Origin of the sequence: Arthrobacter sp. Soil763, from assembly GCF_001428365.1 — a bacterium.
Taxonomy (GTDB): Bacteria; Actinomycetota; Actinomycetes; order Actinomycetales; family Micrococcaceae; genus Arthrobacter.
This window is the reverse complement of sequence record NZ_LMSH01000002.1, coordinates 843138-889140: the sequence shown is the minus strand read 5'-3', so window position 1 is coordinate 889140 and position 46003 is coordinate 843138. Positions and strand designations below refer to the sequence as shown.

At 66.3% G+C, this 46003-nt stretch carries 33 protein-coding genes and 2 pseudogenes (1 of these 35 running past the window's edge); 11 read left to right on the top strand and 24 right to left on the bottom strand.

From position 1 onward, the window contains the following. Positions 1-19: 19 nt before the first annotated feature. From ASG71_RS16335 to ASG71_RS17190, 3 genes and pseudogenes are all read left to right on the top strand, one after another. Positions 20-266, top strand: a pseudogene (locus ASG71_RS16335) (LGFP repeat-containing protein); the annotation flags it as partial. 1 nt (position 267) lies between these two features. Beyond that, the coding region (locus tag ASG71_RS07665) for an LGFP repeat-containing protein (RefSeq protein WP_414826652.1) at positions 268-582 on the top strand (315 nt) is incomplete at its 5' end. Between the two features lie 386 nt (positions 583-968). Continuing rightward, the gene (locus ASG71_RS17190; RefSeq protein ID WP_082574939.1) at positions 969-2108 is read left to right on the top strand and encodes a glycosyltransferase; all 1140 of its coding nucleotides are present in this window, start codon (positions 969-971) and stop codon (positions 2106-2108) included. A gap of 825 nt (positions 2109-2933) precedes the next feature. On the opposite strand, the gene ASG71_RS07660 is transcribed toward ASG71_RS17190, so the two are convergent. Together ASG71_RS07660 and ASG71_RS16590 are read right to left on the bottom strand one after the other, a co-directional pair. After that, positions 2934-4094, bottom strand: coding sequence for a hypothetical protein (locus ASG71_RS07660; RefSeq protein ID WP_056738049.1), 1161 nt, complete (start codon positions 4092-4094; stop codon positions 2934-2936). Between the two features lie 528 nt (positions 4095-4622). Next, positions 4623-5996: a lipopolysaccharide biosynthesis protein gene (locus ASG71_RS16590; RefSeq protein ID WP_162254045.1), complete on the bottom strand. Its 1374-nt coding sequence runs from the start codon at positions 5994-5996 to the stop codon at positions 4623-4625. A 212-nt stretch (positions 5997-6208) separates the two neighbouring features. On the opposite strand from ASG71_RS16590, the gene ASG71_RS17185 reads away from it, so the two are divergent. Continuing rightward, entirely contained in the window at positions 6209-7375 is a 1167-nt protein-coding gene (locus ASG71_RS17185; RefSeq protein ID WP_082574938.1) for a glycosyltransferase family 2 protein, read from the top strand. Positions 7376-7994: 619 nt separating this feature from the next. On the opposite strand, the gene ASG71_RS16320 is transcribed toward ASG71_RS17185, so the two are convergent. After that, complete coding sequence (locus ASG71_RS16320) at positions 7995-8345, bottom strand: DUF2304 domain-containing protein (RefSeq protein WP_082574937.1); 351 nt, start codon at positions 8343-8345, stop codon at positions 7995-7997. A 4-nt stretch (positions 8346-8349) separates the two neighbouring features. Next, complete coding sequence (locus ASG71_RS16315) at positions 8350-8988, bottom strand: glycosyltransferase family 2 protein (protein ID WP_082574936.1); 639 nt, start codon at positions 8986-8988, stop codon at positions 8350-8352. Between the two features lie 460 nt (positions 8989-9448). On the opposite strand from ASG71_RS16315, the gene ASG71_RS07650 reads away from it, so the two are divergent. Both ASG71_RS07650 and wecB read left to right on the top strand, forming a co-directional pair. After that, positions 9449-11452 carry a DUF6541 family protein gene (locus ASG71_RS07650; RefSeq protein WP_056738047.1) on the top strand — a complete coding sequence of 668 codons (2004 nt, stop codon included), beginning with the start codon at positions 9449-9451 and terminating at the stop codon, positions 11450-11452. Between the two features lie 82 nt (positions 11453-11534). Then, entirely contained in the window at positions 11535-12611 is a 1077-nt protein-coding gene (gene wecB / locus ASG71_RS07645) for a non-hydrolyzing UDP-N-acetylglucosamine 2-epimerase (RefSeq protein ID WP_056738046.1), read from the top strand. Positions 12612-12687: 76 nt separating this feature from the next. Here wecB and ASG71_RS07640 read toward each other — a convergent pair whose 3' ends face one another. The 9 genes from ASG71_RS07640 to glf form a co-directional block, all read right to left on the bottom strand. After that, positions 12688-13845, bottom strand: a complete 1158-nt coding sequence (locus tag ASG71_RS07640; RefSeq protein WP_056738045.1) for a glycosyltransferase family 4 protein — start codon at positions 13843-13845, stop codon at positions 12688-12690. Beyond that, positions 13842-14837, bottom strand: coding sequence for a Gfo/Idh/MocA family protein (locus tag ASG71_RS07635; protein ID WP_056738044.1), 996 nt, complete (start codon positions 14835-14837; stop codon positions 13842-13844). Before ASG71_RS07635 ends, ASG71_RS07640 begins: the two co-directional genes overlap by 4 nt. Then, a complete protein-coding gene (locus ASG71_RS07630) occupies positions 14837-15928 on the bottom strand; it encodes a DegT/DnrJ/EryC1/StrS family aminotransferase (protein ID WP_056738043.1) in 1092 nt (363 codons plus the stop codon). Before ASG71_RS07630 ends, ASG71_RS07635 begins: the two co-directional genes overlap by 1 nt. Beyond that, complete coding sequence (locus ASG71_RS07625; RefSeq protein ID WP_056738042.1) at positions 15925-16524, bottom strand: acyltransferase; 600 nt, start codon at positions 16522-16524, stop codon at positions 15925-15927. The genes ASG71_RS07630 and ASG71_RS07625 overlap by 4 nt, the downstream gene beginning before the upstream one ends. Positions 16525-16584: 60 nt before the next feature. Further along, positions 16585-17874, bottom strand: coding sequence for a nucleotide sugar dehydrogenase (locus tag ASG71_RS07620; RefSeq protein ID WP_056738041.1), 1290 nt, complete (start codon positions 17872-17874; stop codon positions 16585-16587). A 101-nt stretch (positions 17875-17975) separates the two neighbouring features. Beyond that, positions 17976-18701, bottom strand: coding sequence for an ABC transporter ATP-binding protein (locus ASG71_RS07615; protein WP_056738040.1), 726 nt, complete (start codon positions 18699-18701; stop codon positions 17976-17978). Further along, a complete protein-coding gene (locus ASG71_RS07610) occupies positions 18701-19582 on the bottom strand; it encodes an ABC transporter permease (protein WP_056738039.1) in 882 nt (293 codons plus the stop codon). Before ASG71_RS07610 ends, ASG71_RS07615 begins: the two co-directional genes overlap by 1 nt. Further along, positions 19579-21576: a glycosyltransferase gene (locus ASG71_RS07605; protein WP_056738038.1), complete on the bottom strand. Its 1998-nt coding sequence runs from the start codon at positions 21574-21576 to the stop codon at positions 19579-19581. Before ASG71_RS07605 ends, ASG71_RS07610 begins: the two co-directional genes overlap by 4 nt. Then, the gene (glf, locus tag ASG71_RS07600) at positions 21573-22760 is read right to left on the bottom strand and encodes a UDP-galactopyranose mutase (protein ID WP_056738037.1); all 1188 of its coding nucleotides are present in this window, start codon (positions 22758-22760) and stop codon (positions 21573-21575) included. Before glf ends, ASG71_RS07605 begins: the two co-directional genes overlap by 4 nt. Positions 22761-22982: 222 nt before the next feature. On the opposite strand from glf, the pseudogene ASG71_RS16900 reads away from it, so the two are divergent. Continuing rightward, positions 22983-25274, top strand: a pseudogene (locus ASG71_RS16900) (FtsK/SpoIIIE domain-containing protein); the annotation flags it as partial. Between the two features lie 1815 nt (positions 25275-27089). Here ASG71_RS16900 and ASG71_RS16895 read toward each other — a convergent pair. Continuing rightward, complete coding sequence (locus ASG71_RS16895; RefSeq protein ID WP_235563990.1) at positions 27090-27497, bottom strand: hypothetical protein; 408 nt, start codon at positions 27495-27497, stop codon at positions 27090-27092. A gap of 298 nt (positions 27498-27795) precedes the next feature. Here ASG71_RS16895 and ASG71_RS07590 point away from each other — a divergent pair, with 298 nt between their 5' ends. Then, positions 27796-28044, top strand: a complete 249-nt coding sequence (locus ASG71_RS07590; protein ID WP_003804966.1) for a WhiB family transcriptional regulator — start codon at positions 27796-27798, stop codon at positions 28042-28044. Between the two features lie 114 nt (positions 28045-28158). On the opposite strand, the gene ASG71_RS07585 is transcribed toward ASG71_RS07590, so the two are convergent. The 4 genes from ASG71_RS07585 to ASG71_RS07570 are packed head-to-tail and all read right to left on the bottom strand — an operon-like array spanning position 28159 to position 36583. After that, the gene (locus ASG71_RS07585) at positions 28159-29628 is read right to left on the bottom strand and encodes a sensor histidine kinase (protein WP_056738035.1); all 1470 of its coding nucleotides are present in this window, start codon (positions 29626-29628) and stop codon (positions 28159-28161) included. Positions 29629-29662: 34 nt separating this feature from the next. Then, a complete protein-coding gene (locus ASG71_RS07580; protein WP_056738034.1) occupies positions 29663-34531 on the bottom strand; it encodes an NAD-glutamate dehydrogenase in 4869 nt (1622 codons plus the stop codon). A 58-nt stretch (positions 34532-34589) separates the two neighbouring features. After that, positions 34590-35942, bottom strand: a complete 1353-nt coding sequence (locus ASG71_RS07575) for an AAA family ATPase (protein WP_056738033.1) — start codon at positions 35940-35942, stop codon at positions 34590-34592. Beyond that, positions 35942-36583: a hypothetical protein gene (locus ASG71_RS07570; protein ID WP_056738032.1), complete on the bottom strand. Its 642-nt coding sequence runs from the start codon at positions 36581-36583 to the stop codon at positions 35942-35944. Before ASG71_RS07570 ends, ASG71_RS07575 begins: the two co-directional genes overlap by 1 nt. 165 nt (positions 36584-36748) lie before the next feature. Here ASG71_RS07570 and ASG71_RS07565 point away from each other — a divergent pair, with 165 nt between their 5' ends. Beyond that, on the top strand, positions 36749-36964 hold the full coding sequence (locus ASG71_RS07565) for a helix-turn-helix domain-containing protein (RefSeq protein WP_056738031.1): 216 nt from the start codon (positions 36749-36751) through the stop codon (positions 36962-36964). 9 nt (positions 36965-36973) lie between these two features. On the opposite strand, the gene ASG71_RS07560 is transcribed toward ASG71_RS07565, so the two are convergent. After that, complete coding sequence (locus ASG71_RS07560) at positions 36974-37546, bottom strand: hypothetical protein (RefSeq protein ID WP_056738030.1); 573 nt, start codon at positions 37544-37546, stop codon at positions 36974-36976. Positions 37547-37739: 193 nt separating this feature from the next. On the opposite strand from ASG71_RS07560, the gene ASG71_RS07555 reads away from it, so the two are divergent. Then, positions 37740-38546, top strand: a complete 807-nt coding sequence (locus ASG71_RS07555) for a LysM peptidoglycan-binding domain-containing protein (RefSeq protein ID WP_056738029.1) — start codon at positions 37740-37742, stop codon at positions 38544-38546. Between the two features lie 56 nt (positions 38547-38602). After that, entirely contained in the window at positions 38603-39028 is a 426-nt protein-coding gene (locus ASG71_RS07550) for an Rv3235 family protein (RefSeq protein ID WP_056738028.1), read from the top strand. Positions 39029-39154: 126 nt separating this feature from the next. On the opposite strand, the gene secA is transcribed toward ASG71_RS07550, so the two are convergent. From secA to ASG71_RS07525, 5 genes are all read right to left on the bottom strand, one after another. Continuing rightward, a complete protein-coding gene (gene secA, locus ASG71_RS07545; RefSeq protein WP_056738027.1) occupies positions 39155-41890 on the bottom strand; it encodes a preprotein translocase subunit SecA in 2736 nt (911 codons plus the stop codon). 84 nt (positions 41891-41974) lie between these two features. Beyond that, entirely contained in the window at positions 41975-43210 is a 1236-nt protein-coding gene (locus ASG71_RS07540) for a winged helix-turn-helix domain-containing protein (protein ID WP_056738026.1), read from the bottom strand. A 29-nt stretch (positions 43211-43239) separates the two neighbouring features. Beyond that, positions 43240-43959, bottom strand: a complete 720-nt coding sequence (gene hpf, locus ASG71_RS07535) for a ribosome hibernation-promoting factor, HPF/YfiA family (RefSeq protein WP_056738025.1) — start codon at positions 43957-43959, stop codon at positions 43240-43242. A gap of 130 nt (positions 43960-44089) precedes the next feature. Beyond that, positions 44090-44992 carry a ComF family protein gene (locus ASG71_RS07530; protein ID WP_200947949.1) on the bottom strand — a complete coding sequence of 301 codons (903 nt, stop codon included), beginning with the start codon at positions 44990-44992 and terminating at the stop codon, positions 44090-44092. An 80-nt stretch (positions 44993-45072) separates the two neighbouring features. Beyond that, positions 45073-46003: the 3' portion of an LpqB family beta-propeller domain-containing protein gene (locus tag ASG71_RS07525; protein ID WP_056738024.1), read on the bottom strand. Its footprint extends 785 nt past the window's final position; only the last 931 of its 1716 coding nucleotides appear in the window; its start codon lies beyond the right edge, outside the window — the gene reads right to left on this strand; the stop codon is at positions 45073-45075.

Below are 46003 nucleotides of genomic sequence, written 5' to 3'. Positions count from 1 at the left end.
CCGCGCAACATGGGCCAGCTTGGGCTACGAAAACGGCAAACTCGGCTACCCCACCGGCAACGAGATCTGCGGCCTCAAAAACGGCGGCTGCTACCAATCATTCCGGGGCGGGACAATCCACTACGCCCCCGGCATCGGCGCCTACGCCACCTGGGGCGGCATYCGCGCAACATGGGCCAGCTTGGGCTACGAAAACGGCAAACTCGGCTACCCCACCGGCAACGAGATCTGCGGCCTCAAAAACGGCGGCTGCTACCAATCATTCCNCGCGCAACATGGGCCAGCTTGGGCTACGAAAACGGCAAACTCGGCTACCCCACCGGCAACGAGATCTGCGGCCTCAAAAACGGCGGCTGCTACCAATCATTCCAGGGCGGGACCATCCACTGGTCCCCCGCCACCGGTTCCTACGCCACGTGGGGCGCCATCCGAACCGCTTGGGGCGCCCTAGGCTACGAAAACGGCAAACTCGGCTACCCCACCGGCAGCGAGGTCTGCGGCCTCGAAAACGGCGGCTGTTACCAGACGTTCCAGGGCGGCACCGTCCACTGGTCTCCCACCGCCGGCGCCCGGGCGATCTGATGCGGAAACCGCACCACCGGGTCCTCCTTCGGCTCCGAACTGTCAACGACGGTCGCCTCGTCATCAACGAACTCTGCCGCTATGAGGATGTCAGCTATGGCCAAGTGATCACGCTCACCAGAAGCCGAGGAGACGCCAGGAACGGTACTCACCGACGCAACCCCAATCGTCTGCGTCTCTATGGACTCCACGGATCTTGAGATACGCGTTGAATTTCGCCGCAGACGACGGTGCCTTCGGTCCCGCTGGGGAGGTTGGTGCCCTGTTACAATCGATGGGCGGCCGACAATGCGGTCCACGCCGCTGGGAGTCCAGCGGGGGTGTCACGCATAGACTTGGGACAAAGGCTGACCCCCTGCGACACAAATTCAGAGGTGCTTGTACGCATGAAGCTTATTGGAAACGCCTTGCGTGTGGCTATCACAAAAGGTACTTTGCGGATTCCTCCAACGTACTACGCCTTGTCGCACGCGGAGTTCCTCCGGGATTCGCATCATTTCGAGTGTTTCGTTATGGCCGGGGAAATCACGGATCCAACAATCACGACACCGGTGCACCAATATGTCCCCCTGCCCTCACTAGGATTTAGACGCCGGCAGTTGGCGATGCCTGCATTCATGCCTGCAATGGCTGCGGGAATTCTCCATTTTCGACCTCACGTCATTCACCAGCACACCTCATTATGGTCCGTCCCAGCGGTAGCCGCCTCCCGGATCGCCGGGACGCCCCTACTCACGACTTTGCATGGGGCCGACGTATTTGTCTACGGCAAGAAGCCTATGTCGCTGATGCAGCGGTGGCATCACACCAACGCTCGAATGGTAAACCAGAGCAGCAACCGTCTCTTGGCCGTCAGCAAGTTTCTTGCCGGGGCTGCCATATCGGCTGGCTATCCAGCATCCAAAATGGAAGTTCATTATCAGGGAATTGACACCGACTTCTTTGTGCCACTTGATGTTGCTAAGCAACCGGATGAGCTTCCAACCGTACTATTCGTAGGAAGCTTCGCCCAGCATAAAGGCGTCCTAGACTTGGCTCGCGCCTCCAAGGATTTGCTTAAGTCCGTGCACCACCGCCTGGTCTTCGTTGGCGACGGGCCCCAGCGAAGCCAACTGGAATCTTCCCTAGAAAACCACCCCAGCGCGGAGATTGTGGGTCCCTCAGGGCGGCATTCTGTCAGGGCGCGCATGCAGGCAGCTAGTGTGGTCGTAGTGCCAAGCAAAACGCATGAAGGTCGGCGGGAGGCAGCCGGCCTTGTGTCCCTAGAAGCCCAGGCTTGCGGCACCCCGGTTGTGGCATACGACAGTGGCGGCATCAGCGAGATGCTGCGAAGCGACGATACAGGCGCTCTCGTTCGCGAGGGCGACACGAGGGCGTTAGCTGATTCGATCGCCCAAATACTCACAATGCCCCGGGCTGAATACCTTGGTATGCGGCACCGAGCGCGCGACTTCGTCGTAGAATCCCGAAGCTTAGCTGTCAGTTGTACTGAACTTGATCTCCACTACCGAGACTTGGCCAACTAGGGGCGCTTTGGCATCGCGCCCGCAGTGATCACAAGCTTGCAGAACTCCCGGCGGAGGCCCTGGGACCTTCCAGTCTTTAGAGACACCGCCCGCTTTACCCCGCATAGGGCCTGCCGCCTGGGCGGATAGGCGGCCGAGTCTGGTGTCTGACTATTTTGTCGGGAGACCTGACCGGCCGGAGGGGATTAGCCCGTCGTCGACGAACTGGCACCCTCCCGAGGCGAGTACCGGGAGGCGATACCCTTGTACGAACCCCGGCTGGCGGGCTCACTTTGCCACTGTTCGCCGACGCCCGTCCGCACCCACGAGCCGCTTGGGCGCGCAGGTGTCTCCCGGCGTCCGCTTCAGCCCCGTCTGAACCGGCTGGATAACGGCTACATAGTGCGTTGGACCCACGCCGCACCTCGTGCCTATCCGATCGTTCCTCCGAGTCTTTCGCGCGCCTGTCCCCGCAGAGACAGCTAAGCGATCAACTCGGTGCGCAAGCCCTCAGATTCCGTCGCGTTTCTTCCACGGCGAGTGGAACTACCGAGACAATTGCGAGCACTACGACGCAGAGAGTCTTTCAGTGGCCCGTCTCGCTTGCCGGTCCCTGAGTCTCACTCGGCGATCCTTAAGACGAACGTACTCGTCCCGCCTCGTTGCGCCCCATCGCCTGGACGACGCGCTCTCAAATCCACCACCAGCTACCGGAAGCCCTGCCGAGTGCGAGTAAGAACACCGTGGGTTGCTTGTGGGCGTCGGGTGCTCGCGATACTACGTTCTCCCGCCAACCTCGCGCCCGTCCCTGGGACAGGGACATCCAGTCAAGCCCAACCATCTCTGTTAGGACTTTGCGGTCGGCAACAGTCTGCTCAGGATCTCCCGTTCCACGTCCTCGTCCTGCTTCGAGCTAAGGGCATGCGCTGCTGCGTGGGAATTGGCTTTCAGTTGTCTTATGTCGTCCCCAGTCAACGCACGAATTGCGTCGGCCAGCGCCGCCGAGGTGAAATCACGTGCAATAGTGCCGAGTTTGAATTCGTTGATGATGCTTGAAGTTTCAGGGGAGGGGCCGAAGACGACCCCCAGTCGCGCCTGAACGAAGTCAAAAAACTTGTTCGGCAGCATCAGCCGCTGATTAAGCGTTCGTGGCGGCAGCGTATATATCCCGAGGTCGTATGCGTTCAATGTTGAAGAGAGTTCTTGTGGTGGCACAGCGTCGTGGAAGAATATCTGATCCGACCTTGCGGAAAGATCTTTCAATTGCTTCCAATACCTTCCGCCGTCGCGCGCCTCTATTAGATACAGGTCGAGACTATAACCAGGACCAAGGTCGAGAACCGCCTCGATTATGCCTTCAAGGTTCCTGCCAGGTACAGCCGCTCCGGAATGGACCAGCCGTATGCAGGATCCGTTCAGAGGACTCGGCTGGAGGTCCTGATACGCGCCGGCATTTCGAACGACAACCGCGTCACACCCGTATCTATCGGCGTAGAGCTTTGCAATCGAACCGTTTACGGCGCTTATAGCGGTGGTTTTCGGAATGTACTCCTTACAGATGTGCTCCATCAGTGGCTTAACCAGCAGGCGCCAGGAGGTAACTTGAGTACGCTCTTCAGGCGCCCATTCGTGCATGTCTCCCCAAATGGGGGCTCCCTGTGGGTGCTTTCCGGCGATTCTATGGGCTAGCGGGAGGGCACGAGCCTCATTTGCCACTATGAGGTCAAAGGTTTTACCCCTGACCAGCTGCAGAGCTCGCCGCACCGCCGGCGCGCTCATGGACGAGTATTTGTGGAGTCGAAGAGCCAAAGCGGCGACGCCAACTGGTGTCTGCGGGAGGGACGGAAGAGAGCTGTCTATTTCCAGATGCTCCACAGCAGTCGCCGGCTTATCGCCGTAGGAAAGCGTGGTTACGTCACCGAACTCGGCCAACACGTTCAGCTGTCGAAGAACACGGGAATCAGCGTTGACATCGGAGAAGGAAATACAAAGGATTCTGGGTCTCATCGGCTGCCTCATTGTTTTCGTGTCGGCACGCGCAGCCGGACGGCTCAGGCTGCTGTGGGTCCTTGTGTCGGCGGTTTCTACACGTTGAGAGCCGCGCACTGCCCACTAGTTTAGTGCAATCGGAGCGACCTGGATGACTAGTCCACTGGAGTTATGCTCCAACGTGCCTCGAAAATAGAATCGTTTCCTCGCCATCGCGGCGCGCCAGCTCGTTCGACAAGAGTCCCCAATTGGAGGATCGCTCGCTGGGCGCGAGCATCCCTCATTGCATGTCCCCCGCCCATTGAAAGGCGCGCGTACGGCTCTGACACGTCGAGCTGCCGCCACAGTCTCACGGCCCAGCTATCTGACATGAGTCGCTGGGCGGAAGCTTCGTTCCACGGATCTACGGAGACCTAGCGCTTGTCCGTCGCCCGGACCCCTTCCTAGACGCCGGCATCGGCACACAAAGAACCCGCCGGCGACTCGGTGCCGCCATTTACGAATTAGGGCCTAGCCGGATGGGTCCGCCCGCAGGTGCGCATCCGATCATGGTCTCTTCCTCCGGACGAGCCGAAGAGCCTTAATATCCTTGTAACAAATTACGCTCCAAATCAGGGCGAAGCCGCAGCTGTAGAGCGGGCCTGTCCACATCGGAACCGAACTCGCCTGGGTGACAAGAATTCCCAGCACGAGAACGGTCATGCCCAGGAGACTACGCAGCGTGAGTCCCGCCCAGCGTTGGCCGTCAAGCCGCCAGCATTTCCACATCGCAAGAGATGCCGTCAACATCGTGGAAACGAGGTATCCGACGGCGATGCCCGTTACTCCCAGTGTCGGTGAAAGTAACACCCAGAGGGCCGCGGACAGGATTAGGCCTCCTGCTGCGGTTGCCGACACAAAGCGCGCGCCCGCGATCCCCATTGAATTAAGCCTATTGACGCAGGCAACGGGGAGCGTTGTGAACATGACGGCAATAAGGAGAAGTGGAAGCAGCTTTTGGGCTGGTCCATATTGCCCGCCGTAAAGGATGTTCAGGATTAGAGGACTGGCCAAGGACAGCGCCCCAAACACGGGGATCATCGTCACGACGAGACCTCTGGTGACCAGGTCGGTCTGTCTCCGTATGGAATTATTATCTCCCCGGCCGCCCGCTTCCGCCATCGCGGGAAAGAGAATCTGGCTCAGCGTCCGAGCGAGCATCGTTGCTGGAGTGGCTAAGCTCAACGCAGCGGCATACATGCCTGCGTCTACCTGACTGCCGATCATATGCGCACTGATCATCGAAAGCTGAAGCAGCCCGGTGCTCGACAACGTTCCCAGGACGCCGTACGCAACAAACCTATTCATATCTGAAACGAGGGACCGATCGACCGCGACTGCGGCCCGGCGGGGCCAGCAGACAAGACCGTAGATCCCATAAGACAGCGCCAGAGGAACCAGCAAAACGGCGTTCCAGCCCAAAAACAACACGAGTACCAGGGCCAGGATGGAGAAGGCTGAACTTGCCACATCCCACAGCGCTGCTCTGGCAATTTGCCCGGCACCGTACTGAACGCCCCGAGCAAAAGACCAAACGGAATATCCCAGAAGCAGAAGTCCTGCGCTCAGAGCAGTTCCGAGATCTGTATGGAGAGTCCACAGACATATTCCGACCGACCCGAGGATCAGAAGTGCAGAACTCGCCAACATTCGGCTGCCAAGGTAGTTTGCGACCGCTTGAGCTTGGTCGGGCCGTCCAGCACCGCGCATCTGCGCCACGTATCGAGTCGCCCCTTGACCTGCGGATGTCGGCCATAACAGGCTCAGGAGCAAAGCAACAGAAATGGCTGCATTAGCGGTCCCCAGGGCGGCCACGCCGACGAACCGGCCGATCAGGAGGCTGTATAGGAACCTGACGAGGCCCTGCGAAACACTTCCCATCAATCCCAAGCCCCAGCGTGCTGAGAAACTGCGAGAACTCGTCAAACTGACGTCGGTCGTTCTGTAGAATGCCTGCAAAACCCTAAACCGCCCTTCAGCTGATCGATCCCACCGGAAGCACGACCCGGGGCTGGCCACTAAGGCCGGGAACAAGTCTACTGGTCGAAGCGGTGAACCCCTGTCCGCGTCGCTGTCCGGTCGTGCAACGTAGAATGAATCGTGTGAATGCCGAGTTCTCAATCTCCCCAAGGTCCCTTCCGAGCGTGGCGCGGAATGCGGGACCATCTCGTCTCGACATCGATGTCGTCATAGCCGTCCACTCCACCCAGAGACCAATCGTTCGGGCCGTGGCGTCGTGCTACGACGGGCTCGCCAAACAAGCGTTGCGGGTCACCATCGTTTGTCACAACATGCCGAGTGACGAGATTCGCGCCACCGTCACCGCCGCCGGTTATGACTCGGTCCGGTTTGTAGAGCTGAATGACGGAATCAACTCGCCGGCTGGGCCGAAGAATCACGGCATGGCCCTGGCAGATGCCCGCTATGTGGGCCTCCTAGATTCAGATGATTTCTACGAGCCCGGAGCGCTCGCCCACTGGCATACCGTACTCACCGAGAACGACGCAGATGCCGTCGTGGCCCCGGTGAAGCACCTGTCCGGTGAGTTGATCCGCACTCCTCGTGCGAGAATCGGTCGAACTCACAACTTGCACGGAGTTAAGGATCGTCTTGCCTACGCGACTGCTCCTCGAGGACTTTGGCGCACGGACTTTCTCCGATCCATCGGCTACCAATACACCGAGGGCTTGAGGACAGGGGAAGACCTGGCCCCGGGACTTAAGCTGTACTTTTCAGGAGCTCGGACCGAGTTCCCGCTGGCTGGACCAAAGTACGTACTCGGGGACGATGCGGAGGACCGCGTAACGGCGGAGTCCTTGCCCCTGAAGCAAGACTTTGAGGCTATTTCAAGGCTCGACCAAGCATGGCTTGAGCAACTTTCCGACTCCGCCCGCCAATCCATAGCAATAAAACTTGCACGGGTAAATCTTCTGGGTGCCGTTCTAAGACGCGGTAGCTCGTGGCCTTGGCAAGAGGAAGACCTCTGCGCCTTGGAGGACTTAGCGCGCCAACTGGCTAGGTTGCACCCCAACTACGAACGTCCACTCTCCATCTCTGAGTCACAGCTACTGGCAGCCACTAGCCAGGCGGCTTCCAATCCCGGTGCCTTCCGCTCGGCAATAGAGAGTTACCGGGCAGCTACTCCCGCTGAACGTCTTCTCACTCGGGACATATGGAGTACCGTTCACCCTGAGAGCACGGCCCGCCATTTAGCGCGCCTCCTGGCCGCAGGCTGGAGGCCCGCTACAACCGGTAACTGATTTGCCTGCTCTTGGATGGATCGGCCGTTGAAACGATGTTGCTCTACGAAATCCCGGGGACGGATCAGTGGCCGATCCGTTGAGTTATTCCATCGTCCCGGTTTCGCCAACCAAGGGCTTCTGCCGCAGACGCCGCCCTACAAAGGCGGCGGGCCGTATCCCAAGCGAACAAGCAGCCCTTGGCCGCCAGTCGCCCAGCGCGGAGCGACGCCGGACCTGCGGCGGAAAAATCTTTCCGCAACCTTGCCAGGGCCCACGGCTGAGCACCGGCACCCTTGCGTGGACCCACGCCCTGCCCTTAACGTCCCGACCTCTACTTCAGTGGTCGCAGCGTCATCGCCGACGGGCTCAGTCTTGCGCGCCTGGCTGAACGGCAACCCGATGGCAGTTCGCCGCTCAGACGCCGACCTAACACGGAGTGTCCAGCCGGGTTTTTTGGTCAGACCATTGGGACGTGGTCCGGAGGACGGACGCACGCTCCGTTGACCAGTCGGCCTCTTTGAGGTCTGGATGGTGTCCAGATTCCAGGAATTTCGCAGGCATCTGGCGCGGCCACAGGCTCGACCAGGCGCACCAGCACCTGCCGCAGCCCCCTCTCTGCACACGGCCGGCGGGCGCCCTACTTGGGGGATTCCCAGGGACGGGGCGCCTCGTCCAGAGCGATACGTCGCGAGAGCTTTGTCATCACCGTTTCGCTATGACGAAATCGTTGATACGTCGTCGACATAAAAACAAGAAAGCTAACAATGAGGGCGTAAAGGACTAGGTCCGTCCCTCGTCCAACCCCAAAAAAACGTGCCACCCGAGATAGGCCCTCGGGAAAGAAAATTGATCCTGCGGCTACGACAGCGAAAATAAGTAGCATCAGGCGTCGTATCGCCAGATGATTTGCATTGGATCCACCCCGCATTAGGACAGCGGAGACGAGCACGACGGCGGTGACCAAAAGGATTTGTACGATAATAAGCACTTATTTACCTAAACAGTAACTCGGCCAAAATATTTACCCCGTTAAGGAGTGACTGACCCTTGGCCTTGGAATAATCCGTATAAACGATTTCAACTGGATGCTCGACCCAGCGTGTTTTCATCTTGGCGATCTGGTGAATGAGTTCAGATGCGTGCGCCATGCGGTTCTGTGTCAGGTGAATTTTTGATGCGGCGACCGCGCTAAAAACTCTCAGGCCGTTGTGTGCGTCGCTTAGCTCCATGCCGGTGGCCAACTTGGACTGAACAGCTGCGGTCCGAAGGACCAGGGACTTGAGGCGGGAAATTTGTGTGCGACCGTCGAGGAAACGCGAACCGAGAACGATTTCAGCCTCGCCCGATAGTACTCGGGCTACCATGGCTTCTGCGTCCGCAACGCGGTGCTGCCCGTCAGCATCGAAGGTGACGACGCAGTCAAGCTCCGGATCCTGAAGTGCGTACTCGATTCCGGTCTGAAGACCGGCACCCTGCCCTAGATTGACTGGATGTTGAACAACAACAGCCCCCGCCCTGCGGGCCGCCTCCTGGGACCCATCGGAGCTTCCATCGTCCACGCAGACGACATGCGGGAAAATAGGTAGGAGCCCTTCAATTACTGAGCCGACCACTGTCGCCTCATTGTACATCGGAATAACAACCCAAGTTCGACTCACTCGTCCAGTATCCCATATGGCTACGCCCTAATTAGCCCCGGGCGTCGGCTGGGTGCGACATGGCCGAGGCACGCCATAGAAGGGGCGCCATCGGGGACCTACTCCGACGGGACCTTGCCCGCCACGCGCAGCGGGCTACGGTTGACCGAGTTTGCAGCAGGAAGACTGTAACTACCAGATACTCTCCGGCCCACTTGCGACGGCCGCCGTTGGTAGAGGCCTGCGCCGCCTATGAGGCGCCGGTGGGCTGGGGGTCACTTCCGGGTTGATGTCGTGCCTATGCTTCCAAGGACGCCGCGCTCATACGGCGACCTGTTCCGCACGGGGGGAGCCTTAACGACGGCTTGGCACAGTCGTCAGCCTCAGGCGCGCGGACGCCGCGCAAACGGGGCTTGCTAGACTCGAGTGGATAATTCAGAGGGCAGGAGCATAAATGAACTGGTGGATGGCGCTTCCCGCTATCGCCGTGGCCGCACTCTTACTGTTTCTACCCGGGCTGGTGCTTGCGCGGTCGCTGGGGGCCAAAGGCTTCGCGGCCGCCGCGATGGCACCGTTGGCGTCCTGCGGCCTAATCGGGTTGGCCGGCGTAATCGGGGGCCTGCTCCGGGTCGGCTGGGGACTCCAGAGCTACTTGCTTGTCACAGCAGTCTCCATGGTAAGTGCGGTGCTGTTTAGGCGGCTCGTCAAGGCCCGCCCGACGCCGGTTGATCGGGCCTCGGCTACGCCCGGCGTTCAGTGGGCTGCGGTGCTGGGCGGGCTCGTTGCCGGTTCAGCCCTCATCAGTACCCGGCTGTTACCGGCCATCGGCGCTCCTGGAAACTTCGCGCAGGTCTACGACAACATTTTCCACCTCAACGCAATCCGGTACATCCTGGAAACCGGCAACGCATCGTCGCTAACCTTGGGGCGGATGCTCAACCCGGATGCTGGAATAGCCATCTATCCGTCCGTGTGGCATTCGCTGGCTGCCCTCGTTGCGCAATTGACCCACAACGACGTTTTTGTCAGCCAGAACGCCGTCGCGGTGGCCGTGAGCGCCCTGCTGTGGCCCTTCAGCTGCATCATGTTGGTCCGGGGTATCGTCGGCCCCCGGGTACTGCCGCTTGTGGTGACAGGTGTACTGAGCGGCGGCTTCTGGATTTTTCCCTTCCAATTACTCCAGTGGGGGCCGCTGTACCCCAACACCCTTTCTTACAGCCTGCTGCCCCTAGCGATACTCGTCCTTGTCGGGTTGTTCAACGTTGGACGCGAACGGTTCATGGATAACGCAGGCCTCTGGTCCTTTCTGCCGATCGCCGTCGCCGCGCTATTCCTCTCCCAGCCCAACGGTGCCACCTCGCTGATGGCGTTTTCCGTTCCGCTCATCGCGGGAGCTTGGTTCTCCCAGTTGCGCGCACGGATCCGTTCGAAGTCAGGTATCAAGTCCATCGCGCTCGTAGTTCTCTGGGGCCTCGCGGCGGCGGCGACGTTCCTCGTTCTCTGGCAAGCCCTACTACTCCGATATGACGACTGGAAACCAAGCCGCACCCTATCTGAAGCCGTGGGCGACGTCGCCAGCGGCACACTCCTGGGCGGCGGCGAGACAGTTGTAGCCACCGTAGCGGCCCTACTGGGCGTCGTCACTATCCTCTGGCGGCGCAAGGGCGGCTGGATCATCGCCTGCGCCCTGATCGCAGCCTCTCTATACATTGTTTCCGTATACATGTACCAAGGCCGCTTCCGGCACTTCACCACCGGCAGCTGGTATCAAGATCCGTACCGTCTCGCCGCCCTAGTGCCGTTGTTCATGATCGTCCTGGCTGGGGTAGGAGCTGACGGGCTGGTTTCAGCCGTCAGGAGCTGGCGCAGGCGCCTGACGAAGAACTTCCGAGGTCGGCAACTGAGGCTGCCTGAGTTCCGCGGCTCCGCGAGCCTGTACGCGGTTGTGGCGGCCACGTTAGTCGCGGTTGCTTTGGCCAACGTGGTGGCCCGCGTTCACGGGCCCGGCTTGGCTGCCGTTTCAACCAAAATCAAGAAGTCCTATTCCTTCTCTCCGGGCTGGGTGGTCTCCAACGACGAGAGAACCCTGATGTCCCGACTAGACTCAACGGTCCCCCAAGATGCAGTGATCGGAGTCAACCCCTTCAATGGCGGAGCCCTTGCGTACGCCATTTCGGGCCGCCACGTCACTCAGTACCATCTGACGCCGAGACCCAGTCCCGGGCTCCGGGAGATCGCCAACAGCATCACAACCACCCATCCTGGGTCGGAGACTTGCGGCCTCGCGTCAAAGAACAATGTTCGCTACATCCTCGACTTCGGCGACTTCTATATGCTCAAGGTTCCGGCGGCACGGGCCTATCCGGCGTTTGTAAATGTGCCCTCAACTCCCGGAGCGAAGGTTCAACTAGTCGACCAACAGGGCGCGGCCAAGCTTTATAAAATCGACGCCTGCTGAGCCTGACGGCCTGATCCGGGGCACCCCGTGGGCGGCATCACAGCCACCGGCGCCGCGGGCGTTGATCGCCTAAGCTGGGACCATGCGTATTCTCAGCGTCGTTGGCGCACGACCCCAGTTCGTAAAACTAGCCCCGATTGCCACGGCCCTTGCCGGCCGGGCGGAGCACCTGATCGCCCACACGGGCCAGCACTATGACGAGCTCATGAGTGATGTCTTCTTCCGCGACCTGGGGATCCCCGCCCCGGACTTCAACCTGGGCGTTGGCTCAGGCAAGCACGGCGCCCAGACCGGCGCCATGCTCGGGGGCATCGAGGAGATCCTCGAGGAAGCCAAACCCGACTGCGTGCTGGTCTACGGCGACACAAACTCGACCCTGGCCGCCGCCATCGCCGCGGTGAAGCTGCACATCCCGCTGGCCCACCTTGAGGCAGGCCTGCGGTCCTTCAACCGCCGCATGCCTGAGGAGCACAACCGGGTCCTGACCGATCACGCCGCAGACCTTCTCCTGGCCCCTACCCAGGTTGCCGTCGACCACCTGGCCACCGAGGGCCTCGCCGCCAAGACGGTCCTTGTGGGTGACGTCATGACCGACGTCCTGTACCAGGTCCGGGACCTGCTGGCGAGCCGGAACGAAGCCCTCCCCCTGGGCGTGTCACCGCAGGGCTACTACGTCAGCACGATCCACAGGCCGGACAACACGGACTCACCGGTCCGGCTCAAGGCGATCGTCGACTCGCTGGCGTCGCTGGACCGTCCCGTGCTGCTGCTGGCCCATCCGCGCCTGGTGAGCTTCGCGGAGAAGCACAGCCTGGCCCTGGAACAGGGCAGCATCCGGGTATGCCCGCCGCTGGCCTACCCCCAGCTGGTCAACGCCGTCACCAACAGCGCCGGCGTGGTCACGGATTCGGGCGGGCTGCAGAAGGAAGCCTTCCTGCTGCGGGTGCCCTGCACCACGATCCGCCCTGAGACCGAATGGGTCGAGACGCTCGAGTCGCAGTGGAACGTGCTGGTCAGTGAAGACCTGTCGGTCCTGGCCGATACCGTCAAGCGCCCGGCCCCGGAGCCGACGGATGCAGCCCCCTACGGCGACGGCCACGCGGCGGAAAAGATCGTGGACGCGCTGCTGGAGTTCCATGCCAAGGCCGCCACGGCCTAAGTCGCCGGAGCCTGAAAGGCCCCAAAGAAGGGCGGGAACGGATCTGCATCCGTTCCCGCCCTTCTTTGTGCTTTCGTCAGCGCCCCGCTGTTGCGAGGACGACACCGGCGGCGGCCTGCCCAGCGGCCTTGAGCGAGGCATGCTCCGCTACCCACTGCGAGCGGTGGTCCCGGCCGGCGTCGGCGGATTCGAGCGCCTCGATCATGGCAGCGGCGACCGCCTTGGGGTCATGGTCGACGGCGGAACCGAGTCCGTTGGCGGCCACCACTTCCGCGCCTTCTCCGGTGCCGGCGAAGATCACCCGGGTGCCGCATCCGGCTGCGGCATAGATTTTGGTGGGTTTCGCGAAGTCGTACCCTTGGCCGGGCTTGATGCTGACCAAGGCGGCGGCGGCACCGCGCAGCCAGGAGGCGGCCTCCCGGGGCGGAACGACGCCACCGAAGCTTACGCTGCCGGGAGCGAGTTCGGCCGCGAGGGCACGCAGCGCCGGCTCGTCCGTGCCCTGCCCGAAGAACCGGATCTCGGCTTCGGGGTGTTGCTGCCGCACGATCGGCAGGGCGCGGACAAAGACGTCGGCTCCCTGCCACTCGGAAATGGTTCCGGTATAGGCGAAGTACGGACGTGTGCATGCCGGGGCGGCCGCGTCGGGATTGAACACCGTGGTGTCCACGCCGTTGGCCACCACCGCGATTCGGTCCGAGGAGACCCCAAACTTACCGACTTGCTCGGCGACGGCGTCCGAGATGGCGATGACCCGCGCTGCGCGGCGCAGTACGAAGCCTTCGACGCGGCGCATCAGGCCGACGACGATGCCGGGGACGTCCGTCGCGGACAGGGCCTCGCTCCAGACGTCCGCGGCGTAGTACACGAACGGCCGGCGGCGCAGCCAACTGCCCAGCGCCACGATCAGGCCGGTGGTGGGCGGCGGTTCGGAAACCACGACGTCGGCGCGGACGGCGAGCAGCCGGAAGAAGGCGGGGATGTCGTAGCTCAGGTACTGCAGGTATCCGCGGACATTTCCGCCCGGGTCACGCAGCACCGGCCAGCGGCTCATCCGGAACGGCACCTTGCCGGCTGTCTCCCCGCCCGGGGCACGCGTGGTGACGACGCGGACCTCAGCCCCGGCGGCCACTAGACCGTCAACCAGTGCCCGCAGCCGAAACGCGGCCGCCCCCACCTCCGGGGTGAACAGCCGGGTGGCAACGGCCACCCGCACCCGGGAAACGTCAGTCACGGCGCGTCGACTTCGACCATCCGCCCGCTGCGGGCGGACTCCAACACGGCCTCGGCGACAATGAGGGTGTCCAGGCCTTCGCGCATCGTGACGACGTCGTTGCGCAGCCCCAGGACGGCGTCGCGGAATGCCTCATGTTCAGTGCGCAGCGGTTCAGGCTTGGCGATCGCGAGCCGCGTCATGTTGCCTTCCGAAACGCCGCGGAACGCCGCCATCGACTCCCATTCGGTCGCCACCGTGCCGTTCTCGAAGAACGTCAGGTCCGCGGTGACGGTGTCGGCGACGAAGGCGCCCTTCTCGCCGGTGACGATGGTCAGGCGCTCCTTCATCGGGGAGAGCCAGTTCACCAGGTGGTTGGTGATGACACCGTTTTCGAGCCGCCCGGTCGCGGCGACCATATCCTCGTGCGGACGGCCGCTGCGGGTGGTGACGTGCGCGAAGATCGATTCGAACCGGCTTTGCGCAAGCCACGCGGTGAGGTCGATGTCGTGCGTGCCGAGATCCTTCACCACGCCGACGTCGGCGATCCGGGACGGGAACGGCCCCTGCCGGCGGGTAGCAATCTGGTAGACCTCGCCGAGCTCTCCCGTTTCGATGCGCTTGCGCAGTGACTGCAGCGCCGGGTTGAACCGTTCGATGTGGCCGACGGCGCCGACCAGGTTCCGGCTTTCGAAAGCCTCGACTAGCCGCCGCCCGGCGTCGGCGCTGGCGGCTATCGGCTTCTCCACCAGAGTGTGGACGCCGGCCTCGGCGAGGGCCAGGCCGACTTCCTCATGCATGCCGGTGGGGACTGCGGCTACGGCCATGTCCAGGCCTTCACTGATGAGTTCCTCGACCGAGCCGAGGACCGGCAGCCGGCCGGCGACGCCGTGCGGGTCCCCGTAGGCGTCCGCCACCGCAATGAGGTCCACCCCGGGAAGTTCCCGTAGGACGCGGGCGTGGTGGCGGCCCATCATGCCCAGGCCGATGAGGCCGACGCGCAGGCGGGGCATCAGGCGCCAGCCTTGGCGAGCTTGTTGACCGCGGTGACGATGCGCTCAAGGTCGGCCTGGCTCAGCGAGGGGTGGACCGGAAGCGACAGGACTTCCTTCGCTGCCGTCTCGGTGTTGGGCAGGTCTTCGGTGCGGTTGAACGAAGGCAGCCGGTGGTTCGGAACGGGGTAGTAAACGCCCGTGCCGATGTTGAACTCCTCGCGGAGCGCCTTGGCCAGCCCGTCACGGTCCTCGGAGACCCGGATCGTGTACTGGTGGTACACGTGGGAGGCGCCTTCGGCAACCTTCGGGGTGCCCACAATTTCAAGGTTGGCGGTTAGGAATGCCGCGTTCTGCTGGCGCTGCTCGGTCCAGCCCATGACCTTCTTGAGCTGCACGCGCCCGATGGAGGCGTGCAGGTCGGTCATGCGGGCGTTGAAGCCGACGATTTCGTTCTCGTACTGCTTCTCCATGCCCTGGTTGCGGAGCAGGCGGAGGTTGCGCTCCACGGTGGCGTCAGGGGTGGAGACCATGCCGCCCTCGCCCGACGTCATGTTCTTGGTCGGGTAGAGGCTGAACATGGCGAACTTGCCGAACGTGCCCACCATCTGCCCGTTGAAGCTGGCCCCGTGTGCCTGGGCAGCGTCTTCGTAGAGGTCGATCCCCCGCTCCGCGGCGAGCTTCGAGAAGCCTTCTACATTGAACGGGTGCCCGTAGAGGTGCACGGGCATGATGCCCTTGGTCTTGTCCGTGATCAGCGACGCGACGTGGTCCACGTCCAGCGTGTACTGGTCCAGTTCGATATCCGCGAAAACCGGCGTCGCGCCGGTCAGGGCGACGGAGTTTCCGGTGGCCGCGAAGGTGAAGGACGGAACGATGACCTCGTCGCCGGGGCCGACGCCGGAGGCCAGGAGGCCCAGGTGCAAGCCCGAGGTGCCGGAGTTCACCGCGACCGAGGCACGCCCGTCGAGGAGGACGTCAGAGAATTCCTTCTCGAATTCCGCGACCTGGGTGCCCTGCGCGAGCATGCCCGTTGCCAGAACAGCGTCGACAGCAGCCCGCTCGTCGTCGCCGATGATCGGCTTCGCAGCCGGAATAAAGTCGTAGCTCATACGTTCTCCTCAGATTCCTTCAGGGAATTTCCGTCTTCAATGTACTTGGCGCCGGTCGCCGGGCAGACCCAGAAGCCGTCTTCCTGGCGCAGCGGCTCGCCCGCCTTGCCGACCCAGCCGAGGCGCTTGGCGGGAACCCCCGCCACCAGGGCGAACGGCGGCACGTCCTTGGTGACGACGGCACCTGCGGCGACAGTGGCCCACCGTCCGATCGTCACGGGTGCCACGCACACAGCCCGTGCTCCGATCGACGCGCCGTCCTCAATCGTGACGCCCACCGGCGTCCAGTCGTGGGCGCTCTTGAGCGAACCGTCAGGGCTGACCGAGCGGGGGTAGGTGTCGTTGGTCAGCACGACTGCAGGTCCAATGAAGACACCTTTACCGAGCTTCGCCGGCTCGTAGACCAGGGCGTAGTTCTGGATCTTGGTGTTGTCACCGATCTGCACCCCGGTTCCGACATAAGCGCCGCGGCCAACGATGCAGTTCTCCCCCAGGGTGGCCTGCTCGCGGACCTGGGCCAGGTGCCAGATTTTAGTTCCGGCGCCGAGGACTGCCTGGTCCGAAACGTCGGCGCTGGGCGCAATAGTCGTCGTCATAGTTGATTCCTCTCAAGGGTGCCGATGCTGCAGCCGCCGGCCGCAACGTGCGCGACTGGGTCAGGCCTTGCCGATAACACGGTAGGTGACGCCGTCCCAGCGGTCCGCAGAGCTGACCCGACGCCCGTCAATGAACGCCTTGATACCGGGCAGTTGTGCCGGTCCCAGCTCCTGGTACTCGGCGTGGTTTGCCTGGACGATCGCCGCGTCGACGGGCTCGCCGAGGTGGTGGGCGACAAACCCGAGCTTGTCGAGTTCGGCGTCGCTGTACAGCGGATCGTGAACAGAGACGACGGCGCCGCGCTTTTCCAGCGAAGCGACGGCGTCGAAGACGCCGGAAAATGCCGTTTCCTTGACCCCGCCGCGGTAGGCGGCGCCGAGCACGACGACGCGTGCTCCGGTGAGGTCGCCATAGGCACCTTCCAGGAGGCCCACCGTGTAGTCGGGCATGTCGGCGTTGGCGGCGCGGGCGGCGCGGACCACGGTGGCCTCCGGATCATTCCAGAGGTACAGACGCGGGTAGACCGGGATGCAGTGGCCGCCGACGGCGATGCCGGGCTGGTGGATGTGGCTGTACGGCTGGGAGTTGGACGCCTCAATGACCTGATAAATGTCAATGCCTGCCGTCGCCGCGAACCGCGCGAACTGGTTGGCGAGCCCGATGTTGACGTCCCGGTAGGTGGTCTCGGCGAGTTTCGCCAGTTCGGAGGCTTCCGCGGAACCGAGGTCCCACACGCCGTTGGGGCGGGCCAGGTCCGGACGGTCGTCGAAGTCGAGGACGGCTTCGTAGAACTCCACTGCCTTGGCCGCGCCGGCCTCGGACAAGCCGCCGACGAGCTTCGGGTATTTGCGGAGGTCCTCGAAGACGCGACCGGTCAGCACGCGCTCGGGAGAGAAAACGAGGTGGAAGTCCTGGCCCTCCACCAGGCCGGAGCCGGCTTCCAGTGCGGGCTTCCAGCGGGTGCGCGTGGTTCCCACCGGCAGCGTGGTCTCGTAGGAAACCAGGGTGCCCGGGGTCAGGTGCTTGGCGAGTTCCTCGGTCGCGGCGTCCATCCAGCCAAAGTCGGGCTTGGCGTCAGCATCGACGAACAGGGGCACGACGAGTACGACGGCGTCCGCGCCGGGGACAGCCTCAGCGTAGTCGGTGGTGGCGCGAAGCTTGCCGGCGGGCACGAGGTCCGAGAGCTTCTCCTGCAGGAACGCTTCGCCGGGGAACGGCTCAGTGCCCTCGTTGACGAGGTCAACGACCTGCTGGTTCACATCGACGCCCACAACGACATGGCCCTTGGAGGCGAACTGGACGGCCAGGGGCAGGCCGATCTTTCCCAACGCAATTACAGCAATCTTCACGATTTTCGTGCCTTTTCTCTCAATACCAGGTGTCGGGGCAGGGGGCTCAGTCTCCACCCTAGCCGTTGCCGCGCCGCGGCGGAGGCAGAGCGGTCGGCCTGCTACTTGCGCAGTTTGCCGACAGCCTCGCGGATCGGCCCATCAAACAATACATTTCCGTGTTCCAGCAGAACACCGCGGGCGCAGATCCGGGAGACGAGGTCAAGGTCGTGGCTGACGACCACGAGGGTCTTGCCGCGCTCGGCCAGTTCCTGGATCTTGCTGATGCACTTTCGCTGGAACGGTTCGTCGCCGACGGCCAGGATCTCATCGATCAGGAAAACCTCCGGATCGGTGTGGACGGCCACGGAGAAAGCCAGGCGCAGGTACATGCCGGACGAGTAGAACTTCACCTCGGTATCAATGAATTCGCCGATTTCGGCGAACTCCACGATCGACTCGAAGCGGTCGTTCACCTCCTGCTCCGACATCCCCAGGATCGCCCCATTGAGGTAGACGTTGTCGCGTCCCGACAGGTCAGGGTGGAAGCCTGCCCCGACCTCAATCAGGCCGGCGACACGGCCGCGGGTTCGGACCGTTCCGGTGTCGGGAAGCATGACCCCGGAGATGTGCTTAAGCAAGGTGGACTTGCCGGAGCCGTTGAGACCGAGGAGGGCGACTGTCTCCCCCGCCTCGACGTTCAGCGACACGTCCTTCAGGGCGTGGAACTTCTTGGTCAGGTCGCCCTTCCTGCCCTTGGCGAGCCACACAACCGCTTCTTTGATGGAGCGGGTGTGGCGCAGCACGAACTGCTTGCTGATACCGGAGACTTCAATCGCTTTTACCACTACAGCTCCTGGGCGAAACGGCCTTCGAGCCGCCGGAAGGTGAACTGGCCGAGCGCCAGGACAAGGACGGAGACGACAAGGCCGAGCGGCAGCCAGAGCCCCAGCAGATCCGGCGGCATGAGCGAGGACCCGTCGGTGGTCGGATACCAGAAGGCGTAGTGGAACAGCTCGACGCCGACGGTGATTGGGTTGGCCTGGTATAGGGCGAACCAGCCGGCACCAAGCTTCGCCTCGACCATAGACCAGGCATACATCACCGGGGACGCCCAGGTGGCGACCATGAGCAGCATATCCACCAGGTTCTCGGAGTCCCGGAAGTAGACGTTGGCTGCCCCGAAGAGCAACCCCAGACCGGCGGCCAGCAGTGCCACGATCGCGAAGCCGCCGACGGCGGAGAGCAACTGGACCGGGTTAGGGTGCCAGCCGGTGAACAGGCAGGCTGTCACCAGGACCACCAGCTGCGGGAAGAAGTGCACCGCGGAGACCCAGACAGAGGCGACCGGGAACAGCTCACGGGGCAGGTAGATCTTCTTGATCAGGTTGCCGTTTTGCACGATCGACCGCGCGGCGTTCCCCAGTGCTTCGGTGAAGAAGTTGATCAGGACGATCCCGGAGAACAGATAAACCGCGTAGTTCGAGAGGCCCTCGGGATTCCGGGGGCTCCGCTCCAGCCCGAGGAAGACCCCGAGCGCGATGTAGAAGACGATGAACTGGACGCCAGGTTTGACGTAAGACCACAACAGGCCGAGGACGGACCCGCGATAGCGGATCTTTAGCTCCTTACGGACCAACAGCTTCAGCAGAAAGCCCGATCGGCGGATGTCACGGATGCCCCGGCCCACCCCCGGCGTCGCGAGTTCGCCTAGCGACCCCGCACTCACTTGATCTCGTTCTGCGTGTGCTGCTCGAAAGTCGCCCTCCAGGACTCCATAGACGACAGCTCCGCCAGGGCAGCCCTGTACTCGACGCTGAGTTCACGCCAGTTTTTAAGGAGAAGGGCGTGCAGGCGGGCGCTTTCGGCCAGCATTTCGCGAAGCTGCTTCGGGTCCCGCTTGTACCAAGAGGCTCCAGTGCCTTCGGCGTTGGAGACAATGGCGCTGTCGAACTGGGACATCCGCCACCATCGGTTGTCCTGGTGGGCGACAGTCGTCTGGGGCCTCTGCTTGCTCGACTCGCTCACCGGGTTCAGAAGCTGCCTTACGACGGTTTTTGCTGCCCACGGAATCAAAGTTAGTGGTGATGGCCGGGACACCCCGTGACCACGACGGGGCGGCTTGTCCATCTTTGGGGCGGGGAAGTCATCCTGGTCCGGTCGAAGGACCGAGTCCGTGTAGCCCGCCATCATCTTGCGGATATCAGGCAGCCTGATCGGCAAGAGGTCCGGCAATACTTGCGAGCCCCTAAGAACATCCGCCACAGCCCAATTCCGCCCGCGGACGGTGGCATACTGCATCGACACAAGGTGCTTGACGTCGTGGTAGTGCGAGTCCCGCACGACACGACCACCGAATTCGTACGGGCTGTGAAGCAGCGCAGCAACAACCCGGTTACGGGCGTGGAAGTAGGCCTGCCAGCCGACCAGGTCGTCCTTGTCGATCCAGGAGACGTGCCACACCGCGGACCCAGGGAGAGACACTGTGGGAACCCCGTTGGCCTTGGCTCGCAGGCCGTACTCGGCATCGTCCCACTTGATAAAGAGCGGGAGCGATAGGCCGATTTCCCGAATCACTTTGGTCGGAATGAGACACATCCACCATCCGTTGTAATCAACGTCGCACCGTCGGTGCAGCCATGAAGTCTGGCGGAGGTTCGAAGACATGAAATCGTGTCCGAGGACCATGTCGTCGTTGGGAAGCGACGGCTGGAACCGGTACGGGTCCACCACTTCACCGAAGGTGTGAAGTACGGTCCGGTTGTATAGGTCGAACATGTGGCCGCCGACAATGGTCGGGGATTTGCAGCGGTCGGCGAACGTGAGCAATCGAATGATGCTTTCCGGTTCGACGACAACGTCGTCGTCCAACAACAGCGCATAGTCACTGCCATTCTCGACGGCCTCGAACATGCCGCGCGCAAAACCCCCGGAGCCACCCAGATTCGACTGGTTGATGATTCGCAACTTGCCACCCAAGGCATCCCGGACTTCGGCAAATCCTTCGGCTTCCGCAACTTTCTGCGTTCCTTGGTCCACCAGGAGTATCTCCTGTACATACTCCAGGGCCTCGGGATTATCGGCCATGAGACGAAGGTTGTTTAGACAAAAATCGGTCTTGTTCAACGTGGTGATCTGCAAGGTCACAGACCCCGGCTGTTTGTCGACAACCGGCGCTTGCCACTCCGCCTCCAGCATTACGAGCGGCGCCGTACCTGCCACGAGGTCAAACCAGTACCAGCCCCCGTCCCCGAAAGGTGCAAGGCTCAGTTCGAAATGGCTATCAGCTTTTCCATCCACCCTACGCGTATCGACCCGCTGGAGAGCCCCACGTGCGTTGGATTTGTACACGATAACCGACCCCGGGCCCTCAGTCCGAACGTGCAGTTGGACTTTCTCGACAGAGGTCCAACGGCGCCAGTAGCTGGCTGGGAAGGCGTTGAAGTAGCTGCCAAATGACACCCGCTCGCCAGATCTGACGAGGGTCGAACGCCGTGAGAGGAAATCCTCAAAGTGGGCCTCCTTAGCTGGAACAGCAAGGCCGCGAGCACCCGAAGATTTGGTCTTATGCTCACCGTCGGTCGGAATCTGAGTTCCCGTCGCGGCCCCCATGTCCATGTACAGCGGGACCGTATCCATCTGGCTCGGGCTCGGCAATATGACCCGCTGCAAGGCCGACCAGCTGAGCTTCGTTCCCGCTTCAACCTCGTTTGTAACCGTCATTCGTCCACTCCTCCGCTTTCAATCTTGGCGCCGGCCTCGAAGTGCGGGCGGATCTTGTTCTCGAACATGGTCAGGGCCGAGCCGATGGCCATGTGCATGTCCAGGTACTTGTAGGTGCCGAGGCGGCCGCCGAAAAGCACGTCCCGCTCCGCGGCCGCGAGATCGCGGTACTTGAGCAGCCGTTCACGGTCCGCCGGGGTGTTGATCGGGTAGTAGGGCTCGTCGCCCTTCTCGGCCGCGCGGGAGAACTCCCGCATGATGACGGTTTTTTCCGTCTGGTAGTCGCGCTCCGGGTGGAAGTGGCGCGGCTCGATGATGCGCGTGTAGGGGACGTCGTCGTCGTTGTAGTTGACCACCGACGTTCCCTGGAAGTCTCCGACGTCGAGGACTTCCTCCTCGAAGTCAATGGTGCGCCAGGAAAGGTCGCCCTCGGCGTAATCGAAGTAGCGGTCCACCGGGCCCGTGTAGACAACCGGAATGTTGCCGACGACTTTGTCCTTGCTGTACTCGTGCGACTCGTCGAAGAAGTCCGTGTTGAGCCGGACCTCGATGTTCGGGTGCTCGGCCATCTTCTCAATCCAGGCGGTGTAGCCGTTGGTCGGCAGGCCCTCGTACTTGTCGTTGAAGTAGCGGTTGTCGTAGTTGTAGCGCACGGGGAGCCTGGAAATGATGCCGGCGGGCAGGTCCTTCGGATCCGTCTGCCACTGTTTGCCGGTGTAGTGCTTGATGAACGCCTCGTACAGCGGCCGGCCGATGAGCTGGATGCCCTTGTCGTTCAGGTTCTGCGGGTCAGTGCCGGCGAGCTCGCCTGCCTGTTCCTTGATCAGTGCCTGGGCCTGGCCCGGGGTCAGGTTCGCACGGAAGAACTGATTGATGGTGGCCAGGTTGATGGGCAAGGAGTACACCTCGCCCTTGTGGACGCCATAGACCTTGTGCACGTAGTTGGTGAACGTCGTGAAACGGTTGACGTACTCCCAGACCCGGTCGTTGGAGGTGTGGAAAAGGTGGGCGCCGTAGCGGTGGACTTCGATCCCGGTCTGCTCCTCCTTTTCGCTGTAGGCATTGCCGCCGATGTGGTGGCGACGGTCGAGGACGACGACCTTCAAGCCGAGCTCGGTGGCGGCCTGTTCTGCGATTGTCAGGCCGAAAAAGCCCGACCCTACGATGACGAGGTCAGCGGTCACAAAATCTCCTGGTTCGAATGCGGGCAGCCCAATGTTGAGCATTGTCTGCTGCTCTAGACTACCTAGGCTTTTGCTAGAGCCACGAATCGCGGCTCCGCCACCTGCGCGGATCCGCCCACTGCGCAGCCTTTCGCTGTAATCCACATAGCACCGTCCCGGGCGGACGGCCGCCCAGGACTTCCGTAGCTTGGGGACAGGTACCGTCGAAACCAACGGGGGCTGATGCAATTGCGCCGCACCATGTTGCTGCACTGCACGCTCGTGCGCGGGCCGGCCGCCGCGCTGCCCGGGCCGGTCGAGGAACTTTCCATCGATCTCCCCGCAGGGTGCCCCGGTGCGGATCTGGAGGAGGCTCTGGCTCGGCAATTCGGCACCGGCGTCCTCAGCGTGGCCGGCGTGCCGGTGCGCGCGCTCACCGCCGGAGAACGGCCCCTGGTCGCCGGCGCGGTCCTGGTCGACGGCGGGATGGGCCCGCACTTGGCAACGCCGAACGACGGCGGGGCGGGTCTGCTGCTCGCGGTCCACGGCGGCCCCGGGGCCGGGATGGTGTTCCCACTAAGCCGGGGCCGGTACCGGGTGGGCCGCGGGCGGGCAGAGTTGAAGATCCCGGATGCGGAGCTTTCCCGTGAGCACGCTGCGCTCGAGGTCGGTGACAAGGGAGCCATCCTGGTCGACCTTGGCAGCGCCAACGGCACCGCGGTGGACGGCCGGCGGGTGGGCCGGACTTGGGTCGGCAGCGCCGCCGCCATCGTCTGTGGCCGGTCCACGATGGCCCTGCTGTTCCGCGGCGGGTCCGTTTCCGGCGACGGGGCCGGACCGGACGGCTGGACCGATGCCGGGAGCGATGCCACGGCCCCGCTGAGGATCCCGAACCCGGGTTCTGCCGGCAACCGCGTGGCCCTGGTCCTCACGGCTGCCCTGCCCCTGGCCGTCGGCGCCGCCCTCGCCGCCGTTACCGGGCTCTGGATGTTTCTGGCCTTCTCGGCCCTCTCCGCCGTCGCGGTACTGGTGCCCGCGCTGTCGGTCGGGCGGCGGCGCCGCGGGCTGAGGACGGCGGTCGCCGCCGCGGCGGCACGGGACCTCGAGCGCCGCCGGCGGGCCGCTCCGTCCGCCGCCGATCTGGTTCTGGGCGTCCGTGCCGCAGGGAGCATGCCTGAAGGAACCGGGGCCGGTCCGGTCTGGTTGCGGCTCGGCCTCGCCCCGGCCGCGGCGCGGATCCGGCTGGACCCGGACGGACCTGGCCTTCGCGCGCCATCACTGGGCCCGGTGCCGGTATGCCTGGACCCGGCCGTCCCGGCGCGGCTCAGCGGCAACGGGGATGACCTGGCAGGGCTGGTGCGGTACCTCATCATGCAACTGGCGGCCTTTCCCCGGGCACGCGGCACGCGCGTCGTGGTGCACGGGCCTGCGTCATCGTTGCCGCTTGCGGCCCGCTTCCTGGCCCGGGTGACCCTGTCGGCCAGCGCGGCGCGGACCGCTGCGGCGCTGGCCACCCTCGCCGGGGCGGGCGGGACGCCCGGGGTGCTGGTCCTCCTGCCCGGGGCTGCCGGTGCCGCGGCCCTCTGCGCGACAGGGATGAAAGCGGGCTGGCAGCTGCTGGATTGTTCCGGCACCGGACCGCCTGGGCTCTGCCAAGAGATCCGCCTTGGTCCCAGCGGCGGCATCCTATGCACCGCCGACGGCGAGACCGGGTTCGTCCCGGATCTGGTGCCGGCGGAGGTCTTTGACCGTTTCTGCCGGTGCCTGGGTGCGTTGGGGGCGGAGCAGGACGGGGACCTCGCGACCCTCCCGGACGCCTGCACGCTCAGCGCCCTGCTCCCCCTCGACACCGGCGAAGTCGCACGGCGCTGGGCGGCCTCGGGAGGGCAGCCCGGCGGCCCGGGTCGGCGGCCCGGATCCGGGCCCGACCGGGCGGGTCTCTCCGTCTCTGGGAGCCTGTCCGTCCCGGTGGGGATAGCGGCGTCGGGTCCGCTGCTGCTCGACCTGCTGGCGGACGGCCCGCACCTGCTCGTGGCCGGGACCACCGGGTCCGGGAAGTCTGAGTTTCTGCGCACGCTGGTCGCCGGACTGGCCGCAAGCTATCCGCCGTATGCCGTCAATCTGCTCTTCATCGATTTCAAGGGCGGCTCCGGGCTTGGACCGCTTGCCGCCCTGCCGCACTGCGTCGGCATCCTTACCGATCTGTCGGCGGGGGAGCTTGAGCGCGGCCTGGCATCCCTGCGGGCCGAGGTGCGCCACCGGGAGGAGCGGCTGGCCGAGGCCGGCGTGCCGGACATCGCCGCGTACCAGGCCCTGGACGCCGGCCTGCCGCGGCTGCCCCGGCTGGTCCTCGTGATTGACGAGTTCCGCGTGCTGGTGGACGAAGCGCCGGAGGCGCTGCGGGAATTGCTGCGGGTGGCCACCATCGGCCGGTCCCTTGGACTGCACCTGGTGATGGCCACCCAACGGCCGCAGGGCGCGTTGTCGGCGGATATCCGGGCCAATGTCACCAGCAGCGTGGTCCTGCGCGTCCAATCCGAAGCCGAGTCCAGCGACATCATGCGCTCCGGCCTCGCCGCGACCATTCCGCTGGGGCTGCCGGGGCGGGCCTATTTGGTGCGGGGTTACGGGAAGCCGGAGCCATTCCAGACTGCCGCCCTCGACGGCGCCGCGCCCGCGGCCGGACCGGCCGTGGCGGTCCGGTACGCCCGGGACCTGCTGGAGCTGCACTCGACAGGCCCGTTACCCGGCCCGCCGCCTGCCGGCCCGTTCCCTACCCCGCCACGGGATTCCACGCTGGCGGCAGCTGACCTCGCGCGCACGCTGTCGGCGCTCTGGGCCCGGCAGGCAGGGGCGCCTCCCCGGCGCCCGGTCGCTGAACCGCTGGCCCGCTCGCTGCCCCTGCCGCGCGGCCCCGCTGGCCCCGGCACCACGGCGGAGGTTGCGCTCGGCATGCTGGATGTACCGGATGAACAGCGGCTCACTCCCCTGCACTGGTCCCCCGAGGACGGCCACCTGGTCCTCCTCGGCGGACACGCGGGGGGCCCGGCACCGGGACCATCTCTGATAGTCAGCGACGTGGTGGACCGGCTGCTGGATGCCTCCGTGGAAAGGCATCTGTACCTCCTCGACGGGGACGGTTCGCTGCGCGGCGCGGCAGGCTGTTCCAGGGTCGGGGCCTCGGCCGGAACCCACGAGCTCCGCCGCGCCGTCCGGATACTGGAGCGCCTGGTTGGCGAGGGCCGCCGCCGGCGCGCCGCGGGCACGGCCCCGGAGTCCCCGCCGCTGGTCCTCGTGATGAGCAACTGGGGCACCTGGATGTCCGCCTTCCGCGCCGGTCCCTTGGCGTGGGCTGAAGACCTGGTCGGCGACATCATCCGCGACGGACCCGCAGCGGGCATCACGGCCATCCTCTCGGGAGCGCGGGAACTCGTGACGGCCCGGTTCTTTGCAGCGCTCCCCAACCGCATTTACTTCCCCTCCGGGTCCACGGAGGAAGGCCGGTACAGCTGGCCACGGCTTCCGAGCCTTCCCGATATTCCTCGCCGGGTGGCCGCTTCCGGCCCCTTCGCCCGGCCCGCTCCGCTGGCGGCGCAGCTCTTTGAACCATCCGGGCCGGGGACCCGGCCGGCGGCCGCCAGGCCACCGCGGGTCCGGCCCTTCCGGGTGGAACCGCTGCCGGCAAAGGTGACGGTGGCCGAGGTCAGGGCCCGGCTCGACCGGCAGTCCGCCGTCACCCCCAGATCGGCCCCCGCCGCCCCGTCTGACCGGGAACCTGCCGGACCTGCACTCAGGGGCACGGGGCGGTCGCTGTGGATCGGGGTCGGTGGGGACGAACCCGCCCCGGCCTGCGTCCCGCTGCCGCCCGGCCGCGTCCTGGCGGCCCTGGGTGGGCCGGGCTCAGGAAAGAGCACCTTGCTGGCAGCGCTGCCCGGACTGAACCCCGCAGCGGACTGGCTCTCTCCGGCGGGCCGGTCGCCGAGCAACTACTGGGAAGCAGTGCTGGCGCGGGCGCGGTCCGGCCGTCTGGATCCGGCCGCCGTCGCACTGGCCGACGACCTGGACCTGCTGGGACCGGAGGTCAACCTGCACCTTCTGGAGCTCACCGCCTTGGGCTGGCCGGTAGTGTGGTCGGCGTCTTTTAGTCCCCTGCTCACTCAGCGGGTGCCACTGGCGCTGCAGGCCCGCGGTGCAGGTACCGGGATCCTGATCCGGCCGCAGTCCCCCGGCGACGGAGACCTTTTCGGGGTCCGCTTCGAGGCGGACGACAACCAGCCGCCGGGACGCGCCGTCGTCGTGGTCGGCGGCCGGGCCTCGGCCGTCCAGTTGGCCGTCCCGGACCCAGTCCCCCTAGAGGGCCCGGCTGGAGCCTCCCGGCCTGGACGCGAACGCGATGACGCGCTTATCGAAGAGCAGCACGATGGCCAGGGCCGCCGGTATCAGCATGGCAAGTCCGGGTACCGGATACCCGCCGGTCAGGGTGGGGAAACCGATGGTGAGCACGAAGAGCTGGGCCACCAGCGCCCCGGCCCTGGGCCAGCGGTATCCGCGGAACAGGAAATACCCGACCGCATAAAGCCAGGCGGAGAACGCCAGCAGGAGCCCGAGGGTGAAGACTGCCCCCCAGAAGGAAAGGACCGGCGCGCCGGACACTAGCTGGAAGCCGTACCAGCCCGCGGCGACCAGCAGGGCCGTGGCCTCCAGCGCGGTCACAATCGCAATGACGGTAATTCCGGCGGGCCGCGGCCCGGGATCCATCGGTCCGGTGCCGGGCACGGAATCGGCAGGATCGGAGGGGTTCACGGGGGGTCTTGACACACTGGCACCCTACCGGACATAGTCGGACAGAAGTGGGGGCTAGGCCAGCTAATGTGATGCATCGCTCACGATCTGGCCGCATTTCAACGGCAAATACCCCTTGTTTACACAGCGTTAACATGACACGCTTAATCCAGATGACCGAGGGGGCCCTGAGGGCCCCTTTCTTATGAAGCCTCTAGTGAATAATTTCACAAAGGCATTTAACGTATTCCCAGGAATGGAGTTACTGATCAGCATGGATTGGCGTAACCGCGCAGCGTGCCTCGACAAGGACCCGGAGCTGTTTTTCCCCGTCGGAAACACCGGCCCCGCCCTCCTGCAGATCGAGGAAGCGAAAAGCGTCTGCCGGCGTTGCCCCGTCGTCGACACCTGCCTCCAGTGGGCCCTCGAGTCCGGCCAGGATGCCGGCGTCTGGGGCGGCATGAGCGAGGACGAGCGCCGGGCCCTCAAGCGCCGCGCAGCCCGCGCCCGCCGCGCCTCCTGACTGTCCGCCGGACCACCCGGCAGCGAAGGCCCCGGACCGTATGGTCCGGGGCCTTCGTACATTCAGGTCCCGCCGCAGGGCCGCCGCAGCAGGACCGCCGCGGCGGAGCGGGTGTCAGCGCCTGGCCAGGCTGAGGACGATCTGCACCGCGGTGCCGCCGCCGTCGCGGGGCTTCCACTGGATGCTGCCGCCGAGTTCGCTCGTGACCAGCGTGCGCACGATCTGCAGGCCGAGGCCCTCGGTGTAGGACCCGGCCGGCAGGCCCACGCCGTCGTCCGCCACCGTCACGGTCAGCAGCTCGTCCCCCTCCTCGCTTTCGGAGCGGTCCGCGAGCAGCCATACCGTCCCGGCGCGGCCCTCAAGGCCGTGTTCGACGGCGTTGGTCACGAGCTCGTTGATGACCAGGGCCAGCGGCGTGGCGAGGTCGCTGGGCAGCTCGCCGAACTGGCCTGAGCGCTGGGTCTTTACCTGCTGGGACGGCGAGGCGACCTCGGCCGAGAGCCGGAACTGACGGCCGATCAGCTCGTCGAAGTCCACGCTCTGGGTCAGGCCCTGGGACAGGGTCTCGTGGACGAGGGCGATGGTCGCCACCCGGCGCATCGCCTGTTCGAGTCCCTGCTTGGCTTCGTCGCTGACCATGCGGCGCGACTGCATGCGCAGCAGGGCGGCCACGGTTTGCAGGTTGTTCTTGACCCGGTGGTGGATTTCGCGGATGGTGGCGTCCTTGGTGACGAGCTCCATCTCGCGGCGGCGCAGCTCGGAGACGTCGCGGCACAGCACCAGCGCGCCGAAGCGCTGTTGCTCGTCCCGCAGCGGAATTGCCCGCAGCGACAGGCTCACGCCGCGCGATTCGATCTCACTACGCCACGGCATCCGCCCGGTGACCACCAGCGGCAGGGTTTCGTCCACCATCCGGCGGTCCCGGAGCAGGCCCGCGGTGACTTCGGCCAGCGACCGGCCCTCGAGCGACTCGCCGTCACCGAGCCGGCGGAAGGCGGAAACGCCGTTCGGGCTGGCGTACTGCACGATCCCCTCGGCGTCGAGGCGGATCAGCCCGTCGCCGACGCGCGGCGCGCCGCGGCGCGACCCGGTCGGCGAGGCGAAGTCGGGCCAGAGGCCCAGGGTGCCCATCCGCAGCAGGTCGTAGGCGCATTGCCGGTAGGTCAGCTCCAGCCTCGAGGGCATCCGCGAGCTGGAGAGGTCCATATGCGAGGTCACGATCGCCAGGGTCCGGCCGTTGCGAACCATCGGAACGGCCTCGACCCGCATGGCCATGTCGCTGCTCCAGTTGGTCTCGTTGGAGCGTTCGATGGTCCGGCTCTCCCACGCCTTGTCCACGAGCCGCTTCAGGTCCGACCGGATGCCCTCCCCCACGAAGTCGGCGTGGAACACCGTATGCGTGGTGGAGGGCCGCACGTGGGCCAGGGCCACGTACCCCAGCTCCGGGTGCGGGAACCACAGGGCAAGGTCGGCGAAGGCGAGGTCGGCGACCATCTGCCAGTCCCCCACGAGCAGGTGCAGCCACTCGGCATCCCCCGGCCCGAAATCAGCATGCTCCCTGATAGGGTCCGTAAAGATTGCCACAGCACCTCCATTTGCGACGCGGGGGCCGGCAGCCCTAGCGTCGGACGATTGACCTCAAGAGCCTCAATGCTACCGAGAGCGAGGCCATGTCATCGGCCTCGAGGGCGTTGACCTCATCGAACATGCTCTTCGCCCGTCCCAGTTGCTCGACGTTCTGGCCCTCCCACGCCGCCAGCCGCTCTTCGGCCGAGAGGTCAGCGGGGGTCGATGCCAGGACCGCCGTCGTCATGTCCGTAACGGTCGAGTACAGATCATCGCGCAGCGCCGCACGGGCCAGCGCCTGCCACCGGTCCTTCCGCGGCAGCTTGGTGATCCTTTCCAGCAGCGAATCGACGTGGAAGCGGTCGAACACCGTGTAGTAGACGTGCGCGATGTTCTCCACCGGCTCGTTCCCGGCGTGCACGATCTTGGCGATGTCCAGGAGGACGAAGCTCTCGAACAGCTCGGCCCAGCGGTGCGCCAGATCCTCCGGCAGCTCCCAGCTACGGGCCTTCTCCAGCCACTGGGAGACCCGTTCGCGGTCGCCGCCGCGCAGGTAGTCCAGCAGCCGGGCCCGCATCGGGTCCATCAGGGGCTTGAATTCGGCCACGATCTCGGCGATCGGCCGTGCGGCATTGCCCTGTCCGAGAACCCAGCGGACCGCCCGGTCCAGCAGCCGGCGGATGTCCAGGTGGACGGTGCTCCAGTGCTCGGTCGGGAACGACGCCGGCAGTTCGTTGAGCTCGGCCACCATGATGTCCAGCTCGTAGACTTCGCGCAGCGCGACGAACGCCTTCGCGACGGCGGCCTCGGGTGCCGAGGTCTCCTCCATGGCGCGGAACGCGAACGTGATGCCGCCCATGTTGATCATGTCGTTGGCGACGACGGTGGCGATGATTTCCCGGCGCAGCGGGTGGCTGTCCAGTTCCGCGTCGAAGCGCTCACGCAGCTGCTTCGGGAAGTAGGCCCGCAGCGTTTCGCGGAACCACGGGTCCTCGGCCAGGTCGCTGTCCCGCAGTGCGGTGGCGAGCTCGATCTTGGCGTAGGCCGCCAGCACGGACAGCTCCGGCGAGGTCAGGCCCTGGCCCTGTTCGAGGCGTTCCCGCAGGGTCTCGGTGGTCGGCAGTGCCTCCAGGTCGCGCTTGAGGTCGGCGGACTTTTCCAGCCAGTCCATCAGCCGCTCGTAGCTGGGGCTCCATTCGGCCACCCGCATCCGGTCGTTGAGCAGCAGGATGTTCTGGTCGATGTTGTCCTCAAGCACCAGGCGGCCGACCTCGTCGGTCATGGACGCCAGGAAGTCGGCGCGCTCGGCCGGGTCGAGCTTGCCGGCAGCCACCATGCGGTCCACGAAGATCTTGATGTTGACCTCGTGGTCGGAGCAGTCCACGCCTGCCGAGTTGTCGATCGCGTCGGTGTTGAGGATGACGCCCTGTAGCGCGGCCTCGATCCGGCCCCGCTGGGTCATGCCCAGGTTGCCGCCCTCGCCGACCACCTTGACGCGCAGCTCGCGGCCGTCGACGCGGATGGCGTCATTGGCCTTGTCGCCGACCTCGCCGTTCGTCTCGGTGGAGGCCTTCACGTAGGTGCCGATGCCGCCGTTGTAGAGCAGGTCCGCCGGGGCGAGGAGGATCGCCCGGAGCAGCTCCGGCGGGCTGAGCTGGGTGGTGCCTTCCGGCAGCCCCAGCGCGGCCCGGACCTGAGCGGAGACGGGAATGGACTTGGCCTGGCGGGCGAAGACGCCGCCGCCCTCGCTGATCAGCGACTTGTCATAGTCGTCCCAGGAGGAGCGGGGCAGCTCGAAGAGCCGCTGCCGCTCTTCGAACGAGGCTGCCTCGTCCGGGTTGGGATCGAGGAAGATGTGCCGGTGGTCGAATGCCGCGAGCAGCCGGATGTGCCGGGAGAGCAGCATGCCGTTGCCGAAGACGTCCCCGGACATGTCGCCGACGCCGACGACGGTGAACGGTTCCGCCTGCGTATCCAGGCCCAGCTCGCTGAAGTGGCGTTTGACGGACTCCCACGCGCCCCGGGCGGTGATGCCCATGGCCTTGTGGTCATAGCCCACCGAACCGCCGGAGGCGAAGGCGTCCCCGAGCCAGAAGCCGTACTCGGCGGCGAGGCCGTTGGCGATGTCGGAGAACGATGCCGTCCCCTTGTCCGCCGCGACGACGAGGTAGGAATCGTCGCTGTCGTGGCGTACGACGTCGGCGGGCGGCACGACGGTCTCGCCGTCCGCCGTCGTCACGAGATTGTCCGTGACGTCCAGCAGGCCGCGGATGAACGTCTTGTAGCTCTCCACGCCCTCAGCCATCCAGGCGCTGCGGTCCGCGGCGGGATCCGGCAACTGCTTGGCGTAGAACCCGCCCTTGGCGCCGGTCGGAACGATGACCGCGTTCTTGACGGTCTGGGCCTTGACCAGGCCGAGGATTTCGGTGCGGAAGTCCTCGCGCCGGTCGGACCAGCGAAGGCCGCCGCGGGCAACCTTGCCGAAGCGCAGGTGCACTCCTTCAACCCGGGGAGAGTAGACCCAGATCTCGAACACCGGGCGCGGGAACGGCAGGCCGTCGATGCCGGAAGGGTCAAGCTTGAAGCTGACGTGCGTCTTGTTCTGGTAGAAGTTGGTCCGGACCGTGGCCTGGATCAGGTTCTTGAGGGTGCGCAGCACCCGGTCGGCGTCGAGGGTGGCAACCTGTTCGATGGCCGTGTCCAGCGCGGCGCGGACCTCCTCCTGCCGTGCCGCGCGGTCCGCCTCGGGCAGCGCGGGGTCGAAGCGGGCCGCGAACAGCGCGTTCAGTCCGCGGGTGACGTCCGGGTTCGCCAGCAGCGTGTCGGCCATGAACTCGAAGGAGTTGGTGTTGCCCATCTGCCGCATGTACTTGGCGTAGGCGCGCAGCACGACGACCTGCCGCCAGTGCATGCCCTCGCGCAAAACGAGGCGGTCGAAGCTGTCGGACTCGACCGCGCCGGAGACGGCAGCGCCGAAGGACTCGCCGAGCAGGGCGCCGGTGCGTTCCGGGTCCACGCCGGCGGGGTACTTCAGGCCGAGGTCGTAGAGGAAGAAGTCGCGGCGGTCGGCCGTTTCGATCTCGAAGGGGCGCTCGTCGAGGACCTCGAGGCCCAGGTTGTGGAAGTAGGGCAGGATCTGGCTCAGGCTCTTGGGCTCGAGCATGTAGAGCTTGACGCGGGCGTCCTCCTCCAGCGTGGCACCGGCACCCTCGGGCAGGTAGACGTGCACGCCGGGCCGTTCCCCGCCGGCCTTGCCCGTTTCTGTCCGGGCGGCAGCGCCGTGCTGTTCGAACCGGGCGATATCCTCGAGCGCGTCCTCGACTTCGTAGTCGACGCGGTAGCTGGCGGGGAAGGCCTCGGCCCACAGCGAGGCGAGTTCCTTGGCGCCGTTTTCGCCGTCGGCGCCGGCCCGTGCGCGCAGCACCTCGGCGATGCCCTCGCTCCACGAGCGGGCCGCGCGGACCAGCCGCTTCTCGAGTTCGTCGGCGTTGATGCCGCTGGGATCGGCGTCCTTGGGCAGCCGGATCCTGAAGAACAGGCGGGCGAGGGCGGATTCGGTCATCCGCGCCTCGTAGTCGATCGAGACGGCGTTGAACGTCTCACGCAGTTCCTGCTCGATGCGCAGCCGGACGTTGGTGGTGTAGCGGTCACGGGGAAGGTAGACCAGGGCCGACATGAAGCGGCCGTAAATGTCCGGCCGGAGGAACAGCCGGGTGCGGCGGCGCTCCTGCAGGCGCTGGATTCCGGTGGTGATGGCGGCCAGGTCGGGGACCTCGATCTGGAAGAGCTCATCGCGCGGGTAGGTTTCAAGGATGCCGAGGAGGTCCTTGCCGGAGTGTGAGTCCGGCGGGAAGCCGGCGTCCCGCAGCACGGCGTCGACCTTTTCGCGCACAACCGGGATCTCGCGCACGGAGCCGGCGTAGGCGGTGGTCGCGAACAGGCCGATGAAGCGCCGTTCGCCGTTGACGTTGCCGGCCGCGTCGAAGCTTTTCACGCCGATGTAGTCCAGGTAGGCCGGGCGGTGCACCGTCGAGCGCGAGTTCGCCTTGGTGATCACCAGGGCGCTCTTCTCGCGGGCCTTCCGTCGGCCGGTCTCGGTCAGGTGCTGGATCTGGTGCTGCATGTCGGCGCTGTTGCGCAACAGGCCCAGGCCGCTGTCTTCCCGCAGTTCGAGCACGTCTTCGCCGGATTCGTTCCGCAGGTCGTATTCGCGGTAGCCCAGGAAGGTGAAGTTCCCGTCGTCGAGCCAGCGCAGCAATTCCTGCGCCTGCCGGAGCCCGGCGATCTGGCCGGCGTTCGCCACCTGGTCCAGCCCGTCGGAGACCTCGTGGGCCTTGTTGCGCATTTTCGGCCAGTCCTCGACGGCGGCGCGCACGTCACCGAGCACCCGGGAAAGGCCCTCGATGAGCTCCGCGCGCTTGGCGTCGCCGACCGGATCGATCTCGACGGCGATCCAGGACTCCATGTGGGAGGCGTTGTCACCCTCGGCGATCAGGTGCGAGAGGTTCGGCATCGCTGCCGTGTCGCCGCTGGAGATGCCCAGGTGGGAGGGCACCCGGGAAACCTTGACCAGCCGGCCGGTCTCGCGGTTGCGGGTGACGACGAAGAGCGGGTGGATCACGAGGCGGATGGCGGTCTTCTGCCGGACCAGCTCGGCGTTGACCGAATCGACAAGGAAGGGCATGTCGTCGGTGACGATGTAGACGACGCTCGATTCGGCCTCGTCGGCAATCGAAATGTTCGGTACGCCGGGACGCCGCACGGCGGCCGCCTGCAGGTGTGCCTGGGACCGGGCGTTCAGGACATCCTCGCCGTAGGCGCGGGCGTCCTCCTCTGCGAGGTGCTCGTAGTAGTCCGCGAAGTACCCTTCACCGGCACCGATCGAAACGGGTTGATCCTCCACGCTGGACCCAGACGACATCGACAAACGCCTCCATCACAAAGTTTCTGGCCGCACCGTTGCGGCCCTCATGGCGAGCCTAGCCCTTTACCCCGCGCATTGCTGTGGAAGAAAAGACAGAGGATTTCCGATTTCGCTGGACGGTTGCACAAACGAGCCCGGCGATGGCCCTCCGCAGCGGTGAGTCCGGCGCGGACTCGACCAGCAGCGAGCCGGAGAGCAGGGCGGCGTCGCAGGCCGCGGGGTCGGCGGGAAGGAATGCCTCCAGCGGCGCGGCGGGGCCGTACCGGGCCCAGGCCTCGCGCAGCTGCCGCTCGGGCGACCGGCCGACGGCGGCGGACCGCACCTTGTTCAGGACCACACGCGGCGAGGCCTGCGGGACGGCCGCCTCCAGTTCGGCCAGCCCGCGGACCAGCCGGGGCACGCCGACCGGATCGGCGGCGCCGACGGCGTACACCGTGTCGGCCAGTTCCAGGCTGCGCAGCGTTGCGGCGTTCCGGCGCGGCGCCATCGAGTCGAAGCTGAGCTCCTCGTCGGCCTCCAGGCAGAACCCGGTGTCAATGACGGTGACCTCGGCGGCTTCCCGGGCCCGTTCGTAGACCAAGGCCAGCGCGGCGGCCCGGAGCTCGGTCCAGCGGTCTGCTCGGGTGATGCCGGTCAGCACCCGGAAGGTGCCGGTGCGGGTGGCGACCGGCACGGCAACCTTGAGCAGGGCCGCGCAGTCCAGCAGGCCCTGGTCCGCCAACCGGCAGGCCTGCGCCAGACCAGCCGACTCATCAAGCAGCCCCAGGACCGCGGCCACGCTGGCGCCGTAGCTGTCGGCGTCGACCAGCAGCACCGACCGGCCCTCCGCTGCCAGCTCCGCCGCCATGTTGGCAGCGATGAGGGTGCGGCCGGGGGCGCCCGCCGGGCCCCACACCGCAATGATCCTCCCCGTGCCCGGACCGGAGGCAACAGGCTGCCCCGCGTGCGGGGCCGGGTGCTCGGCACCGGGCCGCCCCGGAGGCCGCCCACGCCCGCCGGCAGCGGGCGGCACCGCTCCGTGGTCGTCGGAGGCACGCGGAAACGACGGGGGCAGGCCCGTTGCGAGCTGCGCCACCGCGTCCTCGATGACGGCCGCCAGCGCGCCCGGCTCGACGCCCGGGACCTCGGCGGTGACGCCGATGCCCCGCAGCCGGGCGGACTCCTCGGGGCCGTCGGCCAGTGCCACGACGGCAACGCCGACGGCGGAGAGCCGGTCTACGAGCGAGGCGGTCAGTTCCTCGGACCCGTCGGCGACGACGGCGGCGCGGGCCAGGCCCGTCTGGCAGGCGGCCAGCAACTCTGCGAGTTCGCTGCAGCGGCGGACCACTGAGACCGGACCGTGCAGCCGTTCCAGCCCGTCCACCAGGGCGTCCCCGGACCGGCCGACCGTGACCACGGGGATGCCCATCAGCCCGCTCCGCCGGGGTTCCAGACGACCGAGATTCTCGCCTTGTTGGCCTGTGCGCCGAGCAGTTTGGGCATCTGCCCGTCCGGGACCAGGACCATCACCACCGTGGCCCGCTGGGAGCCCAGGGCCGTGCTGCCGGGCGTGAGCTGGGCGATTTCGGCTCCCGGCAGCACCAGCGCCGGCTCGCCGTAGCCGTTGCGCACGTCCGGCAGTGCGACCCAGACATCCACCCGGGAACCGGCGACAGCCTGCGGCGGCAGCGCCTCCTCGACGGTGAGGGCGAGGGGCTTACGGTCCAGCCCGTCCGGCTGGCCGAAACTCTCCCGCGGCAGCAACTGGTCCTTGCCGACGCGCTGGACTGCGACAAGGTCCCCGGGAACCCCCGATTCCGGGGTGAGGTAGTGCGGCTCGACGTCGTTCAGCCGCACCCGCACGCGGTGGAGCTTGTCCGCGTCCAGCCGTTCGCCCACCGCAATGGGCTCGCTGGCGGCGTAGGCCTCGGTGGTCTGGTCGGCCGCCGCCACCAGGGAGACCACCCCGGCGACGGAGGCAAGCACCAACAGGATGCCTATCAGCAGCCGCGGATCTTTCCAGGAGGGTTTCTTCAGCCGCGCGCCGCCTTCCACCGTGCCCACACCCATGCGTCCCCGCTCCCCCTGTAGCCGCGGTCCGGGCCACGGCGCCGGACACCCCTGTTGTCCCGCCCATTGTGACGAATCAGCCCGCCTGCGGGAAGATGCAGCGGCAAACCGGCCCATCGTGTGGATAACGGCCCTAAACGCCGCCAACGGTGGCAAAATGTACACATGCCTCGCTTCCTGACCCTCGCCGACGTGGCCGAGCAGCTGCAGATCAACTCTCCGGCCGCCTACGCCCTGGTCCGCAGCGGACAACTCAAAGCCATCCAGGTGGGCGGCCGCGGTCAATGGCGGGTCGAGGAATCGATGCTGGAGCAGTACATCCAGGAGCGCTACGCCGAGGCGAGCCGCATGATCGAGGAAGCCAGGGCTAAAGGCAACTAAGCCGGGACCTCACCCCTCGGCGCCGCGGACCGACCGCAGTCCGGCGAGGGCGCCGAAGGGGATGGTCGCCGTCCCGCTCACGTTCGCCGGACGGCGTTCCTCCCCGGGGCCGGTGACCGCCAGGTCCAGGAAGTCCCGGCCCACCCGGTCAATCACGCCATGCAGTACGGATTCGCCCGCCGCGCCCCGCGACACGATCACAGTCACCCGGGCTCGGTCGCGGGTAAGCTCACGCAGCGCACTCGACAGGCCCAGCCGCTGGCGGACGGCCGAGCCGGCGGCAACGGCCAGCCGGGACAGGCCCGCAAAGCGGAGGACCGCGGTGTGGGGAACCAGCAACTGGTGCCGCTCCTCGTCGAGCACCAGCCATTCGCTGCCCGCGTGACTCAAGGTGCCTTCGTAGACCGCGCCGGAGGCGAGATGGACGGCGATCCGCAGGCCTACGGAGCCCCGCAGCCGGTCAGCCAATTCGACGGTTGCGGCGTCCGCCCGCGCGCGCTCCCCGATTTCTGCTTCGAGCTCCAGGCGTCCTCCCGCGGCGAGCTGGGCCTCCAGATCGGCAAACAGGGCGTCCCAACGCATGGCGCCAGCGTAAGCGCGCGGCGGGAAGCGGTCAACGGGTAATCCACAGGCCTCCGCATGGCCCTAGACAGCGCGGCCGCCCCACGCGCAGACTCATTTAACAGCATCAAAACGCATCAAAATGCATCAAACAGCGTCAAATGCAAACGGTGAACGGTTTCTACGTCCGCCGGTAGATGGGAAAGAGGCGGGCATGGGGATTAACAGCGGATCTGGCGCCGGACGCCGGCGGCTGCTGCGGGCAGACGCCGCCACGGCTGCGCTGATCATGGTTGCCGGGATATTCCTCGCTGGCTCCGGCGCCCAGCTGGCCCGGCGCCTGCAGCCCTCGGCGGTGCGGCGGCAGGGCCTGAGCTTCGAGGAACACCTCGGCCTCGCCGCGAACGCCGCGGGCCTGATCCTTGTCGTCTGGTGGGCGTTGTCCTTCACGATCGCCCTGGCGGCGGCGGTGCTCGACCGCCGCGGCAGCACGGCCGCCGCCGCCGCGACCGGCAGGTTCACCCCGGCGTTCATGCGCCGGCTGGCACTCGCCGCCGTCGGCCTCCAGCTGGCCACGGCACCGCTGGCCCACGCCGGGACCGGAACGGCCGGCCCTGCCGCCCCTCCCCCGCCCGCCGTTGCAGCCCTGCGAGTCCCCGGCACCGGGCCGGCAGCGGCGGGAACTCCCACCCCGCAACCGGCGCCTCCGGCGCCCGGCAACGCAGGGCCAGGCATCGGCGTGGACCCGCACTGGATTCCCGCCCGGTCCCCGGTCGACGCGGCCGGCCTGGCACCGGTGCCGCGGCGCACTCCCCTGCCGACGAACGGAACAGCGGAGATCGCCGTGCGGGAGGGGGATTCGCTGTGGAGTATTAGCGCGGCCGCGCTGGGTCCGCTGGCGTCCGACGTCGACATCGCCCTGGCCTGGCCCCGGCTGTACGCCGCAAACCGGGAGACCATCGGCAACGATCCTTCGCTGCTGCTCCCCGGCCAGATCCTTCGGCTGCCCTTTCACCCCTGATCCACCCGTCCCCGGGTCCGCCAGGACCCTCAGCCCGGCAACAGCGAGGAAATCCCATGAGCGTCACTCCCGGTATCCATGCAGCAGGAGTTGTCCCCGTGCGCCCGGCGGCGCCCCACCTCCAGGTGGTGGACCTGGACCGGGAGGTCTGTGCGATCTCGCGGTCCACGGTACAGGCGGCCGTAGAGGTCCTGGCCGGCACCCGCCCGGTCCAGCAGCTTGCGCGCAGACTCGACGAGCACTGCCTGGCGGCCCTGCAGCACCGGGCGGCGCTGACCCGCCGGGTCGCTTCGGGCACCTCGCCGACGGCGGGGCGGCTGCACCGGAACCCGACGGTGCGCTCAGTCCGCGCCTGCCGGGTGTCCGAGGATGTCTACGAGGCCAGCGCGGTGGTGGCGGATGAACTCCGCGTCCGGGCGGTGGCGCTGCGGCTTGAGCGCAGCCGGCAGGTCTGGCGGGTCACCGTGCTCGAGATCGGGTGAACGGCGGCGCGCGGCGGGGGCTGCGCGCCGCGCGCCGCACCTGGCACGAACCGCGAGGAAGGGAGGAAGACGCAAACAGGCAGGGCCGGAACTGATGTTCCGGCCCTGCCTGTTTGTACCCGATCGCTAGCGGCGCTTCTTCTTGGCGGCCCGCCGCGGCTGTTCCTGCGCGGCCTTGGCCGGGTTGCCGGACCGTCCCGAGGACTTGGCCTCGACCCGGGTCTGCGCCGCGCCGTCCTCGCCAGGTGCCGTGTACTGCAGTTGCGCGGGCTTCTCCGGCGCTTCCAGCCCGGCGGCGTGGACCTGCGGTTCGTGGTGTTCGGTGTGCCCGCCGTCGGCGTCGGCCACCACGACGTCCTCCGCCGGGGTCACCTCCACCTCCAGGTTGTACAGGAAACCGACGCTCTCCTCCCGGATCGCTTCCATCATGGCCTGGAACATGATGAAGCCCTCGCGCTGGTACTCGACCAGGGGGTCGCGCTGGGCCATCGCGCGCAGGCCGATGCCCTCCTTGAGATAGTCCATCTCGTAGAGGTGTTCCTGCCACTTGCGCCCGATCACGGACAGGACCACACGGCGTTCAAGCTCCCGCATGCTCTCGGAGCCGATCATCTCCTCCCGCGCCTGGTAGGCCAGGCGGGCGTCGGAGAGGATCTCCTCCTTCAGGAACTCGGCCGTGATCCGGGACTTGCCGCCGGCCTCGTCGATTACGTCGCGGGGCGAGAAGCTCACGGGGTACAGCGTCTTCAGGTTGGTCCAAAGCACGTTGAAGTCCCAGTCGTCGCCGGTGCCCTCGGCCGTGGCCTCGTCGATGAACGCGGTGATCGTGTCCTCGATGAAGTACTGGACCTTCTCGTGCAGGTCATCGCCTTCGAGGATCCGGCGGCGGTCGCCGTAGATCGCCTCGCGCTGGCGGTTCAGGACGTCGTCGTACTTCAGGACGTTTTTGCGCTGTTCGGCGTTGCGGCCCTCGACCTGGCCCTGCGCCGAGGCGATGGCGCGGGAGACCAGCTTCGATTCCAGCGCGACGTCGTCGGGCACCGAGCTGTTCATCAGCCGTTCGGCGGCACCGGAGTTGAACAGGCGCATCAGGTCATCGGTCAGTGAGAGGTAGAAGCGGGATTCGCCCGGGTCACCCTGGCGGCCGGAGCGGCCGCGCAGCTGGTTGTCGATCCGGCGGGACTCGTGCCGTTCGGTGCCGAGGACGTACAGGCCGCCGAGGCCAAGGACTTCCTCGTGCTCGTCCTTGACGGACTGCTTGGCCGCCTCGAAGGCGTCGGGCCAGGCGGCCTCGTACTCCTCGGAGTTCTCCTCCGGGTCGAGGCCGCGCTTGGCGAGCTCGGCCACGGCGGTGAATTCGGCGTTGCCGCCAAGCATGATGTCGGTGCCGCGGCCGGCCATGTTGGTCGCGACCGTCACGGCGCCCTTGCGGCCGGCCTGCGCGACGATGGACGCTTCGCGGGCATGGTTCTTGGCGTTCAGGACCTCGTGGCGGATGCCTTCCTTGGCCAGCAGCCGGGACAGGTATTCGCTCTTCTCCACGCTGGTGGTGCCGACCAGGACCGGCTGGCCCTTTTCGTGCCGCTCGGCGACGTCCCGCACGACGGCGTCGAACTTGACGGTCTCGTTCTTGTAGACGAGGTCCGGCTGGTCGATGCGCTGCATGTCCCGGTTGGTCGGGATGGCGACGACGCCGAGCTTGTAGGTGCTCATGAACTCGGCGGCTTCGGTCTCGGCGGTGCCGGTCATGCCCGCCAGCTTGTCGTACATGCGGAAGTAGTTCTGCAGCGTGACCGTGGCGAGAGTCTGGTTCTCGGCCTTGATCTCGACGCCTTCCTTGGCCTCGATCGCCTGGTGCATGCCCTCGTTGTAGCGCCGTCCGGCGAGGATGCGGCCGGTGTGCTCGTCGACGATCAGCACCTCGCCGTCGAGGATGACGTAGTCCTTGTCCCGCTTGAAGAGTTCCTTGGCCTTGATGGCGTTGTTCAGGAAGCCGATCAGCGGCGTGTTCGCGGACTCGTAGAGGTTGTGGATGCCGAGGTAGTCCTCGACCTTCTCGATGCCGGCTTCGAGGACGCCGACGGTGCGCTTCTTCTCGTCGACCTCGTAGTCCGTCTCGGGCTGCAGCCGCAGGACCACCTTGGCGAACTCGCTGTACCAGCGGTTGGTGTCGCCCTGCGCGGGGCCGGAGATGATCAGCGGGGTGCGGGCCTCGTCGATCAGGATGGAGTCGACTTCATCGACGATGGCGAAGTTGTGGCCGCGCTGGACCAGCTCGGACTTGTCCCACGCCATGTTGTCGCGCAGGTAGTCGAAGCCGAATTCGTTGTTTGTGCCGTAGGTGATGTCCGAGGCGTACTGTTCGCGCCGGACGGCCGGGTCCTGGTTGGAGAGGATGCACCCGCTGCTCAGGCCCAGGAAGCGGTAGACACGGCCCATCAGGTCGGACTGGTATTCGGCCAGGTAGTCGTTGACCGTGATGACGTGGACGCCCTTGCCGGTGAGGGCGTTGAGGTAGGCCGGAGCGGTGGCCACCAGGGTCTTGCCTTCACCGGTTTTCATTTCGGCGATGTTGCCCAGGTGCAGGGCGGCGCCGCCCATCAGCTGGACATCGAAGTGCCGCATCCCGAGCGTGCGGGAGGACGCTTCGCGCACCGCGGCGAACGCCTCGGGCAGCAGGTCGTCGAGCGTCTCGCCGTCGCCGTGCCGCGCCCGCAGGCGGTCGGTTTCTTCCCGCAGTTCGGCGTCGGTGAAGGTCTTGAAGGAGCTTTCAAGGGCATTGATGGAATCGGCGTAGTTCCGCAGTCGCCGCAGGGTCTTTTTGTCACCCGTACGGAGAAGTTTTTCAATAAGTGATGCCACGTGAAATTGCTCCCAGTCTCCAGCTGCCGAATTCCGGCGTGTTTAGTCTACGGGAGAGACGCACGGCCGGCCGCGCCCGTTCCCTCAGAGCGGGGGCAGCCCTGCCACGGCCTGCCCCAGCGCCGGAGCCAGGTCGCCGGCCGGTGCCACGACGACCCGTTCCAGTTCCAACCACTCTGCCATGAGCTGCAGTTCCGCGGCGAGTTCGACGGCGGTATCCGCCGGCGCGCCGGGCTCGGCGTGGCTCGCCCTGGCCAGCAGGGTGCCGGCTGCCCGGTCCGCTTTCAGGTCCACGCGTGCCACGATGTCCTCGCCCAGCAGGAACGGCAGCACGTAGTAGCCGTAGCGGCGCCGGGGCTCGGGGGTGTAGATCTCGATCCGGTAGTGGAAGCCGAACAGTTCTTCCAGCCGGCGGCGTTCGAAGACCAGGGAATCGAACGGGCTTAGCAGCGCCCGGCCGTTGGCGGCACGCGGCATCCTCGCCTCGGCGTGGCGGTAGAGCGGCCGGTTCCAGCCGTCCACCGTCACCGGTTCGAGCCGGCCGCTGGCCACGAGCTCGTCCACCGCGGCGGCAGCGGCACGCACCGGGGTGCGGAAATAGTCCGCGAAGCAGCGCACGGTGCCGATCCCGTGGGCCTGCGCGGCGGCGTCAATGAGCCGCACCATCGCGGCGGCAGCGTCCGGCTCCCGGGCGGCAGGGTCCTGGGAGGACGGGGCCGGGGTGGCCAGCACCCGGGAGGTCAGCGTGTAGCGGCGTTCGAACGAACCTGTGCGGGAGGCGGCCGTCACGAGCCCCTCCTCGAAGAGGTGCTCCAGGACCCGCTTGACGGCGTTCCAGTTCCACCCCCAGTTTTCCGTCGTCCGGGCCTCGACGTGTCCGAGGCGGGCCGTGAGCTCGGCGGCGGTCAGCGGCCGCCCGGCGGACAGCGCTTCCAGCACCCGGCGCGCCACATCGCCGCGCAGCTCCGGATCCATCGCGTGGGCGCCGACCCAGGTGCGGTTCTGCCACAGCAGCAGGTCCTGGAAGTGTTCGGGCCGGATGAAGCTGGCCTCATGGGCCCAGTACTCCATCATGCGCCGGGGGTGGGTCCCGGCCATGCGGTGCAGGATGTCGCGGTCGTAGTTGCCGAGCCGTGAAAAGAACGGCAGGTAGTGGCTGCGCGAGAGCACGTTGACGGAATCGATCTGGACCAGCTGGAGGCGGGCAAAGGTCCGGCCCACCGCCCGTGCGCTCACGGGTGCGGCGGGCCGGACCTTGTCCAATCCCTGGGCTGCCAGTGCGATCCGCCGCGCCTGCCGGAGGCTCAGCGATGCGGGCACTTCATTCCCTTCTTCGGGCGGTCGCCGGCTCAGGCGCTGGCGGGCTCATCCTCAGAACGATAGGCGATGATCTTCTCTTCCAGCGGAGCCGCGCCCGGCTCGCAGGTCTGGTCCAGGCTGATCACGCCGTAGGTCCAGCCTTCGCGGCGGTAGACCACCGAGGGTGCCTTCGTTTCCTTGTCCACGAACAGGTAGAAGTCGTGGCCGACGAGTTCCATGTTGTCCACCGCGTCGTCGAGCGTGAGGGACGACGCCGGAAACACCTTCCGGCGGATCAGCACCGGCGAGTCTCCGGCCGGGATGTCGTTCTCCACCTCATACGGCGACTTGGCGGCCGGCTCGGGCTGCGGCGGGTGGCTCGCCTCCTCGTAGATGGGCTCGCTGGTGCTGGCAGGCTCCAGCGTTGCGGTCGCCTCCGTGACGGACTTGGGGGTGTGCCGGCCGTGGTGGACCTTCTTGCGGTCCTTGGCCCGGCGGAGCCGTTCAAGAAGTTTGTTGTAGGCCAGGTCGAACGCGGCGAACTTGTCCGCGGCACTGGCTTCGGCACGGATCACGGGGCCGCGTCCAAGGACCGTCAACTCGACTGTGAGCAGTTCTGCGGTCTGCCGGGCCTTGGTCTCCTTCGTGACCTTGGCGTCCACCCTCTGGACCTTGTCCCCCAGTGATGCGATCTTCGAGATCTTTTCGTCGGCGTATTCGCGGAACCGGTCTGAGACCGTCAGGTTACGACCGCTGATCATGAACTCCATGGTGCCCTCCAAATGACTTCGGTGACACGACGGCGGCACTTCCGGGGGCTGGTCTGACGGACAGTCGAGCCCCTTTCCGAGCCGCTATCGACAGGTACATCTGTTCTTGGTACCCATGTTCGACGTTAGTTCATCGCCCCCCGTTATTCACCTTTTCTTGGTTTATTTTTTTCTCCCCGGCCGGGCTGTCCCGCGGTGGCGGGGCTGAGGCGGGCGGACCTGAGCGGTCGGGCGGGCGTGTCGCGGCGAGGACCGCCGCACCGCGGACCACACCGCCTCCGGCGCGGATGGCCCGGGCCGCCTCTGCCAAAGTGGCACCGGTTGTCAGGACGTCGTCCACGAGCAGGCACGGCACCCCGGCCAGGCCCGCCTGCCCGGCGTTAGTAAGCCGCATCGAACCCCGGACCCTCCTGGCCCGGGCGGCCCGGCCAAGGCCCTTCTGCCCGCCGGGCCAGCCCCCCGCCGGGCGGCCGCGGAACCGCCCCGCAGGCCCGGCCAGGCGCAGCACGCCGGCGACTTCGGTGCCCGGCAGGACGCCGCTCCGGCTAGCCCGGGACAGGAGCAGGTGCACCGGGCTGAACCCGCGGCGGCGGAAAGCGGCGCCGCTGGTGGGCACCGGCACCAATAACAGCGTCTCTTCGTGGCCGCCGGCCGCAGCGATGGCCCGGGCCAGCGCCGGGGCGAGTTCAGCGGCCAGCCTCCCCTGGCCGTGGGCCTTGAAGGAGAGAAGTGACCGGGCCAGCTCCCCGCGGTAGACGCCTGCAGCCACCACCGGCAGCAACACCGCGCCGTCCATGTCCATGAGCGCCGGGGCCCGGGATTCGGCGCGGAAGGGGCTGGCGGTCAGCCGGCGGACCCGGCGGGCACACCCGTGGCAGAGGGCCGCGTCCTCCGCCCCGCAGCAGACGCAGTCCACCGGCACGGCGAGGGTGAGCAGTTCCGCTGCGGCCGTGGACACCCGGTCCGCTGCGCGGGCCTGCCAGCGGCGGAAGTCCCCGCGGTGTTTCGCCGTTTGCCGGCCGCTGGAATCCATTCTCCAAGGCTGGACGCCGCTGGCCCGGCCCGGAAGGCGTTCCGGCCGCTATGTGGACAGGCCGGTGCGGGCAGCCCGCGTCAGCCGGGGAAGGCCGGGTCGACGGCGCCCTTCAGCTGCTGCGACCAGCCGTTTCCAACCCGCTGGAAGATTCCCTCCGCGGATTGTCCGTAGATCTCCAGCGGCCCGTTGCCGGCGCTCAGCGCCGTCAGCCCGGGCCAAGGAGCCAGTTGCTGCGGCTGGCCGGCGGTCAGGGACAGCAGTTCGGGCGTCACGTTCCCGCTCTCGGAGGCCTTCATCACCGCCACGGTGGTGTCGTTGACCCAGACCCCCCGGTCCGGGGCGCGGGCCGGGAGCAGGGTGATCGGCGCGGTGAGGTCCCGGGGGGTGCCGTCGGCGTTACGGACAATGCCGGTGACCTGCACGCTGGTCTTGCCGTTGCGTTCGGAAATGACCAGGGCCCGGGTCCCCTCCCGGGAAACCCTGAACTCCTTCACGGTCCGGCCGGCCAGCCAGGACGGCGTGAGGGTCACCGCGGGGACAGTCGCGCCCGGGGCGACGCCGGCCGGCCGGTAGGCCAGCACCTGGGTGGCTCCGTTGCCGCCCGGCCCGGCGGTCCAGACCCAGTCGTAGCGCCCGAACGAGGGCCTCGACAGGGCGGCCCGCGTGGTGAGGGCGCGGGCCGGCTGGCCGGGCACGATCGAGTAGAGCGTGGTGCGGTTGCCGCTGAGGAACGCTGCCGCCTGGGAGACCGGGGATTCGGCGGGCAGCCGGGGCACGAGGGCCTTGACGGACCGCATGTCCGGCAGCGGGCCGATCTTGTTGTTCTCCACCCGGACCAAGTCATTGTCACTGACGGCGATCTGGTGCGCGGGCACGTCCTCGTCCCGCACCGGCGGCAGGACCGACCCGTCATCCTCCACCCGCACCAGGTCCTGGTTGGCCCGCAGCTCGACGTTGATCACGTCGGGCTGGCTCCGGAAGGTCAGGGCCAGCTGGGTCTGCATCCGC

Bases quoted from the DNA above. Each gene is read 5' to 3' on its own strand.
- ASG71_RS07590 (WP_003804966.1), top strand. From the start codon at position 27,796: ATGGATTGGCGTAACCGCGCAGCGTGCCTCGACAAGGACCCGGAGCTG.
- ASG71_RS07625 (WP_056738042.1), bottom strand. From the start codon at position 16,524: ATGACGACGACTATTGCGCCCAGCGCCGACGTTTCGGACCAGGCAGTC.
- ASG71_RS07565 (WP_056738031.1), top strand. From the start codon at position 36,749: ATGCCTCGCTTCCTGACCCTCGCCGACGTGGCCGAGCAGCTGCAGATC.
- ASG71_RS07570 (WP_056738032.1), bottom strand. From the start codon at position 36,583: ATGGGTGTGGGCACGGTGGAAGGCGGCGCGCGGCTGAAGAAACCCTCC.
- ASG71_RS16895 (WP_235563990.1), bottom strand. From the start codon at position 27,497: ATGGATCCCGGGCCGCGGCCCGCCGGAATTACCGTCATTGCGATTGTG.
- ASG71_RS07650 (WP_056738047.1), top strand. From the start codon at position 9,449: ATGAACTGGTGGATGGCGCTTCCCGCTATCGCCGTGGCCGCACTCTTA.
- wecB (WP_056738046.1), top strand. From the start codon at position 11,535: ATGCGTATTCTCAGCGTCGTTGGCGCACGACCCCAGTTCGTAAAACTA.
- ASG71_RS07550 (WP_056738028.1), top strand. From the start codon at position 38,603: ATGAGCGTCACTCCCGGTATCCATGCAGCAGGAGTTGTCCCCGTGCGC.
- ASG71_RS07555 (WP_056738029.1), top strand. From the start codon at position 37,740: ATGGGGATTAACAGCGGATCTGGCGCCGGACGCCGGCGGCTGCTGCGG.
- ASG71_RS16590 (WP_162254045.1), bottom strand. From the start codon at position 5,996: ATGGGAAGTGTTTCGCAGGGCCTCGTCAGGTTCCTATACAGCCTCCTG.
- ASG71_RS07530 (WP_200947949.1), bottom strand. From the start codon at position 44,992: ATGGATTCCAGCGGCCGGCAAACGGCGAAACACCGCGGGGACTTCCGC.
- ASG71_RS07635 (WP_056738044.1), bottom strand. From the start codon at position 14,837: ATGCCCCGCCTGCGCGTCGGCCTCATCGGCCTGGGCATGATGGGCCGC.
- ASG71_RS07660 (WP_056738049.1), bottom strand. From the start codon at position 4,094: ATGAGACCCAGAATCCTTTGTATTTCCTTCTCCGATGTCAACGCTGAT.
- ASG71_RS07605 (WP_056738038.1), bottom strand. From the start codon at position 21,576: ATGACGGTTACAAACGAGGTTGAAGCGGGAACGAAGCTCAGCTGGTCG.
- ASG71_RS07560 (WP_056738030.1), bottom strand. From the start codon at position 37,546: ATGCGTTGGGACGCCCTGTTTGCCGATCTGGAGGCCCAGCTCGCCGCG.
- hpf (WP_056738025.1), bottom strand. From the start codon at position 43,959: ATGGAGTTCATGATCAGCGGTCGTAACCTGACGGTCTCAGACCGGTTC.
- ASG71_RS17190 (WP_082574939.1), top strand. From the start codon at position 969: ATGAAGCTTATTGGAAACGCCTTGCGTGTGGCTATCACAAAAGGTACT.
- ASG71_RS07575 (WP_056738033.1), bottom strand. From the start codon at position 35,942: ATGGGCATCCCCGTGGTCACGGTCGGCCGGTCCGGGGACGCCCTGGTG.
- ASG71_RS16315 (WP_082574936.1), bottom strand. From the start codon at position 8,988: ATGTACAATGAGGCGACAGTGGTCGGCTCAGTAATTGAAGGGCTCCTA.
- ASG71_RS07580 (WP_056738034.1), bottom strand. From the start codon at position 34,531: ATGTCGTCTGGGTCCAGCGTGGAGGATCAACCCGTTTCGATCGGTGCC.
- ASG71_RS07630 (WP_056738043.1), bottom strand. From the start codon at position 15,928: ATGAGCTACGACTTTATTCCGGCTGCGAAGCCGATCATCGGCGACGAC.
- ASG71_RS17185 (WP_082574938.1), top strand. From the start codon at position 6,209: ATGAATCGTGTGAATGCCGAGTTCTCAATCTCCCCAAGGTCCCTTCCG.